The 55,315-nt window shown below is 71.2% G+C and carries 47 protein-coding genes; 30 read left to right on the top strand and 17 right to left on the bottom strand.

Going from position 1 to position 55,315, the window contains the following annotated elements; all coding sequences use genetic code 11:
* The first annotated feature begins 757 nt into the window (after positions 1 to 757).
* On the top strand, positions 758 to 910 hold the full coding sequence (locus QJS33_RS17775) for a hypothetical protein (RefSeq protein ID WP_306369122.1): 153 nt from the start codon (positions 758 to 760) through the stop codon (positions 908 to 910).
* A gap of 183 nt (positions 911 to 1,093) precedes the next feature.
* Here QJS33_RS17775 and QJS33_RS17770 read toward each other — a convergent pair whose 3' ends face one another.
* Together QJS33_RS17770 and QJS33_RS17765 are read right to left on the bottom strand one after the other, a co-directional pair.
* The gene (locus QJS33_RS17770) at positions 1,094 to 1,228 is read right to left on the bottom strand and encodes a hypothetical protein (protein WP_306369121.1); all 135 of its coding nucleotides are present in this window, start codon (positions 1,226 to 1,228) and stop codon (positions 1,094 to 1,096) included.
* Between the two features lie 309 nt (positions 1,229 to 1,537).
* A complete protein-coding gene (locus tag QJS33_RS17765) occupies positions 1,538 to 2,629 on the bottom strand; it encodes a hypothetical protein (protein WP_306369120.1) in 1,092 nt (363 codons plus the stop codon).
* Here QJS33_RS17765 and QJS33_RS31425 point away from each other — a divergent pair.
* On the top strand, positions 2,628 to 3,062 hold the full coding sequence (locus tag QJS33_RS31425; protein WP_372339676.1) for an RRXRR domain-containing protein: 435 nt from the start codon (positions 2,628 to 2,630) through the stop codon (positions 3,060 to 3,062). The genes QJS33_RS17765 and QJS33_RS31425 overlap by 2 nt on opposite strands.
* Here the strand turns inward: QJS33_RS31425 and QJS33_RS17760 are convergent.
* From QJS33_RS17760 to QJS33_RS17750, 3 genes are all read right to left on the bottom strand, one after another.
* A complete protein-coding gene (locus QJS33_RS17760; protein ID WP_306369119.1) occupies positions 2,956 to 3,636 on the bottom strand; it encodes a hypothetical protein in 681 nt (226 codons plus the stop codon). The genes QJS33_RS31425 and QJS33_RS17760 overlap by 107 nt on opposite strands.
* On the bottom strand, positions 3,633 to 4,847 hold the full coding sequence (locus QJS33_RS17755; RefSeq protein ID WP_306369118.1) for an AAA family ATPase: 1,215 nt from the start codon (positions 4,845 to 4,847) through the stop codon (positions 3,633 to 3,635). The genes QJS33_RS17760 and QJS33_RS17755 overlap by 4 nt, the downstream gene beginning before the upstream one ends.
* A gap of 462 nt (positions 4,848 to 5,309) precedes the next feature.
* Positions 5,310 to 5,675, bottom strand: coding sequence for a hypothetical protein (locus QJS33_RS17750; RefSeq protein ID WP_306369117.1), 366 nt, complete (start codon positions 5,673 to 5,675; stop codon positions 5,310 to 5,312).
* On the opposite strand from QJS33_RS17750, the gene QJS33_RS17745 reads away from it, so the two are divergent.
* Together QJS33_RS17745 and QJS33_RS17740 are read left to right on the top strand one after the other, a co-directional pair.
* Entirely contained in the window at positions 5,667 to 5,789 is a 123-nt protein-coding gene (locus QJS33_RS17745; RefSeq protein WP_306369116.1) for a hypothetical protein, read from the top strand. The genes QJS33_RS17750 and QJS33_RS17745 overlap by 9 nt on opposite strands.
* Positions 5,786 to 6,091: a DUF397 domain-containing protein gene (locus tag QJS33_RS17740; protein ID WP_306369115.1), complete on the top strand. Its 306-nt coding sequence runs from the start codon at positions 5,786 to 5,788 to the stop codon at positions 6,089 to 6,091. Before QJS33_RS17745 ends, QJS33_RS17740 begins: the two co-directional genes overlap by 4 nt.
* A gap of 85 nt (positions 6,092 to 6,176) precedes the next feature.
* Here the strand turns inward: QJS33_RS17740 and QJS33_RS17735 are convergent, their stop codons facing one another.
* The gene (locus tag QJS33_RS17735; protein ID WP_306369114.1) at positions 6,177 to 6,743 is read right to left on the bottom strand and encodes a hypothetical protein; all 567 of its coding nucleotides are present in this window, start codon (positions 6,741 to 6,743) and stop codon (positions 6,177 to 6,179) included.
* A 258-nt stretch (positions 6,744 to 7,001) separates the two neighbouring features.
* Here QJS33_RS17735 and QJS33_RS17730 point away from each other — a divergent pair, with 258 nt between their 5' ends.
* The 9 genes from QJS33_RS17730 to QJS33_RS17690 all read left to right on the top strand — a co-directional run bounded on the left by QJS33_RS17730 (position 7,002) and on the right by QJS33_RS17690 (position 25,307).
* Positions 7,002 to 9,077 (top strand): hypothetical protein, encoded by a 2,076-nt coding sequence (locus QJS33_RS17730; RefSeq protein WP_306369113.1) that lies wholly within the window; start codon positions 7,002 to 7,004, stop codon positions 9,075 to 9,077.
* A gap of 91 nt (positions 9,078 to 9,168) precedes the next feature.
* Entirely contained in the window at positions 9,169 to 10,800 is a 1,632-nt protein-coding gene (locus tag QJS33_RS17725) for a class I SAM-dependent DNA methyltransferase (protein ID WP_306369112.1), read from the top strand.
* Positions 10,797 to 11,993: a restriction endonuclease subunit S gene (locus QJS33_RS17720; protein ID WP_306369111.1), complete on the top strand. Its 1,197-nt coding sequence runs from the start codon at positions 10,797 to 10,799 to the stop codon at positions 11,991 to 11,993. Before QJS33_RS17725 ends, QJS33_RS17720 begins: the two co-directional genes overlap by 4 nt.
* A complete protein-coding gene (locus QJS33_RS17715; protein WP_306369110.1) occupies positions 11,990 to 15,265 on the top strand; it encodes a type I restriction endonuclease subunit R in 3,276 nt (1,091 codons plus the stop codon). The genes QJS33_RS17720 and QJS33_RS17715 overlap by 4 nt, the downstream gene beginning before the upstream one ends.
* A gap of 277 nt (positions 15,266 to 15,542) precedes the next feature.
* On the top strand, positions 15,543 to 16,142 hold the full coding sequence (locus tag QJS33_RS17710; protein ID WP_306369109.1) for a hypothetical protein: 600 nt from the start codon (positions 15,543 to 15,545) through the stop codon (positions 16,140 to 16,142).
* A gap of 126 nt (positions 16,143 to 16,268) precedes the next feature.
* On the top strand, positions 16,269 to 17,921 hold the full coding sequence (locus tag QJS33_RS17705; RefSeq protein ID WP_306369108.1) for a DUF6119 family protein: 1,653 nt from the start codon (positions 16,269 to 16,271) through the stop codon (positions 17,919 to 17,921).
* Between the two features lie 219 nt (positions 17,922 to 18,140).
* A complete protein-coding gene (locus QJS33_RS17700) occupies positions 18,141 to 20,279 on the top strand; it encodes a UvrD-helicase domain-containing protein (protein ID WP_306369107.1) in 2,139 nt (712 codons plus the stop codon).
* Between the two features lie 68 nt (positions 20,280 to 20,347).
* Positions 20,348 to 22,831 (top strand): DUF262 domain-containing protein, encoded by a 2,484-nt coding sequence (locus QJS33_RS17695; protein ID WP_306369106.1) that lies wholly within the window; start codon positions 20,348 to 20,350, stop codon positions 22,829 to 22,831.
* 382 nt (positions 22,832 to 23,213) lie between these two features.
* A complete protein-coding gene (locus tag QJS33_RS17690) occupies positions 23,214 to 25,307 on the top strand; it encodes a DUF262 and DUF1524 domain-containing protein (RefSeq protein WP_306369105.1) in 2,094 nt (697 codons plus the stop codon).
* Here QJS33_RS17690 and QJS33_RS17685 read toward each other — a convergent pair.
* On the bottom strand, positions 25,261 to 25,935 hold the full coding sequence (locus QJS33_RS17685) for a hypothetical protein (protein WP_306369104.1): 675 nt from the start codon (positions 25,933 to 25,935) through the stop codon (positions 25,261 to 25,263). The two genes, QJS33_RS17690 and QJS33_RS17685, sit on opposite strands and share 47 nt — an antisense overlap.
* A gap of 269 nt (positions 25,936 to 26,204) precedes the next feature.
* Here QJS33_RS17685 and QJS33_RS17680 point away from each other — a divergent pair, with 269 nt between their 5' ends.
* Genes QJS33_RS17680 through QJS33_RS17670 form a run of 3 tightly spaced genes read left to right on the top strand, consistent with a single transcriptional unit; the run spans position 26,205 to position 30,063 of the window.
* Positions 26,205 to 26,936 carry an NUDIX domain-containing protein gene (locus tag QJS33_RS17680; RefSeq protein ID WP_306369103.1) on the top strand — a complete coding sequence of 244 codons (732 nt, stop codon included), beginning with the start codon at positions 26,205 to 26,207 and terminating at the stop codon, positions 26,934 to 26,936.
* A complete protein-coding gene (locus QJS33_RS17675) occupies positions 26,933 to 28,078 on the top strand; it encodes a 5'-methylthioadenosine/S-adenosylhomocysteine nucleosidase (protein WP_306369102.1) in 1,146 nt (381 codons plus the stop codon). The genes QJS33_RS17680 and QJS33_RS17675 overlap by 4 nt, the downstream gene beginning before the upstream one ends.
* Positions 28,075 to 30,063, top strand: a complete 1,989-nt coding sequence (locus QJS33_RS17670; protein ID WP_306369101.1) for a hypothetical protein — start codon at positions 28,075 to 28,077, stop codon at positions 30,061 to 30,063. Before QJS33_RS17675 ends, QJS33_RS17670 begins: the two co-directional genes overlap by 4 nt.
* 248 nt (positions 30,064 to 30,311) lie before the next feature.
* Here QJS33_RS17670 and QJS33_RS17665 read toward each other — a convergent pair whose 3' ends face one another.
* From QJS33_RS17665 to QJS33_RS17645, 5 genes are all read right to left on the bottom strand, one after another.
* Complete coding sequence (locus tag QJS33_RS17665) at positions 30,312 to 30,464, bottom strand: hypothetical protein (RefSeq protein ID WP_306369100.1); 153 nt, start codon at positions 30,462 to 30,464, stop codon at positions 30,312 to 30,314.
* Positions 30,465 to 30,595: 131 nt separating this feature from the next.
* Positions 30,596 to 31,003 carry a multidrug efflux SMR transporter gene (locus QJS33_RS17660; protein WP_306369099.1) on the bottom strand — a complete coding sequence of 136 codons (408 nt, stop codon included), beginning with the start codon at positions 31,001 to 31,003 and terminating at the stop codon, positions 30,596 to 30,598.
* 56 nt (positions 31,004 to 31,059) lie between these two features.
* Complete coding sequence (locus QJS33_RS17655; RefSeq protein ID WP_306369098.1) at positions 31,060 to 31,380, bottom strand: multidrug efflux SMR transporter; 321 nt, start codon at positions 31,378 to 31,380, stop codon at positions 31,060 to 31,062.
* Between the two features lie 149 nt (positions 31,381 to 31,529).
* The gene (locus QJS33_RS17650; RefSeq protein WP_306369097.1) at positions 31,530 to 31,964 is read right to left on the bottom strand and encodes a MarR family winged helix-turn-helix transcriptional regulator; all 435 of its coding nucleotides are present in this window, start codon (positions 31,962 to 31,964) and stop codon (positions 31,530 to 31,532) included.
* Between the two features lie 158 nt (positions 31,965 to 32,122).
* On the bottom strand, positions 32,123 to 32,338 hold the full coding sequence (locus QJS33_RS17645; protein WP_306369096.1) for a hypothetical protein: 216 nt from the start codon (positions 32,336 to 32,338) through the stop codon (positions 32,123 to 32,125).
* Between the two features lie 129 nt (positions 32,339 to 32,467).
* Between QJS33_RS17645 and QJS33_RS17640 the strand changes: the two genes are divergently transcribed.
* The 7 genes from QJS33_RS17640 to QJS33_RS17610 all read left to right on the top strand — a co-directional run bounded on the left by QJS33_RS17640 (position 32,468) and on the right by QJS33_RS17610 (position 38,787).
* A complete protein-coding gene (locus QJS33_RS17640; protein WP_306369095.1) occupies positions 32,468 to 33,115 on the top strand; it encodes a TetR family transcriptional regulator in 648 nt (215 codons plus the stop codon).
* A 3-nt stretch (positions 33,116 to 33,118) separates the two neighbouring features.
* Complete coding sequence (locus QJS33_RS17635) at positions 33,119 to 33,514, top strand: hypothetical protein (protein ID WP_306369094.1); 396 nt, start codon at positions 33,119 to 33,121, stop codon at positions 33,512 to 33,514.
* Positions 33,515 to 33,867: 353 nt separating this feature from the next.
* On the top strand, positions 33,868 to 34,950 hold the full coding sequence (locus tag QJS33_RS17630) for an ABC transporter substrate-binding protein (protein WP_306369093.1): 1,083 nt from the start codon (positions 33,868 to 33,870) through the stop codon (positions 34,948 to 34,950).
* Positions 34,947 to 36,680: an iron ABC transporter permease gene (locus tag QJS33_RS17625; protein WP_306369092.1), complete on the top strand. Its 1,734-nt coding sequence runs from the start codon at positions 34,947 to 34,949 to the stop codon at positions 36,678 to 36,680. Before QJS33_RS17630 ends, QJS33_RS17625 begins: the two co-directional genes overlap by 4 nt.
* Entirely contained in the window at positions 36,677 to 37,852 is a 1,176-nt protein-coding gene (locus QJS33_RS17620) for an ABC transporter ATP-binding protein (RefSeq protein ID WP_306369091.1), read from the top strand. The genes QJS33_RS17625 and QJS33_RS17620 overlap by 4 nt, the downstream gene beginning before the upstream one ends.
* Entirely contained in the window at positions 37,836 to 38,309 is a 474-nt protein-coding gene (locus tag QJS33_RS17615) for a cob(I)yrinic acid a,c-diamide adenosyltransferase (protein ID WP_306369123.1), read from the top strand. The genes QJS33_RS17620 and QJS33_RS17615 overlap by 17 nt, the downstream gene beginning before the upstream one ends.
* Positions 38,310 to 38,388: 79 nt before the next feature.
* Positions 38,389 to 38,787: an NUDIX hydrolase gene (locus tag QJS33_RS17610; RefSeq protein ID WP_306369090.1), complete on the top strand. Its 399-nt coding sequence runs from the start codon at positions 38,389 to 38,391 to the stop codon at positions 38,785 to 38,787.
* 173 nt (positions 38,788 to 38,960) lie between these two features.
* Here QJS33_RS17610 and QJS33_RS17605 read toward each other — a convergent pair whose 3' ends face one another.
* On the bottom strand, positions 38,961 to 39,356 hold the full coding sequence (locus tag QJS33_RS17605; protein ID WP_306369089.1) for a hypothetical protein: 396 nt from the start codon (positions 39,354 to 39,356) through the stop codon (positions 38,961 to 38,963).
* Positions 39,356 to 40,117, bottom strand: a complete 762-nt coding sequence (locus tag QJS33_RS17600) for a TetR/AcrR family transcriptional regulator (protein ID WP_306369088.1) — start codon at positions 40,115 to 40,117, stop codon at positions 39,356 to 39,358. Before QJS33_RS17600 ends, QJS33_RS17605 begins: the two co-directional genes overlap by 1 nt.
* 457 nt (positions 40,118 to 40,574) lie before the next feature.
* Here QJS33_RS17600 and QJS33_RS17595 point away from each other — a divergent pair, with 457 nt between their 5' ends.
* Both QJS33_RS17595 and QJS33_RS17590 read left to right on the top strand, forming a co-directional pair.
* A complete protein-coding gene (locus QJS33_RS17595) occupies positions 40,575 to 41,726 on the top strand; it encodes a hypothetical protein (protein WP_306369087.1) in 1,152 nt (383 codons plus the stop codon).
* A 288-nt stretch (positions 41,727 to 42,014) separates the two neighbouring features.
* Complete coding sequence (locus QJS33_RS17590) at positions 42,015 to 45,179, top strand: ATP-binding protein (protein WP_306369086.1); 3,165 nt, start codon at positions 42,015 to 42,017, stop codon at positions 45,177 to 45,179.
* A 184-nt stretch (positions 45,180 to 45,363) separates the two neighbouring features.
* On the opposite strand, the gene QJS33_RS17585 is transcribed toward QJS33_RS17590, so the two are convergent.
* Positions 45,364 to 46,095, bottom strand: coding sequence for a YqjF family protein (locus QJS33_RS17585; RefSeq protein WP_306369085.1), 732 nt, complete (start codon positions 46,093 to 46,095; stop codon positions 45,364 to 45,366).
* Positions 46,096 to 46,225: 130 nt separating this feature from the next.
* Positions 46,226 to 47,173, bottom strand: coding sequence for a helix-turn-helix transcriptional regulator (locus QJS33_RS17580; protein ID WP_306369084.1), 948 nt, complete (start codon positions 47,171 to 47,173; stop codon positions 46,226 to 46,228).
* A 647-nt stretch (positions 47,174 to 47,820) separates the two neighbouring features.
* Here QJS33_RS17580 and QJS33_RS17575 point away from each other — a divergent pair.
* Positions 47,821 to 48,036: a hypothetical protein gene (locus QJS33_RS17575; RefSeq protein ID WP_306369083.1), complete on the top strand. Its 216-nt coding sequence runs from the start codon at positions 47,821 to 47,823 to the stop codon at positions 48,034 to 48,036.
* A gap of 127 nt (positions 48,037 to 48,163) precedes the next feature.
* On the opposite strand, the gene QJS33_RS17570 is transcribed toward QJS33_RS17575, so the two are convergent.
* Complete coding sequence (locus QJS33_RS17570; protein WP_306369082.1) at positions 48,164 to 49,174, bottom strand: hypothetical protein; 1,011 nt, start codon at positions 49,172 to 49,174, stop codon at positions 48,164 to 48,166.
* Between the two features lie 378 nt (positions 49,175 to 49,552).
* Here QJS33_RS17570 and QJS33_RS17565 point away from each other — a divergent pair, with 378 nt between their 5' ends.
* The 4 genes from QJS33_RS17565 to QJS33_RS17550 all read left to right on the top strand — a co-directional run.
* A complete protein-coding gene (locus QJS33_RS17565; RefSeq protein ID WP_306369081.1) occupies positions 49,553 to 51,574 on the top strand; it encodes an acyltransferase family protein in 2,022 nt (673 codons plus the stop codon).
* 490 nt (positions 51,575 to 52,064) lie between these two features.
* Complete coding sequence (gene grpE / locus QJS33_RS17560; RefSeq protein WP_306369080.1) at positions 52,065 to 52,637, top strand: nucleotide exchange factor GrpE; 573 nt, start codon at positions 52,065 to 52,067, stop codon at positions 52,635 to 52,637.
* Entirely contained in the window at positions 52,634 to 54,265 is a 1,632-nt protein-coding gene (locus tag QJS33_RS17555; RefSeq protein ID WP_306369079.1) for an Hsp70 family protein, read from the top strand. The genes grpE and QJS33_RS17555 overlap by 4 nt, the downstream gene beginning before the upstream one ends.
* Positions 54,266 to 54,339: 74 nt before the next feature.
* On the top strand, positions 54,340 to 55,315 hold a 976-nt coding region (locus tag QJS33_RS17550; protein ID WP_306369078.1), incomplete at its 3' end, for a hypothetical protein.

Here is a 55,315-nt window from a genome sequence, read left to right as displayed (position 1 = left end):
CGGGCACCACCCGCTGGAACAGTTCCCACAGCTCGTCCGGCACCAGCCGTTCCACCATCGACACAGGAGCAGGCTACCGAGAACCCAAATGAGATGAGCTCTAAGCCGGCCCGTGCACCCGTGCGGGTGCACCGAACAGGCCCAGGGCGTGCACCCGGAGGGTGCACGGCACGCAGGGGAACGTGGGGCAACTTGGCACAACGGGGTGAGCGGAACCGCCGCTGCCTGCGGATTCTCGGATCCGCGCAGGTCAGGGCGCTTGCGGACCCCAGTTCAAGTCCCGTCACTCACCCCACGAGCGAAAGCCCCTGACCAGCGCGGAAGCGCACCGGTCAGGGGCTTTCGCGTTCCCGGGGGCGCCCGGAGGCCACCGGGCACGAACCGGTACCGGCACCTCAAGGAGCGCCTCTCCCGACCGACCCTGCGGTCACCCCCCGGCCGACGGACAGGGTGACCACAGTATCCGGCCGGTCCGGGTCCAGCGGGTGGCGTTCAGCCCTCCCGGGCCGGTTCTGAAGTGCGGCCCGGGCGAAAAGCCTGCCCTCGGGCGTCGGTCGCGCGTCCGCGCCTCGTCGACACCCCGGGAAGGTGAGCACGGAGTGGGAGTCGTGGCACAGGCCGAACACCGCACCCGATGGCAGGGCCCGGTCCGGGGCGGAGTGGTCCTGCCACCCCAGCGCGGCCAGGAGCCGGCGCATGGCTGCGAGGACGTCGTCGTCTCCCCCCGGCCACCGCGAGCAGTAGCAGCCCGCCGTGGGTGTGGCCGACCCTGTCCTCGTCCGCGGGCATCCGCTCCGGCAAGGAGCTCGTCGAGCTGGTCCCGGTGGAACGGCGGACCCGGTCTCTGGTGGCGCCCGAGCCGGTGCAGCCGGCCCCTGTCGCGGACGGGCAGGACGCCGCCCGCAACTGAGCGGCGCGAACGGCGTGGCCCTTCCCGGACGGTCCCGGGAGGGGCCGCGTCCGGCTCCCCTCTCCGCAGGAGATCCCGCCGTCACTTGCGGAGTCACCCCCGCGTGCGCGGGGAGCAGCTTTCTCACCAGGGACTTCATCCCGAAGAACGCCCTTGCTACACGTGTTCCGGGAAGACTCCGTGTCAATGTCGGATCTGGAGGAGAACGGCGGGCGGGTGGGTGTGCGGCCACAGGGCCGGGAGGAGGGCGTCGACGTCCGCGGCCTTGACCGGTCCGGTGGGGGTGGCGGCCCGGATGGGCCGGGCGGCCTCCCCCACCAGATGATCAGGTGGCGGTAAGGGGGCGGACCGCGCCGCGGGTGTCCATTGCGGGTGGTGGAGGGCGACGGGCGGGCCTGGAGCGCGGCGGCCCGGGCGTGCTCGTGGGAGAACTCTGCCCGGTGGCCGCCCGGTCACCGCATCCTGCGGGCCCAGGCCCCCGGCGAGGTCGCGGTATACGCGGCCACCGCCCATGAACCGCGCCACAGGATGCCCGACGTGCGTGGTCGGCTCGACCTGTCGACGCCGACCAACGAACCATGGGGTGTGGAACGCTCTGCCGAACACGCGGCTCTGTCCCGCAGCACATCAGGCGGGCGGTTCGGCACGGTGGTCCGGTTGACCGGCCCCGCGGGGCGGCGGACCCCGGTGCCCGGCGGGCGCGGACGGAGCCATGGCCCCTGCCAGCGCCTCCCGGCGCAGCCGGTCATGGGAGGAGACGCGCCGCACCAGTGTGATGACGAACGTCGCCACGGCGGCGACCACCCCCAGGAAGGTCAACCCCATCGTCGCGAACACTCCGAGCGCCATGCGCGAATCCGCGGCCTCGGCCGTGGCCTGGTCGCCGACGGCGTAGCTCACGCCCGGGTCGCCGTCGCACTCCAGCGTGTACGTTCCCGGAGCGGGGGTCTCGATGGTCGCCACCAGTCTCCAGCCCTCGGAGGAGTAGGGGACGCTCGGGACTCCGAAGGGATAGCCGGTGGTGGACGTGACCCCCGCCAGGTCGCACTTGTAGTGGTAGGAGGCGTCCTCGGGGGTCACCCACAGGCCCCAGGCCTCCTCCTCGCCCTCGGCCACCTCGAAGACGACGCTGCCACGGCCCTCGGCCACGCCGACGAAGTCGGGCACTCCGGTCGCGGAGGAGAACAGCGACATCATGGTCAGCACACCGGCGGCGATGCCCACGGGAGCCATCGCACCGCCGATCCAGTACCAGCGCCGCTTCGGCCGGACCAGGGCCGGATCGACCTTCGGCGGGGGCGGCGGCCCCTGGTGCACCGTCCCCGCACCGTAGGGGCCGTACGGAGTGTGGGGGCCGTACGGGGTGTGGGGGCCGTACGGGGTGTGGGGGGTGTAGGCGCCCGGCGGCGGGTGGACGGGCCGGGGCGCACGGAGGCTCGCTTTGTTGATGGAACGCACCACCAGCACGATCACGAGGGCGATCACGCTGGCGAAGAAGCCCAGAGTCGGGGTGACGATGCCGAAGAAGATCTCCGCGGGGGTGTCCTCCTCAGGGGCCAGGAGCAGGACGCCGAACAGCAGGGTGACGGGGAAGATCAGGCCGCCGATCCAGTACCAGCGCTTGCGCGGACGCACCTGGTCGGGGTCGGGGCCGGAGGGCGGGCCAGGGTGCGCCTCCTGTGCGGGGGCACCCGGAACGGGGGGTCGAGAAAGGGACATGTCATGGATTGTGTCATCTGTCGGTGACCAAGAGTGGCGCCGAGGTCGGTCCGGCGGCCCCGCTGCACCGCGAACCCACGCCCCGCGCTTCCTCAACCGCGCCCGGGGATGGTCGGCCCTGTCCCTGCGCCACCGGGTGGAGACCACCGTGGCGTGGGTGGACCGGCTCGCCGGTGGCGCCCGAGCTGGTGTGGCCGGCCTCTGCGGCGGACGATCAGGACGCCGCCCGCAACTGAGCCGACGAACGGAGCGAACGGTGCGGCCCCTGCCAGGTGATCCCGGGAGGGGCCGCGCCCGGGCCTCTACTTCCGGAAGGGATTCGGCCGTCACGTGCGGAAATGCTCCCGGCCGCACAGTTCGACGTCCCGCCAGAAGCGGGTCCATGAGCTGTTGGTGCCCTGGGGCGAGTCCAGGTGCCCTTGCTCAACGATGACCCGGAAAACGTCGGGTGCGTCAGACTCGGTGTACCTGCGGCCCCTGGTCCCCGAAACATCACGCATGAGGATGCTCTTGGGGTCGGGAAGCCGACCTGTGTCCCTGCGCAGGTACTTGGCGGGGACCTTCCAGGCCTTCACCACGTGGGGCAGTGCGTCGGGGAAGAGCAGCATCCACGCCTCCATCTCGACGACGGCCAGGACGTAGTGCCCGCGCCCCGATTGGCGGTGGATCTCCTGCGCCACTCGCCGATGGACGGCCGCATAATCCGGACCGTCGACCGCGTCGAAATCCTCGTGTACGTAGAGGCAGGCGACCCGGGTCCCCGGCCCCTGCTTCTCGGCGACACCCTCCGCCTTGTTGAGAATCGCCCGGACCCGCTTGGTGAGGTTCGTCCCAGTGGCCTTGTGCAGGCGGACGGGGTCTCCGATCTGCACGATGCTCCCACGCAGTTCCGGATATCTCTTCTCCAGCAGGATCCTCAGGCTCTCCCGGTCATTGCGGTCCTCCCCCGCGATGACGATGACTTCCTTGGGGCGCCCGCTGCGTCGAGGTCGTCCCCGACCGCTCACAGACCACCGCCCAAAACCCCCGAGAACCACAACTCCCCAAGAGGGAGGCCTTCGCTCCGCTCCACAATGGCCTCCAGCTGTTCCCGGGTCACCGCCGGAATCCGGGAAGCGCCTTCGTCATCCCGTTCACAGACGATGAGTTCGTCCGGTCTGAGTCTGTCAGCCAGGGCCGGCGAATGGGTCGCTATGAGGAACTGGGTGCGCTCGCTCGCCTCTCGCAGCCGTTCCACGAGAAGTTCCAGCGCTTGGGGGTGGAGCCCGTGGTCGATCTCCTCGATGCAGGTCAGAGCCGGCGGGTGCGGATCGTACAGAAGGGCGAGAAGCCCGAGCAACCGAATGGTCCCGTAGGAGGCATCGGCCAAAGGGGTCGGAGCACGGAGCCCGGACTCATGGAGGACCACGATGACCTCGCGCGCCGCTCCGGAGGGGAACTCGAAGTCGATGTCTTTGAGCTGGGGAAGCACTTCCCTGGCGTCGGCCACCAGCCGCTGCCAGGCGTAAAGATCGTTTCTTCTGAGCGTGAACAAGAAGAGCGCGAGATTTGAGGCGTTTTCCATGAGCTTGGTCCCGGCTAGAGCACCGGAGGGCATCTGAGCGGGGAAACGAGCCCAAGTGACGTCCACATCGAACACACGGAACGCTGCGAGCCCGTCTGCCAAGGTCGCGACCTCGTTTCCACCGGCGTCATCACTCAGGCGGGGCAGAGTCGATAGACCGCTGCTGAAGCGCCGCAGGCCGATGGAATGGGTGACGGTGTCCTCGTCCGCGCTCTTGCGAGTGTCCATCACCTGGGCCTTCTCACCTTTGATGGTAATACGACGGCCGCGTCCCTTGGTTCTCTTGAACTGGAAGCTTTCCTGACGGGAGAGGGTGTCTCTACCATCCCTGCGGCGCCTGGTGATCTGTAGCGCGTATTCATCGGGGGCACTGGCGCTACTGTGTTTGGTCCATATCGCTTTGAGCCGGATACGAATAGTGGAGGGGGACCTGCTCCCACCGCGAAAGGCCGTGGCGTCGAAGCCTCCACGCCTTTCCAGCGCCGGCTCGATGTCGGTGTGGATGATGTCGGCCAGGAACCGGAAGACGTCCAGCAGGTTGCTCTTGCCGACTCCGTTGGGTCCTACCAGGACGTTGAGCGGCCCGAGCGGGATACTGACCTGGCGCAGGCTTCGGAAGTTCTGAACTTCGAGTTCCAGCAAGTGCTTGTGCATGGCTCCCAGCGTTCGTTGGCGTCGATCCGGCCCGTCCGCATCCAGGAAGCGCTGTCGGTGACGGCTTCATCCCCGCGTGCGCGGGGAACGGTTGCCGTCATGGTCAGAGCACGTCGATCTGGTGGGACCATCCCCGCGTGTGCGGGGCTCGGGATTCTGAGCGAATACCCCTAAGCACCTTAGTAGCAGCCGCCCCGCGTGCGCGGGGAGTAGGCCAGCCGTGCAGAACCGGCCTTGTCGGAGGCCCTGCTTTCCCCGCATGTGCGGGGAGCGTGAAAACAGTCGAAGCACTCCACCGGTGGAGCGAGGACCATCCCCGCGTGCGCGGGGAGCAGATACAACAACGTGCGCTCCGCAGCCGTCACGTCAGGACCATCCCCGCGTGCGCGGGGAGCAGGCTTTCTCACCAGGGACTTTATCCGAGGAATGCTTGTGGCACATGACTTCCGAGAACACGCCGGGTCAACACCGGAGACGCGCACGGACGGTCGGCGATTGGGTATGCGGCCACAGGGCCGCGAGGAGGGCGTCGATGTCCACGGCCTCGATGAGTCCGGTGGACGTGGCGGCCCAGAAGGACTGGGTGGCCTCTCCCCACCAGATGATCAGGTGGCGGTGCCGGGACTGGAGCGCGGCGGCCCGGGCGTGCTCGTGGTCGAACTCTGCGCGGTGGCCGCCCAGGCGGGGCAGCCGCTGGGCGCGGCGTTCCCGACAGGAGGGGTGCTCGCAGGCCGGGCAGACCGGGCCGATGAGCGGGGCGCGGCGGGGGAGCGGCGGGAGGGGGCGGAAGTCGTCGGGGTGGCGGGGTGAGGGGATAGGGTGCTGCATCAGATCCTCTTTAACCTGACATTCAGCAACGTACAGGGCGCTGCGCTGTCGGTGACCGCTTCCGCTCAGTTCATCGCCGACCTTCCAGCGTCCGTGGAGGATGAGCAGACATGATCCTCAAGTTCCGAAAGAGCAGCTACAGCGCCCAGAATCAAAACTGCGTCGAAGTCGCCCAGGTGCCGCCCACCTTCCGGAAGTCCAGCTACAGCGGTGCCGCACAGAACTGCGTGGAGGTGGCCCACGTTCCCGCGGGCTTCCGCAAGAGCACCCACAGCGGCGCTGGTGAGGACTGTGTTGAGGTCGCCGAGCTGCCCTGCGGTGCGGCCATCCGCGACTCCAAGCACCCCGATGCCGGGCACCTCCCCTTCCCCGCCGCCGAGTGGACCGGTTTCCTCGGCGCCGCCCTCACCAGGTAACCCCGGACGGCAGACACAACGGACGGTGCCTGGTCACATCCTCTGGACGTGACCGGACACCGTCACCTTCCCCGAGCGTGTGTGCTCAACCGTTCCCCACACGATCACCCGGCAGCAGGCACGGGCCACCCTCCTCCTCCCGGAGCCACCCCTCGTCCACCAGGTAGCGGATGACCAGTGCCCCCTCCCACCGGTCCCACCCGAACACCGCCTCCAGTTCGCGCCAGGTCGGACCGCGCCCGTGCTCGGCGAGGTGGTCCCCCGCGAACGCGGACACCCACGGTTCCAGCCCCTGCACGATCCGCCTCGCCCGCATCAGCGGCCCGGTCCGCAGGCTGCCCGCCCCCTCCGGCTTGCGGGGCTCAGCCTGCCGGGGGCCGGGAACCCGGGCCGCGTCCTCCCCGGCCGACGCGGCCCGTGTGAAGTGGGGGCGTTCCGGCTTGGAGGTCAGGTGCCACCCCCGGCAGTCCGGGCACTCGTACGCACGCCGGGGCATCCGGTCGGAGCGGTCCCGGCCGTGGTGGCGGATGGCGGCGAGGGCGAGTTCGGCGCTGATCCGGTCCTTGAACCAGCGCTTGCCGCAGCTGCGGGGCCGGGGAGCGCGCGGCGGACGGGTGGGGTTGCGTCGGGTACGGGCGTGCTGTCGGCTCATGGGGGGTGGTCCTCTCCTGATTCTCCGGGGCCGCGCTGCCACCGGTTCGTGTGCTCTGGCGGAAGGACGGGGAGCGGGGACGGCGACCGTCCGCTCCTCACGTCATGGCAAGGACGGTAACCGAGCACACACGCAAAATACATCCGGTAAGCCGACAACCCGGGTTATCAGAAAAATACCGGCGCGATCCCCGGATCTGTTCTAGAGTGGCGGCACGCCTTCACCCACCCCCCAGCACAGAGAGCGAGGAAGCACCGGATGCCGACACCACCGTCACCGCCGCCGCTGCTCTCCCTGGCCGACATCGCCGCCCTGGCCCGGGTTCAGCGCCCGGTCACCTCCACCTGGGTGCGCCGGTACCCGGACTTCCCCGCGCCCGTGTCCCAGGAGGGCAACCGCACCTGGTACGACGGCCGCGCGGTCGTCGACTGGCTCACCTCCACCGGCCGGGGCAACACCCCCGCCGACGAGATCGGCCCGGAGCTGGTCGCACACGGCCTGGTCCGCCTCGCCGAGGAGGTCGGCGCCCAGCGCCTGGTCCGGGTGCTCGGCGGACTGCTGTGCCTCCAGTACATGGATGAGAAGCCCCTCTCGGACACCGCACAGGACGCGCTGATCGCCCGTGCGGAGCGCATGGACCCCGACGACGAGTTCTTCCTACGCGAGCTGAGCGAGGACCCCGCGCTCTCCGCCCGCCTCGCCCCCGTGGCCGAGGACCTGGTCGAGGCCGCCTACACCCCCCACGGCGCCCACGAGCACCTCATGGACATCCGGCACCGCCTCGGATTCACCGGCCCCGACACCGGTTCCCTCTCCCCCGAGCTGCGCCGGCTCGCCGTCCGGGTCGCCGACCCGCTGGGGCACACCGGCTCCGACGGCACGCTCACCTTCGCCGACCCCAACGCCCTGTGCGGGGACCTGCTCCACGACCTGGTGTCCGCGCTCGACGACCCCGAAGACGCCCGAGTCCTGGCCGCCGAGGAGAACACCGAGCTGGCCCGGCTCACCCGGCGCCGACTGATCCTGGCGGGAGTGCCCGAAGTCGACCTGGACGTCCAGGAGGGCACCGACCTGGAGGAGGAGATGGCCGACCTCGACCTGGTGGTCACCCTGCTGCCCTACCAGGCCGGGGAGAACCGCTCCAAGGCCCAGGCCTTGGAGGCGATCGAGGAACTGTGCGTGCTGCTGCGCCCGGGGCGCACCGCCGTCGTCATCGGCCCGGCCGACGCGCTCGTCGGCGCTCTGGACGCCCGGGAGGCACAGATCCGCTCGCGGCTGCTGCGCGAAGGCCTGGTGGAGTCGGTGACCACCCTCCCCCCGGGCACCGACCCCGGGCGGCCCGGGTACCGGTCCGCCCTGTGGACGCTGCGCCGCGACCCGGTCCCGACCGCCCGCGGCCGGGTGCTCATCAGCGACATCAGCCCCAGGGCCCTGGACGGGGACGCCCCCCGGAAGCTGGCCGACGACATCCTGCTCTGGCGGTCCGAAGGCCACCACGCGGGCGGGCACGACCCCCGCTACGGCCTGGCGGTCACCGTCAAGGACCTGGAGGCACGGTTCGGCGAGCCCCTCCTGCCCCCGGCACCGCCGGCCTCGCGGACCCTGGCACGCACGGTCCGCGACCGGCCCGCGCTGATCGCCGAGGCGGAGACCCGGCTGTCCGAGGCCGAGCAGCGGGCGCACTCCCGCACGCAGAACGACGGCCCCCTGCACGGCGGCCTCGTCCGCCGGACGGGGCCCGCCCCGGAGCGGGTCACCGTGGGCACCCTGGTCAAGCAGGAACGGCTCATCCCGGTCAAGGGGCACCGGATGGCGGACGAACACCTCGACCCGCGCGGCCAGTTGGACGTGATCGGACCGGACGAGGTACTGGGCCGCGCCCCTCGCGGGGGGCGCCGCATCGACCAGCTGGTGCTGGCCGCGGAGTACCCGCATGTGAACCTGACCCGACCGGGGGACGTGGTGTACACGACCGCCCAGGAGTTCGGGGTGATGGTCGACCACGAGGGGACCTCGGTCGTGGCCTTCCCGGCTCGTGTCCTGCGGGTGAACCCTGAATCCCGGCGGCCGCTCACCCCGCGGGTGCTGGCGCTGCTGCTGGAGGGCGCCTGCGCGGCGGGACCGGCCTCGGAATCGGCCCGGTCCCTGCGCGGGGTCGGCGAGGTCGCCCTTCCCGACCTGCACCCGAAGGAGGTGGAGCGGCTGGACGCCTTCCTCGCCGAGACCGAGCGCAAGCGGGCGCTGCTGGACGAGCAGTACGCCGAACTCGCCACGATCCGGCGGCTGAGCGCGGCCGGGTTCAGCGACGGGACCCTGGCCGTCCCCACCGGCTGACAGACTTTCCCCATACCCCGGCCGTCCGGCTTCGCCGCCCCCTCCGGCGATCGCGCGGCCGGACGGCACCCGACGACAAGGAGCACGACACATGCCACCGCGCAAACGCGCCGCCGCCCAGCAGGGCGAGCTGTTCAACGCATCCACACCCCAGGAGATCCGGGCGATCCTGTGGAAGGCCGCCGACCAACTGCGCGGGTCCATGGACGCCGCCCAGTACAAGGAGTTCGTACTGGGGCTGGTCTTCCTCAAGTACGTCTCGGACGCCTTCGCCGAGCGCCGGCGCGAGCTCGTGGTGGAGCTGGAGGAGGACGGCATCCCCGAGCACCGCCGGGACGCCTTCCTGGAGGACCAGGACTCCTACACCGAGGAGAACGTCTTCTGGGTTCCGGAGAAGGCCCGGTGGAAGTACATCGCCGAGAAGGCGGCGAGCGCCCCCGAGGGTGTCGGCAAGCTCATCGACGACGCCATGGGCGAGATCATGAAGGCGAACCGCGCCCTGACGGGTGTGCTGCCGCAGATCTTCAACCGCGACAACGTGGACCAGAAGCGGTTGAAGGGGCTGGTGGACCTCATCAGCGACGCCCGCTTCGCGGGGACCGAGGACAAGACCGCACAGGACGTGCTCGGGGAGACGTACGAGTACTTCCTGGAGCAGTTCGCGCGGGCGGAGGGCAAGCGGGCCGGGGAGTTCTACACGCCCAAGAGCGTGGTGGAACTGCTGGTGGAGATCCTGGAGCCGTACAAGGGGCGGGTCTACGACCCATGCTGCGGCTCGGGTGGCATGTTCGTGCAGGCGCAGAAGTTCGTGGCACACCACAGCGGCCGCGACCACACACATGACATCGCGGTGTACGGCCAGGAGGCCAACGAGCGCACGTGGCGGCTGGCCAAGATGAACCTGGCCATCCACGGTATAGACCCTGAAGGCGTGGGCAAGCGGTGGGCGGACACGTTCGGCGATGACAAGCTGCCGGACCTGAAAGCGGACTACATCCTGGCCAACCCGCCGTTCAACCTGCACCCGTGGGAGCGGCGCACGGACGACAAGCGGTGGCGCTTCGGGGTACCCCCGGCGAACAACGCCAACTACGCCTGGTTGCAGCACATCATCTCCAAGCTGGGCGACCGGGGCATGGCAGGCGTGGTGCTGGCCAACGGGTCGATGTCCTCCCAGTCTTCGGGTGAGGGCGAGATCCGCAAGGCGATCGTGGATGCCGATCTAGTGGCGTGCATGGTGGCGCTGCCGGGGAACCTGTTCCGGACCACGGCGATCCCGGCCTGCCTGTGGTTCCTGGCCCGGGACAAGGGCGTGCATGGTGCGGAGGCCACCAGCGACCGGCGCGGCGAGGTGCTGTTCATCGATGCCCGGGAGATGGGCGAGATGGTCAACCGCACCGAGCGGGTGTTCACGGCTGAAGAGGTCGAGCGGATCTCCGACACCTTCCACGCCTGGCGGGGAACGGCCTCTGCCCAGAAAAAGAACCTGAAATACGAGAACGTCCCCGGCTTCGCCTACTCAGCCAAAACTCAGGAGATCGCCAAACACGACTATGTGCTCACCCCCGGGCGGTACGTGGGCGCGGCGGACGTCGTGGAGGACCCCGACGCCGAACCGCTGGACGAGAAGATCGCCCGCCTGACGAAGGAGCTCTTCGAGCACTTCGACGAGTCCAAGCACCTTGAGGCCGTCATTCACGACCAGCTCAGGAGGGTCGGATGAACAGTTACCGCACGACCACCATCGGCTCCCTGGTCAAGGAAGGCGCACTGGAATTCGGTGACGGCTACCGAACCAAGCGCCCTGAACTTGGGACCCCCGGTCTTCCCATTCTTCGCGTCGCCGAAGTATTTGACGGAAAGATCTCTCCTAGCTTCACAGATCACGTCCATGAGTCATATGCCCAAAAAATGGGAAGAAAAATTTCCCAATCACAGGATATCATCCTCACCACCAAGGGAACCGTCGGTCGAACAGCAATAATCCCCAACGACTCTCCGAAGTTCGTTTACAGCCCCCAGGTCTGCTACTTCCGAATCACAGACAAAAAATCCCTGGATCACAAATACCTCTACTACTGGTTCAAAAGCGATCAGTTTTGCTCACAGGCCTCATCGCTTATGAGCCAGACGGATATGGCTGCCTACCTCAACCTGGCCGACATCCGGTCACTGCTCATCAAGGTCCCTGATATAAAATCCCAAAGGAAAACCTCGGAAGTGCTCGGCGCACTGGATGACAAGATCGCAGTCAACGAGCGCATATCGCTGACAGCAGGAGAGCTGGCCACAGCCGCTTATGCATCAGCCAAGCAAGCATCACCGGAGAATTTCGCCGATACCCCTCTGTCCAGCACGGCTGATTTCATCAACGGCAAAGCTTTCACCAAGGATGCAACCGGAACCGGCCGCATGGTGGTCCGCATTGCCGAGATGAATTCAGGCCCCGGGACCTCTACCGTATACAACGACATCGAGGTTCCAGAAAAGCACCTTGCCAACCCTGGAGATATTCTTTTTTCCTGGTCTGGATCATTGGTCGCCCAAAGATGGTATCGCACACAAGCAATCATCAATCAGCACATCTTTAAGGTGGTTCCGAAAAATCAGAACCCACCGTGGCTGATCTTCGAGCTGGTGAAGCATAAAATCACCGACTTTCGGGCCATTGCTGCGAACAAGGCTACCACCATGGGACACATTCAGCGGCGGCACCTGGATGAGCTTGTCCCTGTACCCGATGCTGAAGTGATTTCTCGCCTCGACTCTTCCTTGGGTCCGCTTTGGAATCGCGCGCTTGCCGCCGAGCGAGAAAAACTCATGCTGGCGGAGTTGCGGGACACCCTTCTTCCTCAGCTGATGTCCGGAAAGCTGCGCGTCAAGGACGCCGAAAGAATCGTGGAGGATAACGTATGACACCCCCCAGGCCCGACGAAGATAACTCCGCCTCCGCCGCCGACTTTCCCTCAGGGCGGGTGACCGAAGCGGACTGGGAGCAGCACGCCCTCGACGAGCTCGGCGAGCTCGCCTGGCTGCCCACCCACGGCACCCAGGTTGCCCCGGGGTCCGGCAAGCGTCGGGCCTGGGACGACCTCATCCTCCACGACGAGCTCCGCGACGCCGTGGAGCGTCTCAACCCCGAACTCCCCCCCACCGCCGTGGACCGGGTGCTGACCATCGCCACCACCCCCCAGTCCCGCGAGCCCCTCCCCGAGAACAAGCTCGCCCACGGCTACCTCACCTCCGGCATCCGCCTCACCTACACCGACGAGTTCGGCGCCGAGCACTCCCCCACCGTCCGGCTCGTCGATTTCCGCGACCCGCACGCCAACACCTTCCGTGCCGCCAACCAGGTGCGCCTGCTCGACGACGACCACGAGCGCCGCTTCGACGTCGTCCTCTACGTCAACGGCCTCCCCCTCGCCGTCGTCGAGCTCAAGAACGCCTCCGACCCGCACGCCACCCTCGCCCGGGCCCACGCCCAGCTCGGCACCTACGCCGAGGAGTTCCCGGCGGCCTTCCGCTACAACGTGCTGTGCCTGGTCTCCGACGGCATCACCGCCAAGTACGGGACCCCGTTCACACCCTTCGAGCACTTCGCCCCCTGGAACGTGGACGAGAACGGCAACCCGCCGACCAGTCCCGACTTCGAGTACGACCCGATCGACGACCCCGGTCCCCTCGCCCTGGCCCTGCGCGGGCTGTTCGAGCACGCCCGCTTCCTCGACCTCACCCGCAACTTCGTCAACTTCACCACCAGCGGCAGCCGACACGGCAAGCGCATCGCCAAGGCCCACCAGTACTTCGCCGTCACCAAGGCCCTCAGGGCCGTGGTCCGCGCCTCGCGCACCAACGGCCAGGCGGGAGTCGTCTGGCACACCCAGGGCTCGGGCAAGTCCGAGGAGATGGTCTGCCTCAGCGGCCTGGTCGCCCGCGAACCCGCGCTCAACAACCCCACCGTCCTGGTCGTCACCGACCGCAACGACCTCGACGACCAGCTGCTGGGCACCTTCCAGGCCAGCCGCGACCTGCTGGGCACCGACCCCGTCCAGGCCGACACCCGCCAGCAGCTGCGCGAGGTACTCACCAACACCAACACCGGCGGGATCGTCTTCACCACCCTCCAGAAGTTCGGCCGCACCAGGGAGGAGCGCGAGTCCGGGGCCGACCACCCCCTGCTGTCCGACCGGCGCAACATCCTCGTCATCGTCGACGAGGCCCACCGCAGCCACTACGACAGCCTCGACGGCTACGCCCGGCACCTTCGCGACGCCCTCCCGCACGCCACCCTGCTCGCCTTCACCGGCACCCCGCTGTCCAAGGCCGACGCCAACACCCGCGAGGTGTTCGGCGCCGGCGAGGACTACATCGACGTCTACGACCTGCGCCGCGCGGTCGAGGACGGGGCGACCGTCCGCGTCTACCACGAACCCCGGCTCATCGAGATCTCCCTGCCCGAGGGCGTCGACCCCGCCGACATCGACGCCCAGGCGGACACGCTCACCGCCGCCATGGACGACGCCGAGCGCCGCCGCGCCCTCAAGGCCGCACTCAAGATGACGAGCATCTACGGTGCCCCGGACAGGGTGGCCAAGCTCGCCGAGGACCTGGTCGAGCACTGGGAGGAGCGCTCGAAGCTCGTCCGCCCCTACCTGGGCGGACCGGGCAAGGCCATGCTGGTGTGCGCCACCCGGGAGGTCTGCGTGCGGGTGTTCGACGCCCTGGCCGAGCTGCGCCCGGACTGGGTGGGCACCGGGCCCGACACGGGCGTGATGAAGGTGGTCTTCCACAGCGACCCCTCCGACCCCGCCGAACTCAAGGCCCACGCCATGCGGCCCTCCGAGCACAAGCTCGTCCAGGCCCGCGCCAAGGACCCCGACGACGAACTCCAGCTGCTCATCGTCCACTCCATGCTGCTGACCGGGTACGACGCGCCGCCGATCCACACCATCTACATGGACCGGCCCATGCGCGGCGCCAACCTGATGCAGGCCCTGGCCCGCGTCAACCGCCGGTTCCGCGACAAGCAGGACGGGCTGCTGGTGGGCTACGCCCCGCTGTCGGAGAACCTCCGCCGGGCGCTGGAGGAGTACTCCCCCCGCGACCAGGAGGACAAGACCCTGGGCCGGGACATCGACCGCGCCATCACCGAGGTCCGCAACGAGTACGACACCCTCTGCGGCCTGCTGTCGGGGATCGAGTGGCGCAGGCTCCTGGCCGCGGGCGACGCGGGGGCACGCAGACGGACCCTGCAACTGGTGTCCGACCACCTGGTGTCCCCGTCGGCCCGGCGCGAACCCGAGGACGGTGACGGCAAGTCCCTGTCGGAGCGCTTCCGCACCAGCGCGACCCGGCTGGAGCGCTTCTACCAGCTGTGTTCGATGAGCTCGCAGATCAGCGAACGCTTCAGGGAGCTGGAGCACTGGCGCCGCGACATCGCCTTCTTCGTGGAGCTGCGCGCCTGGGTGGTGAAGATCGAGGCCGCCAACCGGGAGGCCCGCGGCGAGGCCCTGCCCGCCGAGATCAGCATGTACCTGTCGCAGTTGGCGGCCTCGGCGGTGGACGCCGAGGAGATCACCGACCTCTACGCCGAGGCGGGCATGGGGCGGCTGGACATCACCCGCCTCAACGAGGCGCAGCTGCACCGCCTCCAGCAGTCGGCGACGCCCCACCTGGCCGCCGAGGCGCTGCGCCGCCTCATCCAGCAGAAGATGCGCGAGGTCACCCGGCACAACGCCATCAGCCGGGAGCGCTTCACGGAGGAACTGGAGAAGCTCATGCTGCGCTACATGCGCGAGCAGCTCACCAGCGCCGAGGCACTGGCCGCGCTGTTCTCCCTGGCCGGGGACGTCATGGCCGAGGCCCGGCGCGGTGAGCTGTTCGACCCGCCGCTCAACGACGCCGAGCTGGCCTTCTACGACGCCGTGGCCTCGCACGGCACCGCCAAGGACGTGATGGGCGACGACACCCTCGCCGACATCGCCCGCGCCCTGGTCAAGGACATCCGCAAGAACCTGAGCACCGACTGGCTCTCCCGCGAGCCGGTGCGCGCCAAGCTGCGCAACCGGGTGCGCCGCCTGCTGGCCAGGTTCGACTACCCGCCGGACCAGGAGAAGAAGGCGATCGACTCCGTCCTGAAGCAGATGGAGACCTTCGCCAACGAGTGGGCGCCCGCCGCCAAGGGCTGATCCACCGGCCCGGAGCGGGCCGGAAGGGGCCGGGGAACCGTCGACGGTTCCCCGGCCCCTTCGCGTGCGCGCGGGACACCGTGACGCGCCGACCCTCCTTGTGGTTTCGAGAATTTCCGATAACCCCCCTTGTCGACTCCTCAGGTTCCCAAAAGCTCCTTTCGGGACGCATGCTGGTTTCCGCCAGCGCGCACCGGCCCGTCCCGGACCGGGGCGCACCGCCTTCCGAACGCGGTCGCCCGCGACCGCCGCTTCCCTTCGACGGAGGAGACCCCCCGTGAACAGCCTCAAGCCCGCCCTCGGCGGCCTTCTGTCCCTGGTCCTGCTCGCCCCGGCCACCGGCTGCGCCGACGCGCCCGACGAGGAGCAGATCGTGAACCTGGAGCCCGCGCAGGAGCAGGACCCCGCCGAGTCCCCCACCGCCCCGGAAGAGGCCGCCGAGCCCGCCGAGGAGGAGGCGCCCAGCGCGGTCGAGGAGGAGTTCGGCTCCGAGTACGCCTACGCCGACGGCCTCGTCGTCCGCCTGGACGGCGTCGAGCGCCGGGTCACCGGCGAGTGGGACCTGCCGGAGAACACCCCGTACGTGTACTTCGACATCCAGTTCGACAACGCCACCGGCGCCCCCGTCGACCTCACCTACCTCTCCGTGTACTGCCAGGTCGGCGAGGAGGGCCGCACCGCGGAGGACGTCTACACCGACGACACCGGCACCGGCTTCACCTCCGCCGTCATGGACGGCCGCACCGCCACCGCCGGCTACGGCTGCGCCCTGCCCGAGGACGAGTCCTACCTCCAGGTCGAGCTGACGCTCAGCGACTGGGAGGAGGTGGACGACTACGTGCGCGAGACCGTCTACTTCGTCGGCGACGTCGCCTGATCCGCGTTCCGGGCCGGCGGGGCGGAGCGCCCCGCCGGCCCGGACCACGTAGGGGACCGGCCCTCCCCCGGGGAGGCCGACCGCCCCGCTCCGCCGGAACTTCCCGCTGTGAGGACCCGAACCGCCATGGCCGACCGCACGAGCAAGAAACCGCCCACCACCCGCAAGACCTCCCTCTACCGCCTCACGGACGACGGAGACCCGGACCTTCGCTCCCTGATCCGCCCCCGCTACCTGGACCAGGAGGGGTTCCGGGCCCGCCCGGTCCGGCAGGGACCCCTGCGGGGTCTGCTGGTCACCGGAACCACCGCCCCCGGCCCCGCCGACTGGTGCCAGGCCCTCGCCGACCTCACCGGGTTGGCGGTGAACGAGGAGAACCACACCGCCTTCGGCCTGCTGATCGTCCGCACGGAGAAGCACATCTACGCGCTCGGCCACGGCATGGGCCACCTCATGATCGAACCCGCGCGCATCGACCCCGGCTTCGGTATCCACTTCGCCGTGCGCTGCCTGGAGAAGGACCGTGTCACCAAGGTCCGCCGTCAGATCATGGACGCGCGCGGCCGCAGCGACGAGAACTCCGTGACCTCCGGGGAGCACATCCGCGGTTTCGGCATCGAGGAGTTCGGCGAGATCGTCAGCCACATCGCCGGAAAGGTCAGGGGGATTCCATTGACGTACACCGGTGGCGACGCCGCCGGTGCGCACATCACCGGCAATGACCGATCGGTCAAACTGCGCCTGGGCCGGACACCGGAAGACCTGATGAACGACCTGCTCGCGATCGAGGAGGTGTGCGAGCGGGACGACCCCCTGCCCGAGTTCGACTTCATCACCCAGGTCCGCCCTCTGGAGGCGGTATCGGATCTGGCTCAGGGCCTGGACGCGCGGCTGGACGAGATGCTGGGCACCGGGGTCCCCGGCCGCGTCGGCCTGGCCGTGCCCTCCGAGTGCCGTGAGGGGTTCGACTCGGCCGAGACCTTCCGGGTCAGGGTTGCGCGGCGCACGCGGACCGTCCCCGAGCTCGACGCGCAGACCCTACTCGGCCCCGTCTCCTCCTGCGCCCCTGGAGAGCGGCTGGAGACCCTCCGCAAGGGCAAGGTCCAGATGTTCGCCGACTCCGACGCCGAAGAGGTGATCAGCGGGAACGTGTCCGCCGGGCGCTGGCTCACCGCCGAGGTCGTCGAAGAGGGCGCCCACTACTTCCTCTGGCAGGGGAAGTGGTACGAGGTGGGCGCCGAGTACCTGGCGACCGTGAAGCGCCGGGTCACCGAACTCCTCGCCCGGCCCAGCCGTATCACCCTGCCGCCCTGGCCGAAGGGAGAGGGCGAAGGACCCTACAACGAGAAGCGCGTCGCGGCGCGGGCGGGCTACGTGCTCCTCGACAAGAAGAACGTGCACACCGCACGGCTCCACGGCGGCGGCTGGGAGGTCTGCGACCTGCTCGGGCCCGACGGCCAGCTCATCCACATCAAGAAGGCGCCGAGTGGTACCGCTCCGCTGAATCACCTCTTCGCCCAGGCGAGGATGTGCGTCGAGACGCTGAAATACGACACCGGGGCGCGGCGGAAGTTCATCGCGAAACTCGACGAGATCGCCCCCGGGCATCCCGCACGGGATTTCCGGGAGCCGACGGTGGTCCTGGGCATCCTCCTCAAGGAGGGGGAACCGGTCACCGCGGATTCCCTCTTCTCCTTCGCCCAGATCTCTCTGCTCCATACCGACAACGTGCTCAAGGGCCTGGGGGCGCGGCTCGAAGTCGTCTCCATCGGCCGGTGAAACCGGTGGCCGCTGCCCGTCGGACGGCGCTTCCCGAACGGTCCGCGCACCCTCTGAACACCGGGAGGCGGACCGGGTTGGCCGGATCCGGCCGCGGCGGCAAAATCCGGTACCCGGTGCCGTATTCCCGGCCCGAGGTGAGGTGATCCTCCATATTCTGGAGGCCCGAACCCGGTCAAGGACGCCCCTCCCTCCACCCCCTGTCCCGGAAAGGTTCCCTTGCCTAAGCTCGCGATCGCCCAGGATTTCCTCAGTACCTACGCGAACCTGGAGAAAAAGCTACAAAAGGCCGTCGACGAAGCCCTCGACAAGTTCGCCGCCACCTATTACGCCGGCGGACATCTGGAAAAGCCGACCGACGCCCGCGACCCGCGCTGGCGGACGTTGCGGATCAATCTCGGCTACCGGGGCGTCGTCCTGGCTCCGGACTCCGAAGAGGCGTTCGTGCTCGTCACCGTTCTCCCGCACCAAGAGGCCTACCGTTACATCCGGAGTCGACGCCCCTCGGTCAACCAGGTTCTGGGGGTCCTGGAGTTCCGGGACGAGTCGGGGCTGGACCACATGGGTTCCACGCTCACACAGGCTGCGGACGCTTCCGACACCACCCTGTTCCAGGGCGTGCCCGACAAGCACTTCACCCAGCTCGGCATCGACGAGGGCATCGTCCGCATCGCCCGTCTCCTGCCGGACGAGAGCCACCTCGACGCGCTCGGGCCCATGATGCCGCGCGCCCAGCACGACGCCCTGACCGCACTGGCGTCGGGGATGACTCCCGAAGAGGTCTGGTCCCTGCTGAGCCGGGACCTGGTGGAAGAGGTCGCGGCGGAGGACGTCGACCCCGACGACCTGGTCACGGCGATCCGCCGCACGCCGACCCAGGCGGTGTTCGTGGAGGGACCCGAAGAGCTCCGGGACCTGCTGGCGCACCCCTTCGACGTGTGGCGGACCTTCCTGCACCCCCGTCAGGAGCGCATCGCACGGCGGGACCACTACGCGGGGCCGGCCATGGTGACCGGCGGTGCGGGCACCGGAAAAACAGTGACCGCGCTGCACCGGGTCGACCATCTGGCCAGGCGCTACATTCCCGAGGACGAGCCGCTACCTGTGGGCGGCCAGGACGGTCCCAGCCCCGGACCGCCGATCCTGCTCACCACCTTCACCACGACGCTCGACGCCGCCCTGCGCAGCCAGTTGGAGCTGCTCGTCCAGGACGAACGGCGCCGCTCCCTCGTCGACGTGCGCAACCTGGACAAGATCGCCCACCAGGTGGCGCGACAGGTACACGGAAGACTGCACTTCCCGCGCATGCCCGAGCTCTCCGCCCTGTGGACTCGCCACGCCGAGGACGCAGGAGTCTCCGGACGGTTCCTCCTGGAGGAATGGGAGCACGTCATCCTCGCGCAGAACCTGCGCACCGAACGCGACTACCTGGAGGCCCGTCGGCGCGGACGCGGGCGGGGCCTGCGGTTGAACCCGGACCGGAAGCGCCGGATCTGGCAGGCGGTCCTGGCCGCCACCGAGGAGATGCGCGCGGCCGGGCAGTGGACGTTCACGTGGCTGGCCGCGGAGGCCGCCGACATCCTCGACCGGACCGGGGAGCGCCCCTACCGGCACGTCGTGGTGGACGAGTCCCAGGACCTGCATCCGGCCAAGTGGCGGCTGGTGCGCGCGCTGGCCCCCGAGGGGCCGGACGACCTGTTCATCGCAGGCGACCCGCACCAGCGCATCTACGATCACCGGGTGTCCATGGCGGCCGTCGGCATCAACGTACGCGGCCGCGGCCACCGGCTGACCGTGAGCTACCGCAGTACGCAGGAAACCCTCTCCTGGGCCGTGCGCGTGCTGGGCACGGCGCCGGTGGAGGGCTTCGACGGAACGCGATCGCACCTGGCGGACTACACCTCACCTCTGCACGGGCGCGAGCCGGTCGTGCGCGCCCACCCCTCGGCCGAAGCCGAGGCGGCCGAACTCGTACAGGTGGTCTCGGGGTGGCTGCGCGAGGGGGTGGAGCCCAACACGATCGCGGTGACCGCTCGTACGGAGACCCTGGTACGGCAGGCCAAGAGGGCCCTGGAGGCCCAAGGGATCGGCATCTGCGGCCTGGCTCAGGACTCCGGGGTGCGTGTGGGCACCATGCACTCGATGAAGGGGCTGGAATTCCGGTGTGTGGCGGTGGTCGCCGCAGGCAGGGAGCACCTTCCCCTGAAGTCGCAGATCACCGATGTCTCCGAGGATCCGGTCGCGCACGCCCACGATCTACAGCGTGAGCGCAACCTGCTGTTCGTCGCCTGCACCCGGGCACGGGACGCCTTGTACGTGTCCTATTCCGGCGAGCCCAGCCCGTTCCTGCCGAAATAACCCCTTCCTCTGGTCGAACCATCACAGATTGCCGAGGCATGAAGGCTTACGAGACCACATTCCAGAAGATGGTCGAAGGGACCAAGCAGTTCCAGGTTCCCCTGTACCAGCGCCCCTACTCGTGGGGCAAGAAAGAACTCCAGCAGCTCTGGAACGACATCACCGAGCAGATGGCCGAGGGGGAGAACTCGGATTCCCCCTGGGCCGCGGCGACCGGACACTTCCTGGGGTCGGTGGTCCTGGCTCCGGCGACCATGGCGGCCAGCGACCTGACCCGTTGGCTGCTGATCGACGGACAGCAGCGGCTGACCACGCTCACCATCGCTTTCGCGGCCATACGCGATCGCCTGCGCGTTCTACAGTCCGACGAGGCCGAGGAGGCGGGGGAGGCCGACCGGATCCACAACACCTACCTCGTCAACCAGTACAAGAAGCGGCTGGACCGGTACCGGGTCCTGCCCACCCAGTCCGACCTGGCGGCCTTCCGGGCGATCATCGACGGCGGTGCCGAGGCCGGCGGCAGCGACCGGGTCGGTTACTCCTACAACTACTTCGCCGGGAGGATCCGCTCCTATTCGGCTGAGGAGCTGCTGGCCCTCGAAGCGACCATCGGACGCGGTCTGAGTCTGGTCGAGATCCAGGCGGACCGGAGTGACAACGTCTTCCGCATCTTCGAGTCGCTGAACAACACCGGCAAGAGCCTCAGCCAGACCGACCTGCTGCGCAACTACATCTTCATGCTGCTCCCCGAGACCGGCCAGGAGGTGTACGACGAGGTCTGGCTGCCCATGCAGGCGGAGCTGGGGCCAGAGAACCTGGAGGTGCTGGCCTGGCTGGACCTCGTGCTGCGCGGCGACGAGAACGCCAAGCAGCGGGAGGTCTACCGCACGCAGCAGCAGCGTCTCGAAAAGATCGCCCGGGCCGGCGGAGAACAGGCCGTCCGGGAGGAACTGGAAGAGCTGCGGCATCTGGGCGGGCTGCTCCTGCGCATCGTGGAACCGGAGCACGAGGACGACCCCGGGCTGCGCACCGCGCTGACCCGGCTCGCCGAGTGGGGCAACACCATCTACCGGCCACTGGCCCTGAAACTCATGGTGCTGCGCGATGAAGGGCATGCCTCCACCGAACAGGTGGAACGCGCTCTGGGCCATATCGAGAGCTACCTGGTCCGGCGCATGCTCGTCCGCATCCACGCGCAGGGGCTCAACATCGCTTTCCTTCGTGCGCCGGCGAAACTCGTGCCGGGAGAGCCTGTGGACGAGTTCGTTCACCGATACCTGTCCAATCCACGGCTCCGCTGGCCTTCCGACGACGAGGTCACCGGCATCATCATGACGGGCAGCTTCTACTGGACCGGGCGCAGCCACCAACGCCTGTACATCATGCGCCGGCTCGAAGAGACCTACGCGCCCCCGGGACAGGCCGGATTCCCCACGGTGAAAATGGCCATCGAACACGTCATGCCGGGCAGGCTCACCCCTTCCTGGGACGGACTGCTGGCAGACCAGGCGGATCAGGGTGAGACCGGCAAAGAGCTCCAGGAACGGCTCAGCCACACCCTGGGCAATCTCGTGATGGTGCCGGACGGCACCGCGCTGCCGAACCACATGATCGAACGCAAGCAGCAGATCTACGCGGCCAGCGCTCTGCGCATGAACCGGGAGATCGCCGACGCCGCGAGCTGGGGAAGGCCGGAGATCGAGGAGCGGAGCCGCCGCCTGGCCGAGCGGGCCATAACGGTGTGGCCGTCACCCCGCCGGTCGGTCTCCATGACCGAGGAGACCCTGTTCAGCACCGAACCCATCAGCCAGGTCACCGCCATGATCCCGGCGGGACGGTGGACGACGTGCCAGGCCATCGCACAAGTGGCCGGGACCGCGCCCATCGCCGTCTCCTCCTTCCTCCGTGACCATCCGGGCGTCCCCAACGCCCACCGGGTGTTCAACAGCAAGGGGGAGTCGACCATCGGGTCCCACCTGTCGCAGCACAAACTCGTCAAGGAAGGTCTCGGCTTCCACCCCGACGGACGGCCACTGCCGGGACAGCGCCTCTCCTCGGAGGAGCTGGCCCAGCTCTTCGGACTGGATGTGGATCCGAGCCAGAGCCGCAGGGAACGTTTCCTCGCTCTGCTCAACGAGCACCGTTCCCCCCTGGTCGCCCAGCAGGTGGAGTTCCTCCTGCGTGAGTGGGAGGAACTGGGCGGTTTCTTCTCCTGGGGCGACGGACAGGAGACCAGCTGTTCCCTGACCATGTGGGGGCGGGAGACCTCCAGGGGGGAACGCTGGGCCCTGGTCTTCTATCCGGTATCCGGAGTCGCCGAGGTGGTGTTCCAGCATCTGGCCCGACGTCCTCCGTTCGACAACGAAGAAATGCGCCGAGAGCTGCTGAAGCGTCTGAACAACGTCTCCAGGATCGACCTGCCCGAAAACGCGGTGAGCCGAAGGCCCAGCTTCCCCTTGGAAGCGCTTCTGGGCAGCGGTGCGGCCGAGGTTCGCGAGGTACTGGCCTGGTTCCATGCGACCTGCCGAGCCTGGCAGCTCAACCGCAGGTGACGAACGAAGGCCTCCAGAGGTTTCGTTGCTCCGGAAGCGAACAGGCCGCGCTTCAGACACGGTGACGCTCCTCATCCATCGAATGCGGCCGTTTCACCGGCGGCCGCACCGCCTCTGAACAATGACCGAACGGTGGCGGCACGGTGTCGGTCGTCCGCCGTCTCACCGGAAGACCGCAAAGGCTCCCTCTGCCCCCTGTGGTGCACCGCGGCAGATGCGCCACGGGAGGCGTCCCGGCCCCGACCTTCCTTGACCGCCCCCGACATCCTCAGGAGTCCGTTCCATACAGCTCCCGGAGGATCGAAGGCCCCCTCCGGGTCCAACGCGTCCGTACAGAATCCGCGAAGGAGCACACCCCCGACCAGAAAAAGGTGCCCGCACTGTGAAGGCCTCCGAAACCCGTCTGCTGGACCTGCTCAAGCAGGGCCACCAGTTCGTGATCCCGATCTACCAGCGCGCGTACTCCTGGTCCGCCAAAGAGTGCGACCAGCTGATGGCGGACATCGAGCGCACCGGAAGCGACGACGCGTTGAAGTCGCACTTCACCGGGTCGATCGTGTACGTGGAGAAGGGGCTGTCGAACCTGACGACCCAGGAACCCCATCTCGTCATCGACGGCCAGCAGCGGATGACCACGGTGATGCTGCTGATCACGGCCCTGGCGCGCGTCCTGGAAGCGCGTCCGGAGGGCGAACGGGAACCGCGCAAGGGCTACTCGCCCCAGAAGCTGCGCAACCGCTACCTGGTGAACGACGACGAGGACGGTGAGGACTACTTCAAGCTCCTGCTCTCGGAAAAGGACCGGGAGACCCTGAAGGCGATCATCGGCGGCACCCCTCTTCCGTCGGACGCCTCGGAGAGCGTGGCCGACAACTTCCAGCGTTTCCTGGCCCACCTCGGCGATCCGGGCACCGACCTCGGGACCGTCTGCGACGGTCTGGCGAAGCTGGTCGTCGTCGACATCCGGCTGGACCGCACGTCGGACAACCCGCAGCTGATCTTCGAGTCCATGAACTCGACCGGGCGGCAGCTGACGCAGGCCGACCTCATCCGCAACTTCGTGCTGATGGGTGTGAGCCCGACCCTCCAGGAGAAGCTGTACACCACCTACTGGCGACCGATGGAGACCGATTTCGGCCAGGCCGCCTACGAGAAGCAGTTCGACGACTTCGTACGGCACTACCTCACGGTCAGGACGGGCGAGATCCCGCGCTTCGGAGATGTCTACGGGGCGTTCAAAGCACATGCGCGGACTTTCGCCCCCGGCGACGGGATCGAGCCCCTGGTCGGTGAACTCCATGCCTACGCACGGCGGTACTGCGCCGTCGCCCTGGGCCAGGAACAGGACAAGAGGCTCGCCGAGGCGTTCCAAGACCTTCGGGAGATCAAGGCGGACGTGGTCTACCCGCTGCTGCTGGAGCTCTACACCGACTACGAGCTCGGCCTCCTCGAACGCGACGAACTGGTGTCGATCGTCGACATGGTCACGTCCTACATCTTCCGCCGCGCCGTCTGCCGTGTACCGACGAACTCGCTGAACACGACGTTCAGCACCTTCACCAGGGCGATCGACAAGGAGCGGTACGTCGAGAGCGTCCAGGCGCACCTGCTGGGGATGAAGAGTTACCGCGCCTTCCCCACCGACGAGAAGTTCGAGCGCGAACTGACCACGGGCAACATGTACCACTTCAAGCGCAGGTCGTATCTTCTGCGCCGACTGGAGAACTTCGGCAGGAAGGAACATGTCTCGATCGAGGATTACACGATCGAGCACATCCTGCCGCAGAACGAGAACCTCTCGGAGCGGTGGCGGGCGGAGCTGGGCCCGGACTGGGCCCAGGTTCAGGAGCGCTACCTGCACACACTCGGCAATCTGACGTTGACCGGCTACAACTCCGAGTACAGCGATCGCCCGTTCGCCGAGAAGCGGGACATGGAGGGCGGTTTCCGGGACAGCCCGCTCCGATTGAACAGGGGGCTGGGCGCCCAGGACACCTGGAACGAGCAGGCCATCCTGGAACGTGCCGGCCGCCTGGCCGCCCAGGCGCTGGAGATCTGGCCCCGGCCCGCAGCACCGGCGGACGATCTGGCCCTCGACCTCGCCGCTACCGCCTCCGGGTACACCATGGCCGACCACCGGAACCTCGCCGACCCGCCCCTGCGGTCCCTGTTCGAGAAGTTCCGCGCCCGGGTCCTCGACTTGGACGAGTCCGTCACCGAGACGTTCCTGAAGGTCTACATCGCCTACAAGGTCGAGACGAACTTCGTCGACGTGGTCGCGCAGACCGACCGGTTGAAGCTCACCCTGAACATGCCTTTCGAAGCGCTCCACGACGAACGCGGCCTGGCCTGGGACGTGACCGGCAAGGGGACGAGGGGCAACGGCAACATCCAGGTCATCCTGGACTCCGAAGAGAAGCTGGACCACATCATGGGCCTGGTGCGGCAGGCGTACGAGTACCAGGTCGGCGAGTAGCCTGCCGGAGGGGGCATGCCACGGGCCGCCACCGCGGCCCGTGGCATGCCCCCTCAACGGGCGCCGGACCGGCGGTCTCCCCGTGTTCTCGTGAAATACCGACGCCCAGGTCCCTGCGCATGACCGAACGCAGTCTTCCGATGTGGACCCAGACCTCCTGGCGCTTCGCCTCGGCCGACTCGCAGGTCTCCCCCGGCCTGCTCCTGCCCTTGTCGATCCGCTTGATCAGACCGAAGAAGTCGAGCAGGCTCCTGTTGACGTCGGAGGCGACCTCCAGGATCTCTTCGTTCAACGCGAGCTGCGCCTCGGCGTAGCAGTGCCGGTAGGAAACGCGGGCCCGGTCCAGGGCGGCCCGCTCCTCGTCCCGCGGCTCGTCGGCCTCGACGGCCTTCAAGAGGTCGGTCAACGCGGCGAGGAACTCGCGGGCCTCGGAGTTGAGGGCCACGTAGCCGGACCGGCGCTGCTCGTCCCTCGGTTTCTCCTCATCGGATCTGGCCTGTTGCAGACGCACCCGCTCCGCGTGTTCGAGTTCCCGGGCCTTGGTCCGGTGCGCGAAGACCTGGGTGGTGAGCGCCGGCACCACGCTGCCGACCGCCCCTGCCAGGCCACCGATCACGATCGGGGCCATCTGTCGCGTTCCCACCCTTCGTCCCGCTGTCGTGCTCCAGGTTGCCATGCGGCCCCGGGCGCCCGGCCGTCGGCTGCGGAGGACGGCGTTCGCCGGCATCGGAAGACGGCCCGCCTCGCGCTTGAACAACAGCGAAGAAATCCACACAAGAATCAAGGGGAACAGGGGCACCAGAACCCCCGATCGGCACACCATGAAATCAAGTACCCGTGGGCACCAATTTCCGGGAAAGTCTTTTTGTTGAACTGACAAAAAGCTAGGCTCGGTGCATGCCCAACGAAGTCTGGCGACCACCCCCCGTGCTCCTGACCGTGGACCTCGTCATCCTGACGTTGCGTTCCTCGGCCCTGCACATCCTCCTCATCCAAAGAGGAATCGAGCCCTATAAAGGCCAATGGGCCCTCCCCGGCGGATTCATCGCGAATTCCGGCGAAGACGTATTCGACGCCGCATGCCGCGAGCTCCGGGAGGAGGCCGACCTCGACGCGACCGAGCTCCACCTGGAACAGCTCGGCGCCTACGCGCACCCCGACCGCGACCCCCGGGGGCGCATCGTCTCCGTCGCCTACCTCGCCATCGCCCCCGGCCTGCCCGAACCCGAGGCCGGGACCGACGCCTCGGCGGCCGCATGGCACCCCGTCGAGGAATTCTCTTCGGGCCGCGCCGCGCTCGCCTTCGACCACCACCGGATCCTGAACGACGGCTTGGAGCGCGCCCGCTCCAAGCTGGAGCACACCGCGCTGGCCACGGCCTTCTGCGGCGAGACCTTCACCCTCACCGAGTTACAGCGGGTCTACGAAGCCGTCTGGGGTTTCGAGCTCGACCCGCGCAACTTCTACCGCAAGGTCCAGGCGGTGCCCGGCTTCCTCACCGCCGTCGGGCCGGACCGCCGCCCCACGAAGGGCCGTCCCGCACGGCTGTTCCGGGCCGGCCCCCTGCGGGTGCTGCGCCCTCCGATGATGCGCCCCCTCCCCCTGATCAGGAGTGAGAACGAACGATGAACGACGACATCGTGGTCGTGTTGACCGCGCTGAACCTCGAATACGAGGCGGTACGGGAACGCCTCCTCGCCCCCGAGCCCTACCACCACACGAGGGGCACCCGGTTCGAGATCGGCACCCTGCCGGGCGGCCGCGGCCGTGTCGCCCTCGGGCTCACCGGCAAGGGCAACCAGTCGTCCGCGGTGCTGGCCGAGCGGGCGATCCACGAGTTCTCCCCTGTCGCCCTGCTGTTCGTGGGCGTGGCCGGGGCCCTGTGGGACACGCCGCTGGGCGACGTGGTGGTGGCGACGCACGTGTACGCCTACCACGGCGGGACCAGCGAGGACGACGGGCTCAAGGCCCGGCCCCGCGTGTGGGAGTCCCCGCACGGGATCGGGCAGACGGCCGCGCACCTGGCCAGAACCGGTGAATGGTCCCGCCGCACGCCGCCGGACCGGCCGCGGCCCGGGGTGCACCAGGGCCCGATCGCCGCCGGGGAGATCGTGCAGAACTCCTCCGTCTCGCGTGAGGCCGAGTGGATCCGGCGGACCTACAACGACGCGTTGGCCGTCGAGATGGAGGGTGCCGGTGTCGCCCAGGCCGGTCACCTGAGCGGATCCCCGGTGGCGATCGTACGCGGCATCAGCGACCGGGCCGACGGCACCAAGGCGACCGAGTCGGACCGGTCCTGGCAGCCGATCGCCGCCGCCAACGCCGCGGCCTTCGCCCTGGCACTCGCCGAAGAACTCATCGCACAGGAGGACTCCCCCACCATGCGCAAGGACGACCACAGTCGTGACGGCGGCAGCGTCACCAACACCGCCCACGGGAACGTCGGTATCCAGGCAGGCCACGTGAGCGGCAGTACGTTCCACGTGTCCTTCGCCGCCTCCGAGGAGGAACCGGGCGACGTGGCGGACCGGCTCACCTTCCTGCGGGAGGAACTGGCCCGGGAGCACTCGGCCGGGAACATCGACGGGGACACCCACGAGGCGGCGTCGGCCGAACTCGACATCGCCGGCAAGGGGATCGGGGAGGGGACCCCCGAAGGCCGGAAGGTGTCGGTCCTGGCCCTGAAGCGCCTGCGCGGCCTCATCGGCGAGTTGGCATCGCTGGCCGCGAAGGTCGGGGCACTGATCACCGCGGTGAAGGGGCTCTCGTGAACGGATCCGGCACCTTCGACACCACGAACACCGCCGAATCCGGTTCCCACGTCGGGATACAGGTCGGGCAGATGCACGACTCCCACGTCTATTTCGTGGGGCCCGACGACCCGCCCGAGCGCGACTACGAGGTCGGACGCGGCTACCTCGCCGACGGCGTCCCGAGCAAGGCGAGGAAGCACCTGGAAAAGGCCCGCGCACGCGGCCTCAACAGCTCCGGGATCCACTTCCACCGGGCCCTGGCCGTCCTCAGCAAACGCTCCTACCGGGACCTCACGAAGGAGGACCGGGAGGTTCTGAAGGATCTGTCGGCCCACGGGGCATCTACCGGCCGCGACGCGTGGAGGCGGGGCCTGGGGGTCGTCTCCGCACTGCTGTCCTGCGTGGACGGCTCCGGCGGCGACGCCGAGGCCGCGACGGCCGAACTGAACTCCCTGCCCGCCGTGCAGCGGGACCTGATCCTGCGCCACCTCGACCTGGTCCTCACCGGGAGCATGAAGCAGTCCGTGTGGCACCGGGTCAGGGACAACGCCGAGAAGACGCGGTTCTCCAACGACCGGGTGGACCGCGTCTGGGCCTACTTCGAAGCCGAGCCCGCGGGCGCAAGGGCCGAACCCCCGGAGCCGCAGACGACCGATGGGCGGGACGTCTTCGTCGGGGTGCTCCTGGCGGCGGCGTCCCTGGGGCCGGTGGTGGTCGTGACCGGCTCCTCCTTGACGCAGGGAAGCCCGGCCGCGCTGCTGGCCTGCCTCGCCCTGTTCGCCTTCGGCCCGGTCGCGGGGTGGCACGTGGCCGCCTGGCACCACAAGTACCGGCGCAGGCTCGCCCTGGAGCGCGCCTACGGTTACGGGCGCTCCCCCGCCCCTCCCCCCGAAGGGGGGTTCGCCGATCAGGTGGAGCGCTGGTTCGACCACTACTTCGACAAGTACGCACCCGACCTCTCCGACCGGTACGCCTGGTCGGCGCGGACGAGGGGCGTGCGCCGCTCCCTCCGCGACGAGGTCGTCCGGACCTACCGGGAGCAGGGGGTCGAAGCGGATCGGGTGAAGTGGCTGGTCCGGTTCCTGGTGCGGGACGTCCGACGGCGTCTGCGCGCCGGAGAACCCATAGAGCCGTACGAGATCCACCGCGTGGATCCGGCGGTCAAGGTGCGCTGCGCGGTCCTGTGCGCGGCCACGGCCGCCGCGATGGCCGCGGTCGCGGTCACCGCGTTCCAGCAGGCGCCGGTCTCCACCGTGGGCTGCCTGTTGCTCTCGGCGGTCGCCGCCAGGTTCGCGGTCCCCCTGTGGCTGAGGATCCACAGTGAACGCCTGCGTGTCATCGAGCAGGACCGGGAGCGCGAGGCCGTCCGCACCGCCCGCGAAGCGGAGTACAGGCGCTGGAAGAGCAAGCTGGACTCCCTGCGCCCCCGCGAGGAGGAGATGGAGGCCTGGCTGAGCGCGGACAAGGCCCTGATCCTCGACGAGACCCTGAAGAACCACCGCCTGGGCTGGCACGAGGTCGTCGCCCACGCCTTCCTGCCGACCCCGGAACGGCCCTGCGAGTCGGCGCGGGAACGCGGGGGCCCGTGGCGCTATTCGAGGTACGAGATCAGGGTCTTCCTGGTCACCGAGGAAGGCGTCCGGGAGGCCACGGCCGTCCTCGACTTCTCGCGGTCCCGGTGGCGGACCAGGTCGCGGAAGAACTACCGGTTCGACGCGGTCTCCTCGGTGCACGTGGAGATAGCGAGCACGCGCCGCTACACCCTGAACATCACCCTGAGCAACGGTCCGGCGGAGAGCATCGTGGTCTCCGAGGCACCCGGCCGCGACGCGGTGGCGGACGAGGAGGCGGAGGCCGACGCACCGGACGTCGACCTCGACGCCGCCGGGTTCTCCCACGCGCTCCGCGTCCTGGAAGGCATCGCGGCGGAGGGCAGGCCGTGGTTCGGACGTGCGGCGGCTCCGCCTTCCGCCGATCCGTCGGACCCGTCCGCGGCCGCCTGAGCCCCGGACCGGGCTGTTCGGCCCTTCGGGATCCAGGGCCCCTGGCCGGGGAAACCGAACCAGGCCGGGGCCCTGCCGTGTCGAAGAGGTCGTTCGGGCGTCGAGCGCGCCGGAGGTCCCGGCCGGTCCGCCGGTCCGGAGGACGGGAACCTCCCTCCGGGGGGTTCTCGGAGGCATCGGGCGGTCGGGACGGCCCCGGCCGCCCGCACGGTGGACCTCATCGAGGCCCGCGCACACGGGTCCGCCGTTCAGGCCTTGTGCCGCAGGGCCACGCGGGCGAACGCCCGGCCCCGGACGGTCGGCGCGGAGCCCCGGCGGAACGACGACTTCGACCACCGGCCCGTGTTCTCCGGCACCACCCACACCTCGTACATGGCGTCCCAGGCCGCGTTGAAGTCCACGGGCAGGCCGTTTCCCCGACCCGCCGTCCCAGGCCGTTCAGGACCGCGGCGACGGCATACGGCCGAGCGTGGAGAACACGGGTCCCGCTCCCGGCACGCGGTGCCGGGAGCGGGACCCGGGGGCCGGAACGTCAGGCCGTGGCCCGGGTGCCTCGCACCGTGACGCTGTCGGAGAGCTTGAGCCAGACGACGCCGCCGATGATGACCGCCAGCCAGAAGGCACGGACCGGGGTGAGGACCTCGTCGAAGAAGACCGGGCCGAGGAGCGCGGCGCCGACGGCGCCGATGCCCGCCCAGACGGCGTAGCCGATGCCGACGTCGATCGCCTTGAGGGCGACGCTGAGGAAGAACAGGGTCAGCAGGAAGAAGACGATGGCCGAGGCCGACCAGGCCAGGACGGTGAATCCTTCGCTGCCGGCCACACTCAGCGCGTAACCGACCTCGAACACTCCGGCCAGCAGGAGCATCAGCCAGGGGCCCGTTTTCCTGTCGGTGCTCCCGTCGGCGGGGGCGGTGGGACCGGTGGTGGGCGTGTTCATTTCTGTTTTCCTTCCAGAAGGGTGGGGGTGGTTCCTGGGTTCCGGGGGTCCTCCGGTCACGCAGCGCCGCTGAGCTGGAGCCCGACGACGCCGCCGATGACCACCGCGATGCCCAGGGCCTTACGCAGGTCCAACCGCTGGCCGAGGAAGAGCGCTCCGATGACGACGATTCCGACCCCGGCGACGCTGGTCCAGATCGCGTAGCCGACTCCGACGTCGAAGGTGAGCAGGGCGAGGCTGAGGAAGAAGGTGGCGGCCGCGCCGCTGGCGAGGGTGGCGACGGTCCACCACAGTTCGGTGAAGCCCTGCGCCTTGCCGGCGAAGATGCCCACGGCGACCTCGAAGATGACGGCGATACCCAGGTAGAGCCAGCTCATGACGGTATTCCTCTCGGTTCTTTCGGTGGAGAAGCCCTCACGGTTCCGGGACGAACGGGACGGACCGGAATGTTTATATGCATGTACATGCAGATACTTGGGCGCAACGCGGGATCGCGGGGGGCGACCCGCCGACGCCGCGGGTCGGATCAGGGCGCGACCAGGGCCCCGATCTCACCGAGGACGCGCCCGAGCACCCGTGCGTCCAGGTGCGGGAAGTGCGCCTCCGCCCCGCCGAGGAGCCCGCGCACCCTGTCCTCGTAGGGACCCCGGGCCTCGGCCAGCAGCGCCTCGCCCTCCGCGGTGATGACCGCGTAGACGCCGCGCCCGTCGTCCTGGCAGACGTCGCGTTGCGCGACGCCCTTGGCCTCCATCCGGCTCACCAGGCGCGTCGCCGAACTCTGACTCAGGCCGACCCGCTGCGCCAGGTCGTTGACCCGCAGTTCCTTGGCCTGTTCCCGACTCAGGAAGGCCAGGGCGCGGAACTCCGTGAGCCCGATCCGGTAGGTGTTCGCGAGCCACTTGTCCAGGTCGGCGTCGACCGCGGACGCGAACGCCGCCACCTTGGACCATGCGGCGCTCACTCCGTCCTCGAATGGGACCGGCGGGACAGATGAATGCATGTGCATGCAGCTAAGCTAGCACGAGTCGGGCCCGCGCACACCCCCGCCCTCCGCCGGGCTTGCGCCTCCCCGCCGGCAGGGGACCTCCGGCCCCGGCCGGATGCGGCGCGGAACACGTCTCAGCGGTCGGGCCCTCCGTGCCTCGCGGTGTCGGTGAGGCAGTTCGCGAGGCGGCGGTCCACACGGACGCCGTACACCTTGTCCAGGTACAGGTCGCAGGCCGGCTCCAGGCGGCGCCACAGCGGGGGCGAGGCGCCGACGGGTTCGGCCCGGACCGCGCACAGGACGGGATCGCCACGTCGGGGGAACAGGGCCGGTGGGGTGGAACCGTACATGCCCGTGACGCCACCGGCCCGGCACGGACCGCACAGGGCGTTCGGCCGAGCTCGCCGGAGCCGGGCGGCGAGCGGGTTCCCGGACCGGCCCCCTTGACACGAATTGAACGACCGTTCAATGATATGAACATGCGTTCAAAAAGCGCCCGAAGCGGCGATGACCGCTCAACCGAAATCCGTATTCGCGATGCCGCAATCACCCTTTTCGCCGAGCACGGGGTCGCCGCCACGAGCGTCCGCGCCATCGCGGCCGCGGCCGGCGTCGCCCCGTCCCTGATCATCCACCGGTACGGCTCCAAGGAGGCCCTGCGCACCGCCTGCGACGAGTACGTCGCCGAGGCGCTGCGCGAGCGCAAGAGCGAGGGCATGCGATCGGGCCCGCTCCTGGGACCGCTCGCGACACCGCACGAGGCCCGCGGCGGCCCGCCCGTCCGGCGCTACCTGGCGCGAACGCTCATCGACGGCTCACCACAGGTGTCCGCCATGATCGACACCCTGGTCGACGACGCCGCCCGGTACATGGCCGAGGGGGTCGAGTCCGGCCTGCTGAAACCCACCGAGCACCCCTACGGGCGGGCCGCCGTCCTCGCCATCTGGTCCCTGGGCGCGCTGGTCCTCCACGAGCACCTCGAACGCCTGACCGGGGCCGACCTCCTCGCGGACCAGGACGACCCCGCCGCGATCGCGGCCTACACCGGTCCCGCGACGGAGATGCTGACCCGGGGGATCACCGCCGAGCCCGACCCGGGAACACCCGCCGGACAAGAGAAGGAATGAAGCATGTTCGCCTCGGAAACGACCGCCCTCTTCCTCGGCAGAATCCTCTTCGCCTATTTCCTGGTGGCCGGGATCGGGGTCATGGCCTCGGTCCGGTTCTACGCGGACCTCGGTGCGCAGGCCGACAGGTCGGACCCGCTGGCGGTGAACATCTCGGGGATGCTCCACTTCCTCATCGGCGCCGCCATCGTGTCGGCCCACCTCGCCTGGGACGGCCTGCTCGCGGTGATCGTCACCCTGATCGGGTTCGCCTTCATGCTCCGGGGCGCCGCGTACCTGGTCGTGCCCGGCCTGGTGCTCAGGGCCTCCACGACGTCCACGGCTCGGCTCCGCCTCTCGGGCGGGTTCCTCGTCGCCGTCGCCCTCCTCCTCGGGTACCTGGGGTTCCTCGCCCCCTGAGCACCCGGGCCCCGAGCCGGCGGGGCCGGAGAACACGGCTCCGCGGGGTCGCCGGGGCAGGGGACCCGGCCCCGGCCGGTTCGGACCCGTCGTCGCCGCAGCGGTCGGGCATCCGGGGGCGGGGCCCACCGGCAGGCGCGCACCGCCCGTCCGGCCGCCCCGCGGGCCGGCACGCCCCGCTCGGGTGAACGCCGGGTGAACGCGGAGCCGACGGACCCTCCCCGGGGCCGGGGCCCGTCGTCGAATCGTCGTTTCGGAATCGCGCGGGGGTCGATCGGCTCAAGCGTCCTGTTCAGGGCCCTCGACGAACGTGGGGCGTGTCGGTCAGCCGCCCCCCGAGAGGAACCACGACCATGTCCCACTCCGAACGCACCGTCGCCGCCACCGCGGCCGGCCTGCTCGCACTCGGCCTGAGCGCCTGCGCTCCGGGCGGGCAGGCCGCCCCCGCGAACGGCGCCGACATGCTCCCCTCCTCCGAGTGCACCGTGGAGGACGGGCCGCTGCGCGTCTACCTCAACCCCTGGGGTCCCACCCTCAGCGACCGCTTCACCGAGGACACCGGCATCCCCGCGGAGATCGCCGACCTGGGCGGCGGCGAGATCCTCGCCCGGATCGCCGCCGAGGCCAACAACCCGCAGTGGGACGTGGTCGTCCTCGACGGCCACGGAAGCCTGGAGGCGCTCCGGGAGCAGGGCGCCCTGCTCTCCGACCACCCGCTGGAGAACACGGGGAACCTCGACGAGGAGGGGACCGCACTGATGCCGCAGGACCGCGCATGGGTGCCGATCAGCCGGCACGCGGCCGCCGTCATCGCCTACAACACCGACGCCGTCGCCCCGGACGAGGCCCCGCGCTCCTGGTCCGACCTGACCGACCCGGCCTTCGCCCCGGTCGGCATCGCCGACCCCGCCGTCGCGGCGCCCGCCTACCCGATCGTCTCCTGGTTCTTCCAGGACCTCGGCCGGGCCGAAGCGGAGGAGTACTTCGGGACCCTGGCGGGCAACGGTCTCAACACCTACGAGAAGAACGGCCCCGTGGGCCAGGCGCTGGCCTCCGGCGAGGTGCCGGTGGCGGCGTTGCAGGAGCAGAACGTCTACGGCCTGATCGAGTCCGGCGAGCCCGTCGACTTCGTGTGGCCGCAGGAGGGGGCGCCCGGTGTGGTCCGGGCGGTCGCGATCAGCGCCGACACCCCGCGTCCCTGCGCCGCGCAGACCCTGGTGGACTGGCTCCTCACCCCGGAGACGATGGGGCACCTGATGGCCGAGGGCGGGGACGACGGCATCATCAGCCCGTTCGTGTCCGGAACGGACACGTCCTCCCTGCCGGAGGCCCGTCCCGAGGACGGGGAGCTGCTGCTCACGGAGGCCTCCTTCGCCGCCGAGAACGAGGCGGACATCAAGAACTGGTTCGCCGAGCAGTCGTTGCGGTCCCGGTGACCTCCCTCCTGGAGCGCACCCGCGGAGGTGGGCGCAGGCGGGGCGCGCCGGAGAACGCCCTGGGCTGGGCGGTGCTCGCCCTGTTGGCCGTACTGGTCGGGCTGCCGCTCCTGTTCGTCGTGGTCCAGGGCGTGGCGCCGGGGCTCGGGCTGGAACGCGACTGGAGCGTGCGCCCCGATCTGCTCGGCGAGATCGTCCGGCGGCCGCTGTGGCAGGCGAGCCTGGCGAACTCGCTCACCCTGGCGTCCGGGGCGATGCTGTTCGGCGGCGTGCTGGGCACGGCCCTGGCGTTCCTGCGCCACACCGTCGCCTTTCCCGGGGCCCGGCTGCTGGACGGGGTCGCCTGGGCCCTGCTGGTGAGCCCGTCCTTCGTGCTGGCCCAGGGCTGGGTGCTCTTCGCCTCGCCGAGCGGGGTGGCGGTGAACACCCTGGGGGTGGACCCGTCGCCCCTCGTCTTCTCCCCCGCCGGCCTCGTCGTCATCACGGGCCTGGTCAAGTACCCGTTCGCCTACCTGGCCGTCTCGGCGGCGCTCCACTGGGACGACCGGTCCTACCGGCAGGCCGCGGCGCTGTCCGGGGCACGGCCGTGGACGGTGCTGCGCACCGTGCGCGTCCCGCTGCTCACACCCGCTGTGGCGGCCGGCGCCATCCTGGTGTTCGTGGACGTGCTGGGCGACTTCGGACTGCCCGCCGCCCTCTCCGCCGCCTACCCGTACCCGACGCTGCCGTACTCGATCTACGCCTCGGTCCGCCAGAGCCCGGTCAGTTTCGAACTGGGCGGGGTCCTGTCGTTCTACCTGGTGGTCGTGATCAGCGCCGCGGTCCTCCTCTACCTGCGGGCCGTGCGGGGCTCGCGCTACGACTTCCTGACGGGGAGCGCCGCCCCGGCCTCGCCCCCGCCCGCCCGGATCCCGGTGCTGTGGAGCGGGCTCACGGCGCTGCTGGCGGCGTTGACGTTCGGGGTGCCCCTGGGGACCTCCCTCCAGGTCTCCTTCAGCCGCACCCTGCACGGCGGTCTCACCCCGGAGAACATGACCCTGGAGCACTACGCGGAGATCTTCGCGGGGGGCTCGCGGATGCTGGAGGGGCTGGCCAACTCCCTGTCGATCGCGCTGGCCGCCGCCGCGGCCACCACCCTCCTGGCGTTCCTCACCGGCGTGGTGCTGACGTTCACCCGCTTCCGCGGCCGGTTCCTGATCGACGTCGCGGGGACCGTGAGCCTCGCAGTGCCGGGGATCGTCCTGGCCGTGGGCTACATCTTCCTGTGGAACCAGCCCGTGCTCGCGGACCTCGGGCTCGGCCTGTACGGGCACCCCGCGCTCCTCGTGCTGGCCGGGACGGCGGGGGCCCTGCCCATCGCCGTCCGCCTCCAGCTGGGCGCCCTCGCCCAGGTGCCGCCGGGGCTCCTGAACGCCGCCGCCCTGAGCGGGGCACGCCCGGCGACCCGGCTGCGAACGGTGCTGGTGCCGCTGGTCGCACCGGCGCTCGTCTCGTCCTTCGCGGCCGTGCTCGCCTCCGGCATCTTCGACCTGGCCGCGACGACGATGCTGGCGCCGCCCTCCTTCGCGACCCTGCCCGTCGAGATCCTGGCGGAGTACGACCGGGGCGGATACGGCTACGCCACAGCGGGGGCCGTCGTCAGTGCGGCCCTCGTCCTGCTGCTCACGGCGGCCTCGTCCGCCATCGGCCGCCGACTGCTCGGCGGCCCGCCCTCCGGGAGGAGAACATGATCGGATCACAGGACTCCGTCCCCCTGCGCCTGCGGGGACTCGGCATGCGTTACGGGAACGGTGCGTGGGTACTGCGCGGTGTCGACACCACGGTGCCCGCGGGCACGACGCTGGCGGTGCTCGGGCCCTCCGGTTGCGGCAAGTCGACCCTGCTGCGCCTGGTCGCCGGCCTGGAGACCCCGGGTGAGGGGGAGGTGCTGCTCGGCGACCGTCCCCTGTCCACCCCCGGCTCGGTCGTCCCGCCGGAGCACCGGGGCATGGGGATGGTCTTCCAGGACTACGCCCTCTGGCCCCACCTGCGGGTACGCGACATCATCGGCTACGGGCTGCGCCACGGGGTGCACCGGACCACGGCGGGCGAACGCGCGTCACGGGTGGCGGAGCTCGTGGAGTTCCTGCGCCTGGGCGGTCTGGAGGAGCGCCGCCCCGTCGAACTCTCCGGCGGCCAGCGGCAGCGGGTCGCGATCGCCCGGGCCCTGGCCACCCGGCCCCGGCTGCTGCTGTTCGACGAGCCCCTGTCCAACCTCGACTCCCGTCTGCGCGCGGAGATGCGCGAGGAACTCGCCCTCCTGCTGCGCCGTCTGGGGACCACCGCCGTCTACGTCACGCACGATGTGAGCGAGGCGCTCGCCCTCGCCGACCGGGTGCTGGTCCTGCACGGGGGCCGCACGGTCCAGGACGCCCCTCCGGAGGAGGTCTTCGCCAGCCCCGTCGGCGGATGGGTCGCGAACCTGGCCGGCTTCTCCTCACGCCTGGTGCCCGAGGGCGTCACGGTCGAGGGTGAAAGGGCGACGGTGACCGTGGCGGGGGTGTCGTTCGAGGGCCGCCACTGCGGCGAGGACGCGGGCGGCGCCACCGGACCGGAGGTGTACCTGCACCCGGACGCGGTACGGATCGACGACGGGGCCGGGGCGGTGCCCGCCGTCGTGGCGTCGAGTGTCTTCGAGGGCCGACACCACCGGGTGCGGGTGCGGGTCGGTTCCGCGGGGACCGTACTCCTCCACTCATCCGTCCCCCACCGTCCCGGCGACCGGGTCGGCCTGCGCGTCGAGGCCGACGGAGCGGTGGTGTTCGGCGGAGCGACCGACGCCCGCCCGTTAGGATCGGCACATGCGGCACAGGACGATGACCGCGGGACCGAGGAGCAGCATCGTGATGCTGTTCACCGGTGAGGGGTGGGGCAAGAGCTCCGCCGCCCTGGGGTATGCGGTCCGCGCCGCCGGCCACGGCTGGCCGACCACGTTCGTCCAGTTCGTGAAGGGCGGCGCCTGGAACCCGGCCGAGGCGGCGCTGAGCACGACCGCCGGTATCCGCTGGCCCGTGTTCGCCACCGGCCTCACCTGGGCGCAGGACCCGCGGGCGCTCTGCGACCGGGCCTGGGGCGAGGCTGCGGCGGCCCTGCGCGCCGAGCCGCCCGGGCTGGTCGTCCTCGACGAGATCACCCATGCCGTCGAGCACGGGTGGCTGGAGGCCGACGCGGTCGCGGAGGCGGTCCGTGGCCGCCACCCGCTCACGAGCGTCGTCCTCACCGGACGCGACGCGCCGGAGCCGCTGGTCTCCGTGGCGGACACCGTCACCGGCTTCGCACTCGTCAAACACGAGTCGAAGAAGGGCATCCTCGCCCCCTGACGGGCCGCTCCCCCGCTCTCGAACCCTAGGACCGGGCCGGGCTCCGCCGCGGCCCTCCCGACCATGCCGTGAGGACACCATGACCGCATCACCCCTGACCGCCGCGGGCGGCATCGTCAGCCGCCCCGGGGGTTCCGGGCCGGAGTTCGTCGTCATCCACCGCCCGCGCTACGACGACTGGTCGTTCCCCAAGGGGAAGGCCGACCCGGGCGAGACCCTGGAGCAGACCGCCCTGCGGGAGGTGTGGGAGGAGACTGCGCTGCGCTGCCGGATCGGCCGGCCGCTCGGGGCCAAGAGGTATCCCGGGAAAGTCGTGCACTACTGGGCCATGACCGTCGAGGAGGCCGAGGTGTTCGAACCGTCGGACGAGGTCGACGCGGTGCGCTGGGTGTCCGCCGGGGAGGCGGGCGCACTGCTCAGCCACGTACAGGACCGCGAGTTGCTGGTCGCCTTCCTCGACGGCGCGGGCCTGCGGTGACGGACGGGCCGGGGGCGGGCGGCCCCGCGGCGCCCGCCGGGCCGCGCCTGCCGGCGGGGCCGTCCGGCACGGGGGTCCGGTCCGGGCCCGGCCCCGGCGCACCACCCGCTGAAGAACCCCGCCCCGCCCGCCCGTCCATTCTCGGGCGGGGCGGGGAGTTCTCGATCCCCCGGTCAGGCGGGGGTGTGCGCGGAGAGCCGCCGGGCGGCGGCCTCGTGCCGGCGGCGCCAGGACTCCGCGAACCGGCCCCCGGCCGCGAGCGGCTCCGCGACCGTCCCGTCCCGATCCGCCCGCCCTCCGGGAAGAGCACCCGGTCGGCCCGCCGGACCGTGGACAGCCGGTGGGCGACCACGATCCTCCGGGTCTGCGGTGTCCGAGCCGTCGGGGTCGGGGAACCGCAAGCTCAGCCGGGCCGTCGGCCCGGTCGGCGCGTCGTCGAAGAGGGTCGGCGAGCTCATGTGCACCCGGTGGTGGTGCGCCGCCGGCCGCCCGGACCCGGTGACGGTCGCCTCGTGTCCCCGTGCGTCCGGGCCCTGGAGGACCGCGCCCTGGGGTCCGCGGCACGCCATCACCGCACCTCCGGCGCCGCGCTCCGCTGCGCGGCGCCCGGGCCGGTGGTGGGCACCAGGCCCCCGCGGCGGACCAGCTCGGCGATGACCTCGTCGACCGGGCGGCCCACGGGGGCGGCGGCGACCAGGCCGCCGATGGCCGCGGTGAGCAGGAGGTGGGCGAAGACCTCACCGGTGACGTAGGGGATCTGTGCGTAGGCGGCGCCCAGCGCGGGGTGCTCGGCGACGATCCGTTCCGCGGTCTCCTCCTGGCGTCTCCTGCCCTCGGGGTAGTCCGCGGCGGACCGGTGGTCCTCGGCGGCGGCCAGGCCGATCGTCAGGGCCGCGGTGGCGTTGGCCAGGACCAGTGCGGCGGCGGAGTCGTGACCGCGCCGTTCCAGCGCCGCCACCTCGGACATCAGCAGGGCGGCCCCGGAGGTCCCGCGCGGGAAGACGGTCTGGAGGTAGTCGGCCAGGCCGGGGTGTTCGAGGGTGAAGTGGCGCAGCTGGGCGGAGAACCCGACCAGGTGCGCCTCGACGTCCTCCTCCGGGTCGTCGATCAGTTCGAGGTCGGCGAGCAGGCTCTCGCCGACCAGCTGCTCCAGGCCCCAGCGACCGTCGACGTGCCGGTACAGCGCCGCGGGTGTCACGCCCAGCCGGGCGGCGACGGCGCTCAGGCTCAGATCCCGCATGCCCAGTTCGCGACCGGCCGCGATGATGTCGCCGACGTCGATGGTGGCGGGGCGCCCGCCGCCGCGGGCGGGTGGACCACTACCGCTCACGAGTTCCGCCTTCCCTGCCCCACGTCTTTAGTGAAACCCCATAACTAAGTGAACCCTACCAAGTACCGGAACACACGTCGAGGGCACCCGGGGAACGGAACGAACATGAAGGAACCTCATATCCGGGAGGTTCCCGCACATGGCGGAACCGGGTGGCCCGCTTCGAGGGGAAGGCGAACAAGAAAATCGAGAATCTTCCGGGGACGCGGAAGAGGTCGCCCCACCCGGCCGGATCCGACCCGCACCCCTTACCGAGGACCCTGACCTGCGGCGATACACCCGCCCCACACCGGGAACCGGATTACCGAGAAGGGGCGGCCGATTCCGGACAGGCACCCTGACCGGCGGATTCGAACTTTCCGTACCCGTACCCTTACAGAATGTCGTAGCCCTCAGGCATACTCCTTACCGTCGGCTCCCCCGTACGAACGAGACTCTCTCCCTCTGAAAGGGTCATGTGACTTCCGCGAGCGCCCTCCCCTCATCCGCCGTCTCCGCCGAGACCCTCGCCGCCCTCGACCGCGAGATCCGGAGGGCTCTCGTCGCCCGTGCGACGGACGAGGAGGAGCTGCGGCTCCAGGACGGACGGCGCATCCGCGGCGGCGACGGCCCCCACGAGTACGTGTTCACCTGCCACCACTGGCCGGACTCCCCCGAAGCCCCCGGCTCCGCCGGGTTCCTCGTCCGGCCGCCGAGCGCCACGGGACCCTGGCACCCGGCCGAGGCCGCCCCCGCGCTGGGCGGGAGGGTGCACGTCACGACCACCGCGGACCTGGGCCCGCAGCCCGGTGACCTGCTGCTGCGCGACGCCGCCGTCCCTTCCCCGGGGGCACCGGCCGAGCGGATCGAGATGGCCGCCCTCCAGCGGCGCTTCGGGGCGCTGGTCCCGCCCGAGACGCTCGCCGAGCGCATCTGCGAGGGGATGCGCGCCCGGATCGAGGAGCTGACCGCGCTGCTGGCCGCGGCACGGGGCCAGGACGCCGCCCGCGACCGACTGGCCAGGGCGCAGGTCGCCGTCGACCGGGCCCGCTTCCGGGAGGAGCGGGTCTCGGCGGAGGTGGCCCTGCGGGAGGCGGAGGCACGCCGGGCCCGCAGGTCGCTGGAACGGGTGGAGAGGGGGCTGCGCTCGATGCGCGCCCCCTCCGGCCCGTTCGCGGCACGCCGGGCCGCCCGGATCGGCCGGTCGGCGGCCCGGGCCCGGGAACTGCGTTCGATGCTGGTCACCGCCCTGCGCGAGCACGAGGCCGCCGCGGAGCGCCTCGTCGAGGCGTCCGGGGCGATGGCCTTCCGCGTCCGGGAGCGCGACCGCGCCCTGGAGGCCACACGCGGCCTGCCCGCGGCCGGGGTGCTGGCCGAGCGGATCGCCCGGGTGGAGCACGAGCTCCGGTGTATGCGGCTCATGGAGGCACCGCCCGTGCCGCCGCGCCCCCGTCCGCCGCTGGAGGACGTCCCGCGCCGGCCCGCGGTGCCCGAGCCCGGCGTGCCGTTGGAGGAGTACGCCTCGGCGGCGGCCCCCCACCCGGCCCCGGAGTCGCACGCGACAGGGCGCCCGTCGCGGCCGGGATGCGTCCCGCCGATGGTCGGGGAGGACCCGGCGGCCGCCGCCTGAGGCACCGGGCGCCGACCTGTGCCCGGCCCGCGGCCGCCCCCGTCACCCCGCTCCCGACCCGTCCCCGCACCGGGAACCGCCGGTGCGCCCCGCCGCGCTGCCCGTTCCCGGACGTCCGGCATGAGCGCACGGTTACCGCACGGAGACGGATCGGTGAACACCGCCCGTGCGCCCTGCCCCGCTCTGGACACCGGCCCGCCGACCGCAGCAGGATCGGTTCCCCGGCGGCCGCCCGGACCCCGCGATCCCCGGCCCACAAAGGAATCCGGTGTCTTCGGGAGGGCGGACGTGGACGGCGAAGACCCCACGGGCACGGTCGGTGTGCCCGCCCCCCGCCGCTGGCGGCCGGTCGGGACCGGCCTGGGCGTCGGCGCCCTGCTGGCCCTGGGCCTGGGCACCGCCCTACAGGAGTTCCCCGACCTGCTCCCGGGGGGCGGCTGGTGGGTGGCGGCGCTCGCCATGGTCGGCAGCGCCATGGCGGCCTCCGCCCAGGCCCTGCTCGACCGGCGGCCGTCCGTCCTCGAACCGCCCCGGGAACCACCGGTGCGGCCCCGTCTTCCCGCGCCCGTCGACCACTTCACCGGGCACGCCGACCTCATGAAGAAGGTCCTGGCCGCGTTCTCCCGTTTCCCCCGCCGCCGCGGCCGCCTGCGCCGGCGCCGGGGCGGACCGCTGATCATCGCGATCACCGGGGAGGGCGGCACCGGCAAGAGCCAGTTCGTGTCCCAGGTCGTCTCCCGGGTGACCGACCGCTTCCCCGACGGCACGCTGGAGTTCGAGCTCTACGGCCCTGTCTCAGAGCACGCGGGTCCGGGTGGTTCCGGCCGCGAGCCGGTGGTCCGCCGCCCGGCCGAGATCCTCGCCGAGATGCTCCGCAAGATCGGGGAGCGGGTGCCCGACGGGGCCTCCCCGGAAAGGCTGTCGGGGCTGTGGGAGGACGCCAGCAGACACCGCCGTGTGCTCCTGGTCCTCGACAACGCCAAGGACTTCGCGCAGGTGGAACCGCTGCTGCCCACCGGGCCGGGGTGCGCGGTGCTCATCACGAGCCGCCGCGCCTTCCCCCCGCACCCGCCGGCGGACATCCGGGAGCACTCGATGGGGAAGCTCTCCGACGAGGAGGGGCTGCTGCTGCTCGAACGGCTGGTGTCCGCGCGTTCCCGGCCGCTGTCGGAGGAGGACCGCGCGGCGCTGCCGGAGCTGGCGGCCAGATGCCACGGGTTCCCGTTCGCCCTGTGCCTGGTGGGTGCGCAGGCCACCGAGGCCACGGGGCCCGGCGCCGCCGCCCTGCTCCGCCGGATGAACGATCCGGAACAGACCCTGACCGTGGCGGGCCCGGAGTCGATCGTCCGGTCACTGGCGTTCAGCCTGCACGAATGCACCCGGGAGCAGCGGCGGTTGCTGTGGCTGCTGGCCGGGACCGGCGCCGCGACGTTCACCCCGTGGGTGGCCGCAGCGCTGCTCGACGTGAGACTGAGCAGGGCGGTCGGCGTGCTGGACGAGCTGCGGCGCCGGTACCTGGTGACGTACCTGTACTCGGCGGCCGGGCACGAGCACTTCCGGCTGCACGAGTACATGCGCGACTTCCTCGTGACGCAGGGACCCCGGCTGTTCGGGGTGGCGGACGCGGACACGGCGGACTGGTCCCGCGCGCGGCGCCGCGAACTGGAGGAGGCGGTGCTGCGGCTGCTGCACGCCTACACGGAAAGGGCGGAGGAGGCCGCACGGCGGGCCTCCCCGCACGAGTGGTCGTTCGACCCGCAGCCCGGGCGGCGGGAGGACGTGCCCGCACCGGCGCATCCGCCCCTGTTCCGTCTCCCGGATCCGCTCCCGGCCACGGACGCCCCCGAGCCGGTGGCCTGGTCGGAGAGTGAGCAGCGCGGTTTCGAGCTCTGCTTCTGGTGGATCGGCCCGGGGCGGTTCTCCTCGGGCGTCGCCGACCGCCGCAGGATCGCGGCGTACGGATGGCGCCTGCACCGCGCCTTCTCCCTGCTCTGCCGTACCGGCCGGATCCACTGGGAGTCGATGCGGGAGTCGACCGCCGAGGCGGCCGCACTGGCATTGGAGACCGGTGACCCTTTGGCCTGTGCGATCACCCTGATCGACCGCGCCGAGGTGGCCGGCGGGCACGGCGACCACCACATCGGGCACGAGCTCGCGCTGACGGCCTCGATGATCCTGGATTCCCTGGACGACGCGGCGGTGGACCCGCGCTGGCGGGCCCGGGCCCACCGCGCCATCGGCGTGAACCTGTACCGGCGCGGCCACCTGGACGACGGCCGGGCGGAGATCGACGGGGCCATCCGGGTCTTCGGCGAGCACCGGGACACCTGGTGGCTGGTGCGGTCACTGTGCAACCTGGCGGAGGTGTACCGCTTCCAGGGGCACCTGAAGGAGGCGTACGAACGGCTCGCCCTTGCGGAGCGGGAGCTGGAGGGGCGGCAGGAGGCCTCGGACCAGTGGACCCGGGTGCGGCTCCAGCAGGGCGAGGTGCTGCGGCTGCGCGGCTTCGAGCTGCACGCCTGGTTCGTGCTGGAGCAGGGGCGCCGCCGGATCGCCGACTCCCCCAACGGGGACTGGTACCACGCCCGCTACCTGCGGGCCCTGGGACAGCTGCCGTCGCACTCCCTCAACACCCGGGCCGGGGTGTGCGAGCTGTGGCTCGATCCCCGGCGCGAGCGCGAGCGGCGCCGGCTGACCGCGAGGGACCCGCGCTGGCCGCGGGAGCAGGAGAAACGGGTGATCGCGCTGTTCGCCGACGGGATGCCGCCCGCCGAGGACGGGTCCGCACGGGAGGGCGGGACGTCCCTGCGCGAGAGGTTGGAGGGGTGGTTCGGCTTCGACCGGTCCGGGCGCGGGGACCGCTCCGGCACGGCCCGGTGGCTCGCCCGGTTCCGCCTCGGCGAACGGCTGCGGGACTCCTGGCAGGTGTCCGACCAGATCCTCCGGCTGAAGAGCGCCGAGCAGGTGTTCGAGGGACTCGGCGACACCTGGGGCGTCATGCGCACCCGGCTGGTCCGGGGGCAGGTCCTGATGGAGAGGGACCGCGACGAGGGGAAGGAGGAGATGCTGGAGGCGGCCGCGGGCTTCCAGGAGCTGGGCGACAGGTGGTGGCACGCCCGGGCGCACCGTATGGCGGCCCAGTCCCTGCTCCGGGTCCACCGGACGGCCGAGGCCGAGGAGCTGGCGCGGGTGGCGGTCGAGGGCTACCGGGGGCTGCGGCACCGGTCGGGGCGGCTGCGGGCCATGAAGGTCCTGGCCCAGAGCCTCATGGACCGCGACCCGCTGGCGGCGTGGCGGACCCTCAAAAGGGCCGAGCGGATCGCGGAGGAGGGGGTGCGGCTCGGCCCCCCGGTGCCCGAGAGCCTGGTCAGGGAGATCCGGGACGCACTGGACGCTCTGGAGCACGGTTCCGGCCCGGCGCTGGGGAGCGCACCGCCCGACCGGGCCGCCTGATGGGGGATGAGCCGGGTCGGTGAGACTCGGTTCCGTAGCCGCCGGCAGGTGGGCACTTTCGCAGCCGGGGCGAAACCGACCCGCACCCAGATCACCACCGTGCCGCCCGACACCGAACGACATGGGTGTCCGACCCGCCGCGGTCCCGTTCCCCGCTCGGGGTCGGCGGCACCGGCCGTACCGATCACACCAGCGACACCGTGAACCCCGTGTCCGTGCCCGGCGACCACAGTGCCGAGACCGGCCGCCCGGTGAGCGGCTCCAGACCCGCCGCGCCCAGCAGGTCGCCCTCGTAGTCCAGGAACCGCGCCCGGTACAGCGGCCAGGGCCGGTGGTCGGCGCGCAGCCACCAGGTGCGCCCCAGATGGCGCGTGTGCAGCCCCCAGCGCGCGGTGAGGAAGTGCTCCAACGGGCCGGGCCGGACCAGCGGTCCCTCCACCCGGACGGCCCAGCGGCCCCGGGCCCGGCCGGGGGCGCGTCGGCGCACCGCGCCGGCCCGCAGACCGTCCCGCCCCCGTACCAGGGAGATGTCGGACCACATGTACGGGAGTCCGGTGAGCACCCGGGCCGCCACCACCGCGTGCGCGGAGTCGGCGTCCATGCTCAGGAACACCACCCCGCGGCGGCCGTGCCGGTCCACCGAGTACACCCGCACGTTCACCTCGTCGAACCCGCCGACGGGCACCGCACCCGCCACGGAGTCGACGGGCATCCGGAAGGCGACCAGTCCCGCGTGGGCCGCCCCGCGGAACAGGTCGGGCCGGGTGCCGGCGGGCAGCAGCGGAGCCACCCGTCCGGGGTCGACCGGCCAGTGCAGGAAGACGACGTCGCTCCAGCGCTGGCGCAGCAGGACCGGTTCCGGCCGCACCCGCGGGGAGTCCGGCGGCAGCTCCGGTGGCCCCGGCGCCCCGGCCACCGCACCCCGTTCTCCTCCACCACCGCGCACAGGACCTCCCCGCCTCCAGTGTGGCCCCTCCCCGCACGCCGAGCCCCGGCGGGCTCCGCCGTCGGGAGTCGGCCGGGGGCCGGTCGGGGGCGTGCCGCTCTCAGCCGCCCATCGCGGCGGCGGCCTCCTCGATGAGGGCCAGCGACTCGGCCGCCCCCAGGGCGGGCCCGGAGAGGAGGTCGTCGAAGGCCGAGGCGTACTCCGCCACCGGGTCTCCCCCCTCCACGAGGTCGGCCCCGCCCGCGCCCTCCAGGTAGAGCACGTCGTCGAGGGGCCCGTCGAAAGACAGCAGGGTCATCGGCCCGCGCATCCCGGGGTGCACGCCCCTCCCGAAGGGGACGACCCGGACGTCGACCCCGTCCAGGGCGGCCTCGGCCGCCAGGCGGCGCAGCTGTGCGGGCATCAGGCCGGGGTCGGTGCCGGCGCCGACCCGGCGGCGGATCACCGCCTCGTCCAGCACGTGGACCCGGCGGGGCTCGCGGCCGCCGTCGCCCAGCCGCTCCCGGCGTTCGCGGCACAGGTCGACGAGCGCGGCGACGCCGTCCGCGCGGTCCGCACCGTCGGCCGCGGGGCTCGTCACGGGCCCGGCGCCGTTGTCGCCCGGGCGCAGCAGCGGGGCGACCGCCCGGGTGTAGGCGGGGGTCCGCAGGAGATCGGGGACGAACGCGTTGTGCGCCTGCCGGATCAGCGCGGCGCCCGCCTCGAAGCCGACCATGCGCAGGTGGCCTGCGGGCACCCCGGCGGCGCGGTAGCGGCTCCACCAGCCCTCCCGGCCGGCGCACCGGTTGAGCTCCACGAGCCGTCGGACCGGCTCCCCCTCGCCGAGCCCGTACAGCCGGAGCATCGCCTCCAGGTCGGTGCGGCTGATGGACTGCTTGCCGCCCTCGATCCGGATGATCTTGGCCTGCGACCAGTCCAGCCGCTCGGCCACCTGGCGCTGTGTGCGTGCGCTCTCCCGGCGCAGGCGCACGAGCTCGCCGACCAGCAGGGCCCGTTGCACGACCGGCCCCTGGTCCGCGCCCGCGGCGCGCGCCTCCTCCTCCGCCACCCGGTGGAACCCACTCCCGAGAAAAGACCGACACCTTCACCGGAACGGGGTCCCCATCCCGTCGACATTGTTAACCGAAAGACAAAAGTGACTGATGTCTGATTCTGCGCAAGTCGCCTTCTCCAGAGACATTACCCGGACGGCGTTCTCCCATGCCACCTTGCGATCCGCGACCTTGAATAACACTTCCCGACATATCGGCATCACATGGAGTGATTGCACTCGGTCCGCGGGGTATCAATTTGTCAGTAAACATCACTGGAAGCGAAAATCGGAAAGGAGGTGGGGAGTGGGCCGCCCGACCGCGGCCCGAACACGCAGGAGGGCCGCCCCGGCGGACCCCGCGAACCTCTGCCTGCCCAGCGAAGGGTGTCGCGGTGACCCGCAGCGAAGCGGCCCCACCGGACCGGTGAGGGTCCGGGTTCTCACAGGTTCCCCGGTCACGGACCGTCTGACAAGGGTGAGGACCGTTCCGCGCGAGCGCGTCTGCCGACCGTCGAGGACACCCCCGTGCATTCCCGTGCCTCAAGAGACTGCCCCCGCCCCACCGGCCCCACGGCGCCCGTCGGGATCGAGGACCGTTATCAGTCCCGAACCGACCACGGAGCGCACCCCTGTCCGATCCGAGCAGTCCGAAAGGGGCGACCATGACCGCATCGCCGCCCGCCCCACCTCCCGAGCGGCCCGAATCCGACGACCGGATCAGCCTCCGCGTCGCCGTCATCGCGACGCTGGGCATCCTGTCCGGGACCGTGGCCGGGTCCCTGACCTGGCTCGCCCACGACAACGTCGCGAACGCCGTCCTCGTGGGCCTGGGCACCGTCGCGGCCGCGTACGTGTTCTTCCAGCGGATCATCCACTGAGGAACCGGGGCGGAGAGCCGGGCCCCGGCGCGGATCGTCCTACGCGCCGGGGCCCTTCCCTGCCCGGGTCGGGGCCGGCGGGACCGGGCCGGGCACAGCTGTCACGGCCGCGGGGCGGCGGACGGGCTCAGTGGTCGCCGGGGCCGTCGGGCCCCGGGTCCGGGGACTCCGGGTGCCCGGCACGGATACGGCGGGCCACCTCGTCGAACCCGCCCCGCTCCAGGACCGTCAGCTGGTCGCGGACGAAGGCGTCGCGCTCCGGTCCCGGGACGAGGGAGTCGATCATCCCGCGCAGGATGGCCACCTGGACGTCCCGCTCGGTACCGCCGTGGTCGCCGTCCTCCTCGGCCGGCCACCAGTAGCTCTCGTACCCCTCGCCGTCCACGTCGCTGCCCGGTCCGAGGTCGCCGAGGTCGACCGGCCCCTCGGCACCGCCGCCCTCCGCCCCCTCCGGGTCCACGGGCACCGGCAGGGGCGCGTCGGCGGCGCGGGCGGGGCGGGCCGCGGGCAGGGGCGCCAGGTCGTCCTCGGCGATCCGGGCGGCCTCCCGCACCACCCGGTCCTTGCGCAGGTCGGCCATGCGGCGCAGCCGGTCGGTGTCGCCCTCCGACAGCCGCAGGTCCACCTCGTCGGCCCACACCACGATCCCGCTGCCGATGACCGCGTGCTCCACCGCCAGCCGGGCGGCCAGCTCGCATTCGGCCATGCCCTCGTCGGCGGGGTCGGTCTCGCGGACCAGTTCGGCGGCGCGGGTGACGACGGCCAGCACCGCCGGGCCCATGGGGTTGCGCAGCCGCAGGTCGACGGTGCTGGACCAGCGCCAGTGGACCACCGCGGAGAAGTGCAGGTCGTAGTCGTCGACGGCGCTGGGCAGGGCGATCGGTCTGATCCGCCGCCCGTCCCGGGGGCGGGTGCGCGGTGTTCCCGCGGCCGGGGGCCGGTCGTCCTGTCCGCCGGGGTCGGCGTCCGTGCCGGGGCGGTCGGCGGGTGCCGCGTCCAGGGAGGCGCGGGCGGGGCGGCGGGCGCGTGGTCCGAGGGCGACCGCGACCGCCGGGACCACGGGGACCGACAGCAGGGCCCACGGGCCGATGAGGGGGTAGAGCGCCGTCGGGACGAGCACCGCGGCGATGGCGAGCACGACGTGACGGACGCGGATGACGGGGGCTACGGTGGGCCTCCTCTCGCACACGGCCGCGGGGACGGGACGCGGGCCCGGGGGTCGGGGGACGGAACGCCGGACCCGGGGTCGTGCGCGCCGCCGACCGGGGACGTTTCCGTATCGGACCAGTCTGCCCGAGATCCGGAGTGCGCGCGCCGCCCTTCGGGGTTCCGGCGCGGGTGTGGCGAACATCCGGCCACCGGCGGGTGTCGTCCCGGCCGACATCGGGAGAACAAAAAGGCGTGTTTCGGCCTTCTGTGATCCGGCCCCCGCACGGCATAACAGAATGCGGACACACCATCCCCCATCGACCGTTCCCCCGCACCGACCCTGTTCCCGCTCCCGGGGAGTTCCGCGATGCCCTCCGCTCCCGCTTCCACCGTCGTGGAACGCCGCTTCCGTCCGGAGGTGCAGGGACTGCGCGCCGTCGCCGTCCTGCTCGTCCTCGTCTACCACCTGGACCCGTCGCTGCTGCCGGGCGGCTACGTCGGCGTCGACGTGTTCTTCGTGATCTCCGGCTTCCTCATCACGTCGCTGCTGTACCGCGAGGCGTCGGGGCGGGACGGGGTCTCGGTGGCCCGGTTCTACGCGCGCCGGGTCCGGCGGCTGCTGCCCGCGGCGACGGTGGTGCTGGTGGCGACGGGGGCCGCGGCGTACTTCCTGCTGCCGGTCACCCGGCTGACCGACACGATGTGGCAGCTGGTCGCCTCGGCCGCGTACGTGGAGAACCTGTACCTGGCGCGGCAGTCGGTGGACTACCTGGCGTCGGAGGTGGCGCCCTCCCCGGTGCAGCACTTCTGGTCGCTGTCGGTGGAGGAGCAGTTCTACCTGGTGTGGCCGCTGCTGTTCATCCTGTGGGCGGCGCTGCGCCGCCGGGGGGCGGGCACCGGGACGCTGGTGGCGCTGCTGGGGTCGCTGCTGGCGGCGTCACTGCTGTGGTCGGTGGTCGCGACGGGCGGGGAGCCGTCGGCGTACTTCCTGCCGACGACCCGCGCCTGGGAGCTGGCGGTGGGCGGACTGCTGGCCGTCGGCCTGGCCCGCGGCCACCTGCCCGAGCGGGTGCGCCTGCCGCTGGGCTGGGCGGGGCTGGCCGCCATCGTCGCGGCGGCCGTGCTCTACGACGAGGCGACCCCGTTCCCGGGGTGGGCGGCGCTGCTGCCGGTGCTGGGGGCGGCCGCGGTGATCGCCGCCGAGCACGTACCGGGGCCGCTGTCGGCGTCGGCGCCGCTGAGCACCGCGCCGGCGCGCTGGGTGGGCGACCTGTCGTACTCGCTGTACCTGTGGCACTGGCCGCTGATCGTGCTGGCCCTGGCGGTGACCGGCCGCGACGAACTGGGCTGGACCCTGGCGGCGGCGGTGGGCACGGCCTCGCTGCTGCTGGCCTGGGCGACCAAGGTGTGGGTGGAGGACCCGGTACGGGACCACCACCTGGTCCGCGGCGGCCGGGGAGCCCTGGCCGCCGCGGTGTCGGGGGTGCTGGTGGTGGCCGCGGTCGGCGCGACCCTGTACGTGCGGGTGGACCGCGTCGATTCGGTGGAGTTCGACCCGAACGTGCACGTGGGGCCGCAGGCCCTGGGCCAGGCCCCCACCGGGGATCCGGTCTACCCGTCGCCGGTGCGGGCCGAGGACGACGCCCCGCTGCTGTACGACGACGACTGCCAGGCGCCCCACACGGCGACGGTGCCGGAGGACCCGTGTGTGTACGGTCCCGAGGGCGCCGACCGGACCGTGGCGGTGGTCGGTGACTCGCACAGCGCCCAGTGGGTGCCCGCGCTGATGGGACTGGGCGAGGAGCGCGGCTGGCGGCTGGTGCTGTACACCAAGTCGTCGTGCGCGTTCACCGACACCATGACCAAGGGCCCCGAGGGCGGCCCGTACGAGGAGTGCCGGGAGTGGAACCGGGCGGTGGTCGACGAGCTGGCGGACCTGGAACCCGACCTGGTGGTGACCAGCTCCTCGACCTCGGCGGCCCCGGCGCAGGGCGATGAGGACGACCGGGTGCCGATGCTGGCCGAGGGCATGACCCGGCTGTGGGGCGAGATCGGCGAGGTGTCGGGGCCGATCGTGGCGCTGCGCGACACCCCGCGCCAGCGCCGGGACGTGGTGGAGTGCGTGGCCCGCAACGTCGAGGACCCCCAGGAGTGCACCATCCCCCTCGCGGAGGCGTTCGAGCGCGACGACCCCCAGGAGCGGGCCGCCGGGTCCCTGCCCGGCGAGGCCGCCCTCGTGGACATGAGCGACCTGTTCTGCGCGGGCGGCGAGTGCCCGGCCGTGATCGGCAACGTGATGGTCTACCGCGACTCGGGGCACATCACCAACACCTACGTCTCGCTGCTCGCCGGCCACCTCGGCGAGCGTATCGACGAGGTCCTGGCCTGACCGCGAGGCGCCGACGGGGTTCCGGAGGCCCGGAGCGGGCATCCGGGGAACGAGGATGCGGACGCCGGGCCGCTGTGCCCTCCTGGAACCCGTTCCCGCCCCCAAGAGGCGCCGAGCCCGGCGAAGGAAAGGCGTCCGGCCGCAGGCCGTCCGTCGAGGGCGGTGGCAGGCGACGGGCGGGCGAAGCGGAGGGCCGAAGCGAACCCGGTCCCGCGCGGCGGGCCGCGCGGAGCCGGGGCGCAACAGGGTCATCGGCGGCCCCGAAAGCATCCGCAAGGCCATCCGGAAACCGATAAGTCACCCTCTACCCGCATTTCGGTCGCATTCCGAAAAAGTTCTCCAGAGAACAAAAGGAGACGAATGTGACCTGGGACGCCACACCCTTCACGCATTGACGTGTTTCCCTTTTTCCGCCACCCCCGCCGGAGTATCCTCGGCGAAAGGAGACCGGTAGCGCCACTTGCGGAAATCGGCGGTGAAAGGCGGCCCGATGACGGCGTCCGACGACACGGCAACCCCCGACTCCCCCCGCCCCCTGGAACCCCGTCCCCTGGAACGGGTCCTCGCCTCCCTCGACGACCGGTTGGCCGCACTCGACGAGCGCGCCCGGCACCGGGAGGCGGTCATCGACCGCCTGCACGCCGAGAACCGGGAGCTGCGCGCCGGGCAGGACCGCACCCTCTTCGACCCCGTCGTCACCGACCTCGTCCACCTGCACGACCAGCTCGCCCGCGAGGCCCGCGGCCTGCGCGAACGCGGTGAGGAACGGCTGGCCGACCTGCTGGCCGGGTTCGCCGACGACGCGCTGCTCTCCCTGGAACGGCTGGGCGTCGAACCCGTCGACGCCGACGTCGGCGACCCCTTCCGGGCCGACCTGCACCGCCCGCTGGCCGCCGTCGACCACCCCGACCCGGCGCGCGACGGCACCGTCGCCGAGGTCACCGCCCCGGGTTTCCGGGACACCGTCACCGGGCGGATCCGGCGCCGGGTCCACGCCCGCTTCTTCCGCCACGTCGGCCCGGCGTCCCCCGAGGGGGCCGCCACACCTGGGAAAGGCTCATGACCACCTACGGAATCGACCTGGGCACCACCTACTCCTGCACGGCGTTCGTGGACGGCACCGGCCGGGCCACCGTCACCAAGAACGCCATGGGCAACGACACCACCCCCTCCGTCGTGTACTTCGAGTCCGCCCACAACGTCGTGGTCGGCGAGGAGGCCAAGAACACCGCCCTCCTCTTCCCCGACATGGTCGTCTCCCTGGTCAAACGGCAGATGGGCACCGACGCCCGCTACGAGTTCCACGGCCGGTCCCACGACCCGGAGTCGGTCTCGGCGCTGATCCTGCGCGAGCTGGCCCGGGCCGCCGGCGAGCACACCCGGGACAAGGTCGAGGACGTGGTCGTCACCGTGCCCGCCTACTTCGGCGTCCACGAGAAGGAGGCCACCCGCCGCGCCGGGCTCATCGCCGGACTGAACGTGCTGGACGTGGTGCCCGAGCCGGTGGCCGCCGCCCTGCACTACCAGAGCCTGGACTCCGCCTCGGGCGTGCGCCACCTGCTGGTCTTCGACCTGGGCGGGGGCACCTTCGACACCACGGTCATCCGGGTGGAGGACGACGACGTGCGCGTGGTGTGCACCGACGGCGACCACCGGCTGGGCGGGGCGGACTGGGACCACAAGCTCGCCGACCTGCTGCTGGAGCTGTTCACCGAACAGCACCCGGGCATCGACCCGGCCGGTGACGAGCAGTTCCTCCAGGACGTGGCCGTGGCCGCCGAGCAGATCAAGCGCTCCCTGAGCACCCGCGAGCGCGCCCGGCACAACCTGCGCTTCGCCGGGGCGACGGTGCGCGTGGAGTTCACCCGCGGTGACCTGGAGGCGCTCACCTCCGACCTGCTGGAGCGCACCCTCACCATCACCGAACGCACCCTGAGAGCGGCCCGCGAGCGCGGGGTGGAGCGCCTCGACGACGTGCTGCTGGTGGGCGGGATGACCCGCATGCCGGTGGTGGCGCGGTCGCTGCGCGAGCGCTTCGGGTTCGAGCCGCATCTGCACGAACCCGACCTGGCGGTGGCCAAGGGCGCGGCCCTGTTCGCCCTGGTCAGGCAGGTCAAGAACGTCATGGAGGAGCCCGGCCGCGACCCCGCCGAGCGCGCCCGCCGGGCCGAGGAGGTGGGCGCCGCCCTGGGCATCACCCGGGAGGAGGTGGAGCGGCTGGCCCACAAGACCGTCACGGGCGTGTCCCCGCGCGCTTTCGGGGTCAAGGCCACCGACGGCTCCGACCCGGTGTTCGCGCGCGACCCGGGCCGGGCCCGCCAGTACGTCAGCCACCTCATCCGGGCCAACACCCCGCTGCCGGTGACGGTGGAGGACGGGTTCGCGACGGTGTGGCCGGACCAGGAGCAGGTCGAGATCGACGTGTGGGAGCAGGCAGGGTCGGTGGCCTCCGAGGAGCTGGAGCACAACCTCCGGATCGGGGACGCCCTGCTCACCGGGCTGCCCAAGGGTCCGGCGGGGACGCCGTTCCGGATCGAGTTCAGCCTGGGCGCCACCGGCATGCTCGCGGTGCGCGGCTGGGATCCGGCCGGCGGCAGCGAGATCCGGTTCGACATCCGGATCGGCGGGATGGGCGAGGAGGAGGTGCGCCGGGCCCGGGACGCCATCGCGTCGATCCGCACCTCGGGGTGAGACCGGGGCCCGCCGAACACGGGCTCGGGTGCGGGGACGGTACGGAGCGGACTGCGGTGAGGGGGCGGACGGCGGTGCCCTGGGACGTACGGGAGCGGCGGCGGTACGAGGACGAGGTGCTGGCGGCGGCGCGCACCGGCGGGCCGCCCGCCGACCTGTTCGTCCGCTACGGGGTGGGCCCGGAGCTGGAGCGGCGACTGGCCGCCGACCCGGGGGCGTTCACCGCGCACGTCGCGGCGGTGTGCACCTACTGGCGGGGTCTCCAGGCGCGGCGCCGCACCCTGCGCCGGGTGCTGGTGGACCTGGTGGCGGCGCACGAACGGCTGGCCCGGGAGGGGGCGCTCACCCACGGGCACTTCTCCCGGGTGCGGGACGAGACGGCGCGGCGGGCGCTGGCGGAATGGTCCGACATCGTCGACGGGCTCGCCACCTCCCTGGTGGACCGCTGGTCGCTGCGGGCGATGGCGGGGTCGGTGGGCCTGCCCGAGGCCGAAGCGGAGCGCCTGCTGCGGGAGCGGGGCGTGCGGGTGGTGGAGCGCCTGCCGGAGCTGCCGGTGCAGCCGCCGGTGCGAACCTTCCGGAGCCTGCGCGACAACCTGCGCACCCGGGGCGCGGTGTTCTCCCCGGAGGTGGTGTTCGGGGCGGGCCGGCTGGCCGCCGGGTTCACCGTGGTGGACGGGTTCCGGCTGGCGGACGGCGGTGTCCTGGACGACGCGGCGCTGGACGGGGCGGTGGCGCGGGTGCAGGTGGAGCCGCTGACCGAGGGCAAGGCGGCGGCGGAGAACGTGCTGGGCGTGCTGCGCTCCTGTCCCTCCCTCGCCGAGCGCGACGCCGTGGTGCTGTGGGAGGTCGCCGAGGACCTGCGGGCGCGCCCGGCCGAGGTGGGCGAGGCGGCACTGGCCCGCCCCTGGGTCCGCCGGGGGCTCCTGGAGCCGGAAGCGGCCCTGTTGGCGGCGGCGGTGCGCCGCCGCCCGGCGGGCTCGGACCGGATCGCCCGTGCCGAACGCGAGGTGCGCGACCTGCTCGCCGACGACCAGCTGCGCCAAGCCC

This window comes from Nocardiopsis sp. CC223A (assembly GCF_030766825.1).
Taxonomy (GTDB): Bacteria; Actinomycetota; Actinomycetes; order Streptosporangiales; family Streptosporangiaceae; genus Nocardiopsis.
This window is presented reverse-complemented; position numbering and strand designations above follow the sequence as displayed.

What these genes read in the sequence shown, in the direction of transcription:
- QJS33_RS31425 (WP_372339676.1), top strand. Translation starts at nt 2,628, where the DNA reads ATGTCATGGATTGTGTCATCTGTCGGTGACCAAGAGTGGCGCCGAGGT.
- QJS33_RS17765 (WP_306369120.1), bottom strand. Translation starts at nt 2,629, where the DNA reads ATGTCCCTTTCTCGACCCCCCGTTCCGGGTGCCCCCGCACAGGAGGCG.
- QJS33_RS17755 (WP_306369118.1), bottom strand. Translation starts at nt 4,847, where the DNA reads ATGCACAAGCACTTGCTGGAACTCGAAGTTCAGAACTTCCGAAGCCTG.
- QJS33_RS17750 (WP_306369117.1), bottom strand. Translation starts at nt 5,675, where the DNA reads ATGCAGCACCCTATCCCCTCACCCCGCCACCCCGACGACTTCCGCCCC.
- QJS33_RS17740 (WP_306369115.1), top strand. Translation starts at nt 5,786, where the DNA reads ATGATCCTCAAGTTCCGAAAGAGCAGCTACAGCGCCCAGAATCAAAAC.
- QJS33_RS17735 (WP_306369114.1), bottom strand. Translation starts at nt 6,743, where the DNA reads ATGAGCCGACAGCACGCCCGTACCCGACGCAACCCCACCCGTCCGCCG.
- QJS33_RS17730 (WP_306369113.1), top strand. Translation starts at nt 7,002, where the DNA reads ATGCCGACACCACCGTCACCGCCGCCGCTGCTCTCCCTGGCCGACATC.
- QJS33_RS17725 (WP_306369112.1), top strand. Translation starts at nt 9,169, where the DNA reads ATGCCACCGCGCAAACGCGCCGCCGCCCAGCAGGGCGAGCTGTTCAAC.
- QJS33_RS17720 (WP_306369111.1), top strand. Translation starts at nt 10,797, where the DNA reads ATGAACAGTTACCGCACGACCACCATCGGCTCCCTGGTCAAGGAAGGC.
- QJS33_RS17715 (WP_306369110.1), top strand. Translation starts at nt 11,990, where the DNA reads ATGACACCCCCCAGGCCCGACGAAGATAACTCCGCCTCCGCCGCCGAC.
- QJS33_RS17705 (WP_306369108.1), top strand. Translation starts at nt 16,269, where the DNA reads ATGGCCGACCGCACGAGCAAGAAACCGCCCACCACCCGCAAGACCTCC.
- QJS33_RS17695 (WP_306369106.1), top strand. Translation starts at nt 20,348, where the DNA reads ATGGTCGAAGGGACCAAGCAGTTCCAGGTTCCCCTGTACCAGCGCCCC.
- QJS33_RS17685 (WP_306369104.1), bottom strand. Translation starts at nt 25,935, where the DNA reads ATGGCCCCGATCGTGATCGGTGGCCTGGCAGGGGCGGTCGGCAGCGTG.
- QJS33_RS17680 (WP_306369103.1), top strand. Translation starts at nt 26,205, where the DNA reads ATGCCCAACGAAGTCTGGCGACCACCCCCCGTGCTCCTGACCGTGGAC.
- QJS33_RS17675 (WP_306369102.1), top strand. Translation starts at nt 26,933, where the DNA reads ATGAACGACGACATCGTGGTCGTGTTGACCGCGCTGAACCTCGAATAC.
- QJS33_RS17660 (WP_306369099.1), bottom strand. Translation starts at nt 31,003, where the DNA reads ATGAACACGCCCACCACCGGTCCCACCGCCCCCGCCGACGGGAGCACC.
- QJS33_RS17655 (WP_306369098.1), bottom strand. Translation starts at nt 31,380, where the DNA reads ATGAGCTGGCTCTACCTGGGTATCGCCGTCATCTTCGAGGTCGCCGTG.
- QJS33_RS17645 (WP_306369096.1), bottom strand. Translation starts at nt 32,338, where the DNA reads ATGTACGGTTCCACCCCACCGGCCCTGTTCCCCCGACGTGGCGATCCC.
- QJS33_RS17640 (WP_306369095.1), top strand. Translation starts at nt 32,468, where the DNA reads ATGCGTTCAAAAAGCGCCCGAAGCGGCGATGACCGCTCAACCGAAATC.
- QJS33_RS17635 (WP_306369094.1), top strand. Translation starts at nt 33,119, where the DNA reads ATGTTCGCCTCGGAAACGACCGCCCTCTTCCTCGGCAGAATCCTCTTC.
- QJS33_RS17630 (WP_306369093.1), top strand. Translation starts at nt 33,868, where the DNA reads ATGTCCCACTCCGAACGCACCGTCGCCGCCACCGCGGCCGGCCTGCTC.
- QJS33_RS17620 (WP_306369091.1), top strand. Translation starts at nt 36,677, where the DNA reads ATGATCGGATCACAGGACTCCGTCCCCCTGCGCCTGCGGGGACTCGGC.
- QJS33_RS17615 (WP_306369123.1), top strand. Translation starts at nt 37,836, where the DNA reads ATGCTGTTCACCGGTGAGGGGTGGGGCAAGAGCTCCGCCGCCCTGGGG.
- QJS33_RS17610 (WP_306369090.1), top strand. Translation starts at nt 38,389, where the DNA reads ATGACCGCATCACCCCTGACCGCCGCGGGCGGCATCGTCAGCCGCCCC.
- QJS33_RS17605 (WP_306369089.1), bottom strand. Translation starts at nt 39,356, where the DNA reads ATGGCGTGCCGCGGACCCCAGGGCGCGGTCCTCCAGGGCCCGGACGCA.
- QJS33_RS17575 (WP_306369083.1), top strand. Translation starts at nt 47,821, where the DNA reads ATGACCGCATCGCCGCCCGCCCCACCTCCCGAGCGGCCCGAATCCGAC.
- QJS33_RS17565 (WP_306369081.1), top strand. Translation starts at nt 49,553, where the DNA reads ATGCCCTCCGCTCCCGCTTCCACCGTCGTGGAACGCCGCTTCCGTCCG.
- grpE (WP_306369080.1), top strand. Translation starts at nt 52,065, where the DNA reads ATGACGGCGTCCGACGACACGGCAACCCCCGACTCCCCCCGCCCCCTG.
- QJS33_RS17555 (WP_306369079.1), top strand. Translation starts at nt 52,634, where the DNA reads ATGACCACCTACGGAATCGACCTGGGCACCACCTACTCCTGCACGGCG.